Origin of the sequence: Pseudomonas sp. FG-3G (assembly GCF_901007645.1) — a bacterium.
GTDB classification, from domain to species: Bacteria; Pseudomonadota; Gammaproteobacteria; order Pseudomonadales; family Pseudomonadaceae; genus Aquipseudomonas; species Aquipseudomonas rhizophila.
Window position 1 is genome coordinate 55,406 of sequence record NZ_CAAKGZ010000017.1, and the last position, 53,717, is coordinate 109,122.

Sequence of the window (53,717 nt, forward strand, 5' to 3'; positions counted from 1 at the left end):
TCGAACTGGAGCCGCTGTATACCGGCAAGGCGTTGATGCTGCTCAAGGCGCGGGTCGAGGCCGGACAGTTTGCCCGTGGCACCCGCTTGATTTTCGTTCACACCGGCGGCTTGCAAGGCCGCCGAGGGTTTGAATAACCAGCGTCAGCCGCGTTTGGGCATCATCCGCAGCAGGGTGTTATCGCGCACGATGTAGTGGTGGTACAGCCCCGCCAGGGCATGCAGGCCAATCAGCCAGTAGCCGATGGTGCCTCCCAACTCATGCCAGCCCTCCAGTTGTTTGGCAAAGTCTTTGTCCTGATCGATCAGCAGCGGCAAGTCGAAACCATAGAACATCACCTGATGCCCTTCGGCACTGGTGATCAGCCACCCCAGCAATGGCATGGCGATCATGAACAGGTACAACGCCCAGTGCATCAGGTGGGCAAGGAAGGTCTGCCAGGCAGGCGAGGCGGGAAAGATGGCTGGAGCCTTCCCCATGCTGCGGGCGAACAGGCGTAGCCAGACCAGCACAAACACGGTCAGGCCGAGCATGAAGTGAGCTTCTTTGATCAGGGTCCGGCCGTCACTGCCTTTGGGGAATATCCCTCGCAGTTCGATGCAGGCATAAACCACGGCCAGTAGAATCAGCATCAGCCAATGCAGGGCGACCGTGACGGTACTGTAGCGGTTTTCCGAGCTTTTCCAGGGCATGCAGGTATCTCCAGTCATCAGGTAGAGCACCGTCTTATGCGGCGTAGTGCTCCTACTGTAAGCCCGTTTTTTCGGGTTCGCTTGAGCCAGATCAGTTTCGCCAGTATGAACAACCCCGATCAATGCATTCACAGGATGGCGGCTGTTGCGCCGCCGCGCGGGAGCAAGCGCCCTGGTCACGCAAGGAGGTCAGGGTGTCAGGTCTGGCGGATTCAGGAGCCAGTCCAATAGCAGCCTTGTGTCATTTTGACCCTGCACCGGTTTCGTTTGTATGGCGGGCTGCCCACCGCCGACATCGCCTACCCCCAGGCACAGCACCGGTCGGTCGGGGTCACCATCGAGAAAGCTCACCAGCACTACGCTGCCGGTCCTCAGGGCGGGCCGCTCATTCAGCGTCAGGCGTGACACCGGCAGCGTGATGCCTTCGTTATCCGGGGTCCACAGGCTGACAGTGACACGGCCGCGGTGATCGGGGCGTGTCGGCTGATCGCCAGGGTCGAGTACGTATGCGAGGTGATAGCCGGGGATGCAGGGTCTTGGATGCTTGAGGGCAGGCCTGAATACGGTGGACCATGGGATGGCCGAAAACCGGTTACGGTAATCGCGGGTCGCCGGTGTGGGCGACAGATTGCTTTCAAGGATGGAAAATTGCCGCCCGCGGTGCTGGATATCGGTGATCAGCCACTGGTCGTTGAAAGTGGACTCCGGGTGTTCACTGATCTGCACGATATGGCCGCTGCGCAGGAAGGGCTGGTGGCTCTGGCCCTGGATTTCCCGCTGTCGACAGCGCAGCCGCTCAAGTCTGCGGCGGCCGGCCTGGTAGCGATGAGCCAACGTCGGACTGCTGCGTATCGTCTCGTGATTTTCACCTTCGAAGGCGTGATTGGCCGCGCTGTCCCCGGCTTGGCTTGTGTCGCGATCACTGAAGCCGGCCGGCAGGCCATGGGTCATTGCGCAGTGTCGCTGGTACACCTGCCTGAGGGCTGGTTGCTGGCCGGGATCAGGGCACAGGTTCAGTTCGACCGGACGGGCGGGAAAACTTTTCGGGTCTTCGGCGAACACTAGGACATGGCCATGAACGGTGTGTTCGAAGTGGTAATGAATGCCTTCTTCTTCACACAACCGGTGCAGCAACTCCAGATCGCTCTCCTCGTACTGGATACAGAACGGGCGGCACGGGTACTGCCCATGGGGCAGTTCAAAGCGATAGCTGTGGGCCGGCAGCGCATTGTCTTCCAGCAGTCGATGCAGGATCTGCACAGCGCTGAGCCGGTAGAAAACCCGTCGCCGTGGGCCCTGTTCCAGGCGCTGGAGGTACGGCACCAGCGTCAAGCGATAGCCGATGCGCTGTGGGGCGTGGCTCGTCACGCCGACGCTGTGCACAACGCCATGCACACCGCATTCGCCATCGAGGCGCAGGAAGGCAGGCTGGTCCAGCAACGTGTCGGGATTGATCGGCGGCGACAGCCCGATCAATTCAAGGTCGAAACGGTATGGCTGGTTGAGCGCTTCGCGACCGTTAAACCTCAGGACTTGCAGGCGCAAGTCGCTTTGCGTGAGGGTCAGGCTGAAAGGACTTTCCGATTCGTTGCGCATCGCGGTTCTTACTGGCTGGGGAGATAAGTTCACGAGAGTACGAAACCGCAGGAGGAAAGGGGGCCCCAAATCGCCATTTCAGAAACTCCCTACAGCACGTCGGGGAAATGTTGATTCATCGGCGGTGATTTTTTGGTCGATCAGCCGGTTTAGGCCGTATAAACTTGCGCCACAGCGCCGGCCAGCAGATGTCTCGGCGCGACAGACAAGAGAGTGAGTAATGGGCGCACAGTGGAAGGTTAAACACAAAGAAGCGGCTGCCAACGCCAAGGGCAAGATCTTCGGCAAGCTGGTGAAGGAAATCACCATTGCCGCGCGCAACGGCGCTGACACTGCCACCAATGCGCATCTGCGACTGGTGGTCGAGCAGGCGAAAAAGGCCTCGATGCCCCGCGAGACCCTGGAGCGCGCGATCAAGAAAGGCTCCGGCCAGCTCGGCGAAACCGTGCAGTACCATCGTGTGACCTACGAAGGCTTCGCACCGCATCAGGTGCCGCTGATCGTCGAATGCGTGACCGATAACATCAACCGTACCGTTGCCGAGATTCGCGTTGCGTTTCGCAAGGGCCAACTGGGTGCCTCGGGTTCGGTCGCGTGGGACTTCAACCATGTCGGCATGATCGAAGCCGCCCCGGACAGCCCCGACGCTGATCCGGAAATGGCCGCCATCGAGGCCGGCGCCCAGGATTTCGAACCGGGCGAAGACGGCGCGACGCTGTTCCTCACTGATCCTTCCGACCTGGATGCGGTGCAGAAGGCGCTGCCGGAGCAAGGTTTCACCGTGCTGTCCGCCAAGCTCGGCTACCAGCCGAAAAACCCGGTCAGTGGCCTGACGGACGAGCAAATGGCCGAAGTCGAGGCGTTCCTTGAGGGCCTGGACAATCACGACGACGTGCAGGACATGTTTGTCGGGTTGGCCGGTTAAGCACCACAACCCCCTGTGGCGAGGGAGCCAGTTCCTTCGCCACAGTCGCGCAGTAAGCCTTCAATCTCCTCAAACCCCGGCCGCCCCAGCACCTGCGGCTGACAGCAGCGCGCCTGCAGATCCTGCAACGTTGCCAGTTCCTCAGCATTGAGCCCCGGTTCGATCCGCGCCAGCAATTCCCCCAACAGAATCCCGAATGCTCGCACTTCGATGCGTTGTAACGCACGGGTTTGCACTGTGTCGGCAGTGGCGTGGAAAGACGCCGCGCCAAAGTCGCCCAACAGGCAGTCGCCCTGGTCATTGCACAGAATATTGTGCCCGTACAAATCGCCGTGGGTAATGCCCTGGCGGTGCAGGTGCGCCGCCACCGAGGCGATGCCCAGGGCGATGCGCAAGGCCACGGGAGCGCTGAAACGCAGTGCGTCGGCATACACGTCGCGGGTGCAGGACTCCAGGCTCGGCAGCCCCGCCAGGTTGCGGTAGCTGGGCGCGATCAGGTCCATCACCAGTCCGGCCTGTTGCTCGGGGTGCCCGTTGATCTGGCCCAGCACGTCGATAAGGTTCGGATGACGACCTGCGGTGATGCAGGCGTGCATTTCATGCAATGGCGAGCCGTCGCTGGTCATCTGGCCTTTGTACAGTTTGAGCGCGACGTGTCGCGCGACCTGACCCGGTGGTTGCCATAGCGCCTGATGAATCACCCCCGAAGCGCCTTCGCCTAATTGTTGATGCACGTTCAGTTGCGACCAGTCGATGGGCGTCGTCCTCGCCAGGAGGTCGGCGTTGGCCTGGGTTTCCAGCGGGTTGCCGGCATAGGCCAGCCAACTCAGGCTTGGCAACTCGAGCAACCATTGCGGCAGCTCGGTCAATTGGTTGGCGGCGATGCGCAGCAGTTCGAGACGATGGCACTGCCTCAGGCTCGTGGGCAACTGTCGCAATCGGTTGCCGGCCAGCATGAGCTTTTGCAAGTGCGGGCGTTGGCCGAGCTCTTGCGGCAACAGACTGATGCGGTTGTCCGTCAGGATCAGCCAGCGCAATAGCGGAGGGAGGGCAGCGCCGGGCACGCGTTCGATGCGGTTGGCCTTGAAACCGACCATGGTCAATGCCGCGCAGCGACCCAGGCATTCGGGCAATTCAATGAAGTGGTTGTCCGAGCAGAACAACACCCGCAGGTGGGGCAACCGATGCAGATCATCGGGCAGCGCAGTCAATTGGTTGCCGCTGAGATTGAGGACTTCGAGCGAGTCGGCCAGGTCGAAAATTTCCCGGGGGAACTGTGTCAGGCCGCAGGACAGATCCAGCCGTTTGATGCCCGACAGCTGGCCGGCGCGCAGTTGAGCGAGGGTGTGCATGAGAGGTTCGCTGCTGATCAAGGGGCGGGCATCAAGCCCGAAGCCGCACAGTTAACCAATAATCAGTTCAACACAACACCCTGTGGCGAAGGTTTTATCTGTGGGAGCAAGACTTGCCCCCACAAAAGTCCCCTCGCCAGCGTCGAAGGTGTCTAGCGCTCGACGCTGCGGTTCCATCGTGCGTTCCAGGCCGGGCGTTGTTCGTTGACCTGGTCCCAATCCACCGCAATCGCCGTTTCCAGGTACTGCTTCATCGCCTCTACCTGGCCGCGGGTTTTGTCAGTGGTCGGTGTGGTGGGGTTGGACGGGATCTGGTCGCCTTCTTCCAGGGCGATGGCCTGGGCTTCGGGCGTCAGCAGGAAGGCGGCGAGCTTTTGCGCCAGTTCAGGCTGGGTGTTCTGGGCAATGGCGCACTCAGCGACATTGAGCACCACCGCGCCTTCCTTGGGTTGCGCGTACTCGACCGGCATGCCCTTGAGTTTGAGCGCGGTCACTTGGGTCGGCGTCAACGGGAACAGCGCGGCTTCGTCGGTTTGCAGCATTTCGGAGATCTTCGCTGAGCTGGGGATGTATTCCAGCACGTTGGGTCCGACGGTGTTTGGCCAGGCCTTGAAGCCCGGTTCGACGTCAGTTTCGCTGCCGCCCTGGATCCGGTTGAACATCAGAAAACCGTGCAGGCCGAAGGTCGAGGAAGCCAGGGACTGGAACACCAGTTTGTCCTTGAAGCGCGGATCGGCCATGTCCATCCAGGAGGTGGGCGCACTCCAGCCATTTTCCTTGAACAACCGTGTGTTGTAGGCAAGTCCCGTGACACCGAGGCTGACGGCCACGGCTTGACCCTTGATGCGGCCCTTGGCCGGAATCTGGGCCAGGGGCGGGCTGTCTTCGAGCTTGTCGCACAGCCCCATGGCGATGGCGCGGTACATGATGCCGTCGTCGAGGAACATCACGTGCATTTGCGGGTTGCCTTTACTGGCCTGGACTTTCGCCAGGATGTCGGCGGAGGTGCCGGGCACGATCACCACTTTGACGTTGTTGGCTTTTTCGAAGGCCGGCAAGACCTTGTCGGCGTAAAGCCGCTCCATGGTCCCACCGTTCATGCCCAGATAAAGCGTCGGCTCGGCCATCGCCTGGCTGACGGGGAGCAGGGCGCCCAGGCAGGAGAAACCCAGCGAGCAGAAACCGAACAGTGCACTGCGTTTGACGTTATTCATTGGCGCGACCTTCCTCTATCAAGCAACGGAGATGGAGTGAAACCGGGTGATTGAAAACGCATCCAGCGACGTTTTTGACGCGCCGCAGCAGATGATCTCGGTGAGCGCCTGGCCCACCGCGGGACCGATCTGAAAACCTGCGCCGGCAAAGCCGAACGCATGCAACAGGCCGGGTTGGGTGCTGCTGTGGCCGATCACCGGTTGGCGATCGGGCAGGTAACCTTCGGTGCCGCTCCAGGTGCGAATCGCCTGGGCACCTTCCAAAAAAGGGTAGAGCTCGACGGCTTGGCGCAGGATGTCGACCACTGCGTTCTGGCCGGGGCGGGCGCGGGAATTGTCCAGGGCGAAACCTTGGCCGCCCCCCAGCACGCAATTGCCACGGGCGACCTGGCGGGCGTAGATACCGCCGCCCTCCACGCCGGTGCTGGCATCCATCACCAAGGGTAATGGCTCAGTGACCAGCATCGCTGGATGCCCGGCGTGCATCGGCACCGCTTCGCCAAATTGCGCGGCAAAATGGCTCGCCCAGGCGCCCGCGCAGTTCAGCAGCCAGGGGGCCTGAAGCACCAGGCCCGTTTCGGTACGCACACTAAAGTGCTGACCGTCATGCTGCACTTGGCTGACTGCGCATTGTTCAAAGACCTGTGCGCCATGCCTGCGGGCCGCCTGGGCAAATGCCGGGGACACCAGTCGCGGATTGGCGTGGCCGTCGTCCGGGCAGAGGGATGCTCCGACTGCAACTGCGCCGACCCATGGGAAGCGGGCGCGCAACTGGTCACGATCCAGCAGTTGCAGATCAAGGCCGAAGCCCTGGCTGTTGGCGGCATAGTCGTGCAGGGCTCGCAAGTCGTCGGGGCTGCGGGCCAGTTTCAGGTGACCGCTGCGCTGGTACTCCCCGTCGATGCCGATCAACTGCGGCAACTGGCTCCAGATTTCATGGGCCCGTTGCGACAACGGCAGTTGTGACAACGGTCGACCCTGGCGCCGCACGCCGCCGTAGTTGACGCCGCTGGAGTGCGAACCGCAGAAGTCTCGCTCCAGCAATGCCACCCGGCGTCCGGCCTTGCTCAGGAACAGCGCGGCCGAGGCGCCGACGATACCGCCGCCAATGATCACGACATCCACTTCGATCATGGCTCGACCTCCAGGCCAAACGGTACGGGTTTGACCGGTGCCTGTGCCCGCATCCGGCCGATTTCGCCGACCGGACGCCCGCTCTCGCTGGCAATGATTTCCGCCGCTGCCGCGCCGCACATTCTCCCTTGGCAACGCCCCATGCCGACTCGGCAATGGGCCTTGACCCGGTTGATTTCCCAATGGCCTTCACCTACTACCTGGCGGATCTCACCTGCGCTGACTTCTTCGCAGCGGCAGATCATCAGGTCGTCAGCGGCGTGGGCGGCCCAATCCGTGGGAAAGACAAAGGCGTGCTCCAGGCCCTGTCGGAAACGGCCGATGCGTTCCAGGGATTGTTCCAGTTGGGCGCAACGCTGCGGGTCGACCAGGTAGTCGAGGTCTTCGAGCAAGGCCAGGGCCGCACGTTCGCCGGCGATTTCCGCGGCGTCGGCACCCATGATTCCGGCCCCGTCGCCTGCCAGGTAGATCCCCGGCACGCTGCTGCGACCGGCAGGGTCACGCTGCGGCAGCCAGGCGCGGTTTAGGGGGCTCCAGGAAAATTCGCAGCCCAGCAGGTCAGCCAGTTGGGTTTCGCTGCGCAAGCCGTTGGCGAAGGCCACCGCGTCGCAGTCGAGCGATTGCAAGCCTTTTGCGTTGCGCCACTGCAATGACTGGACGCGTCGTTCTCCGTCGATACGCGACAGGCTCGCACCCTGATGCACAGCGATGCCGTGGCTGCTCAGCCAGGCGCGATAGTAGAGCCCCTTGGCCAGTGTGGCCGGTTGAGCCAGCAGGCCGGGCAGGGCGCGGGCCTGGGCGCTCAAGGGCGAGCTGTCGAGTACCGCGACCACCTTGGCGCCGGCCTTGGCGTATTGATAAGCCACCAGATAAAGCAAAGGGCCGCTGCCGGCGAACACCACCCGTTCGCCGATGGCGCAACCCTGGAACTTCAGGGCGATCTGCGCCGCGCCCAGGCTGTACACACCGGGCAGAGTCCATCCCGGAGCGGGAAGAATTCGGTCAGTGGCGCCCGTTGCGACGATCACGCTGGCGTACTCCAGGCGCGCGGCGCGGCCCTCATGCAAGGTATCCAGCAGGCCCGACTCGGCGTTCCACACCAGTGTGTCTGGCCGGTAATCGAGCTGTTCGCGCAACGCGTCGAAGGTTTGGTGCAGGGCGCTGGCTTTGTGCGCCTCAAAGCCATACAGCTTGGCCGGCGAGCGCTTGAAGTTGGCCGGTTGTTGCCGATAGATCTGTCCGCCACCGCGTGCGGCTTCATCCAGCAGGACGGGGTATACGCCGTGGGCGACCAGGGTCTGGGCGGCGCGGATACCCGCCGGGCCGGCCCCGATGATGGCTACCGGTTTCATAGCCACCTCGCAGGCGATGCTGTGGGATTTATGCTGCTATCGTCGCCGCCATCGCGAGCAGGCTCGCTGCCACAGGGGGACGGTGGTGATGCTTGCTGCAAGTCCCCTGTGGCAGCGAGTCTGTTCGCGATGGGGCCATTCCAGACGGCATTGTTCATGGCTGGCGCCCCGGTTCGCGGGTGATCTGCTGGCCGGCTTCAAGAAGCGTCGAGCAGGCGCGCACGCGGCGGCCGTCGCCCAGGCGGACCCAGCAATCCTGGCAGGCGCCCATCAGGCAGAAACCGGCCCGGGGCTCGGCGCTGAAGTCGCTGCCGCGCAAGTGTTCACTGCAGGTCAGCACAGCGGTAAGCAGGGTATCGCCCAGCAGACCGATGGCCGGTTTGCCGTCGAGGATAAAGTCCAATGCCGGGCGGTCGCCTTCGGCCAGTCGTTTCAACAGAGCCATGGCGCCCTCATTGTTTGCCCACCAGAACTCGATCCAGGCCATAGACCCGGTCGAGCAGAATCATGGTCAGCGCCGTGAGCGCGATGACCAGCGCCGACACCGCCGCCATCATCGGGTCGATGGATTCGGTGGCGTAGACATACATGCGCACCGGCAGGGTTTGCGTGGCCGGTGAAGTGACGAAGATCGACAAGGTGACCTCGTCGAAGCTGTTGATGAACGCCAGCAACCAGCCTCCGGCTACCCCGGGCAGGATCATCGGCAAGGTGATTTGCCGAAACAGCGTGAAGCGCCCGGCCCCTAGCGATTGCGCGGCCTGCTCGGCGCTGCGGTCCAGGCCGATGGCCGAGGCCAGCACCAGACGCAGTACATACGGTGTAATCACCAGCACATGGGCGAAGATCAGCCAGGTGAAGCTGCCGTTCACGCCCATCAGCGCAAACAGCCGCAGCAACGCCACACCCAGTACCAGGTGTGGAATGATGATCGGCGACAGGAACAGGCCATTGAAAAAATCCCGGCCAGGAAATTCGAGCCGTGTGATCGCCAGCGCCGCCGGCACCGCGATCAACGTCGCCAACGACGCCGCACTGAATGCCAGGATCAGGCTGTTGTAGAACGCATCGATAAAGTCGGCGCGTTCGAACACCGCACGGAACCAGCGCAGGGAAAACGCCGTGGTCGGCAGGCTCAGGGTATTTTCCGGGGTGAAGGCAACAAGACAGACCACCACCAGCGGCGCCATCATGAACACCACCACCAGGGCATGAAACAACAGGGCGAAAGGACCGTTCCTGGACATGACGAGTTACCCCAATGACTTCTTGTAGCGGCCTTCGATCATGCGGTTCCACGACAGCATGATCAGCAGGTTGAGCAGCAGCAGCGCGACGGCAATGGCCGCGCCCATCGGCCAGTTCAGCTCCGACAGGTACTGGTCGTAGATCAGCGTGGCGACCATTTTCAGGCGGCGCCCACCGAGCAGGCCGGGAATGGCGAAGGAACTGGCGGCGAGGCCGAACACGATGAGGGTGCCGGACAAGACGCCGGGCATGATCTGCGGCAGCACGACCTTGCGCATCACCGTCAACTGGCTCGCGCCCAAGGACAGTGCGGCCTGTTCGGCGGCCGGATCGAGTTTTTGCAACGAGGTCCAGACCGGGATGATCATGAATGGCAGCATCACATGCACCAGGGCGATGACCACGGCAAACGGCGTATAGAGCAGCTTCATCGGTGAGCCGCCCAAAGCTTGCAAAGTCTGGTTGACCAGCCCGTCGGCACCCAGCAGCAGGCTCCAGCCGAAGGCCCGCACCACCACCGAAATCAGCAGCGGCGTGAGAATCAGAATGAGGAAGATCGAGCGCCACGGCGCGCCCATGCGGCTGAGGATATAAGCCTCGGGCACGCCGATCAGCACGCACAAAATAGTGGTGAGTGCGCTGATCCAGAATGTGCGCAAGAAAATCTCGTAATAGTACGGGTCGCTCAGCAGGCTGGCGTAGTGGTCGAGGGTGTAGGCGTCCCCGTCGATGCCCGTGCCGTAGTCGAAGACATTGAACGACAGCACCAACGTCAGCCCCAAGGGAATGACCAGCAGACCCAGGTACCAGGCCAGGGCGGGCGCGGACATCAGATAGCCTTGCCTTCCCCGGCGCATTGCATCGATCAGCTTCATGCCGGCACCTCGTCCACGCTCAGCACCCGCAGCAGCGCCGGATCCCAGTCAAGACCTACCGCCGTGCCTTCGGTCATCGGCGCGCAGCCGTCGTTGCGTCGCACCACGCTGAGCTCGCCCAGGTTGGTCGAGACGCCGTACAGCCATTGGCTGCCGAGGAAGAAGCGGCTGACGATGACGCCTTGCAACCGACCCGAGCCGGCTTGGCACAGATCGATTTTCTCTGGACGCAGGCTCAAGACCAGTTCGCCGTGGCCCTGGCTGCAAGCTTGAACATTGCCCTGGCCGTCGCGCTCGCCGGGCAGCAGGTTGGCTTTGCCGACGAAGCCGGAAATGAATTCGGTGCGCGGGTGTTCGTAGAGGGTGTACGGCGCGTCGATCTGAGTGATTCGCCCGGCCTGCATCACCACGACTCGGTCACTGATGGACAGTGCTTCGGATTGGTCGTGGGTCACCATCAATGTGGTGATGCCGACTTCCCGCTGAATGCGGCGGATTTCGTACTGCATCTCCTCGCGCAGGTTGGCGTCGAGATTGGACAGCGGTTCGTCGAGCAGCAGCACTGGCGGTTCGATCACCAGCGCCCGGGCCAGTGCCACGCGCTGGCGCTGGCCGCCCGAGAGTTCCCGCGGGTAGCGCTCGGCGTGCTGGTCCAGACGCACCAGCTTCAGCACCCGATCCACCCGTTGTTGCAGCTCGGCGCCGGGCACTTTGCGCATGCGCAGGCCGAAAGCGACGTTGTCCTTGACGGTCATGTGGGGGAACAGCGCGTAGCTTTGGAACACGACGCCCAGGCCCCGACTGGCGGGCTTGGCATGGGTGATATCGCGACCGTCCAGCAGGATGCGCCCACTGCTGACTTCGACGAAGCCGGCGATCATTTGCAAAGTGGTGGTTTTGCCGCAGCCGGAGGGGCCCAGCAGCGAGACGAATTCGCCTTTTTCCACCGAGAGATGGGTGTCCACCACGGCATCGATGTCGCCGTAACGTTTGCCAAGTCCTTCAAGTTGCACAAAAGCCATGATTGCGCTCCACCTGAGATTGTTATGCGTCGCCACAAGGCGCGCTTTTTTGTATGGGCAGATACGAAGGGATGCTGCGGGGTGCGTTGGCGCTCGACGTCAAGTCGGCTGCCGCTGTTGTTCGAATCGCCCCTGTATGGACGCAGAGTAGGACGAAGAATAGGATGGGCTCAATGGACTATTTCACTGAGACGACGACTATTTTCAGTTTCCTTCGGTGAGTAAATTTAACAAGCGAGAAACTTCATGCCTGATTCCACTGATCGGAATAGCGAAAAAAACGAAGTCGGGGTCGGCGCGGTCTCTCGACTGTTTGCCGTGTTGCGTAGCCTGGGTGACACCGTCGAGGGCGGAGAGCGGGTCACGCAACTGGCTCAGCGCATCGGTCTGTCTCAACCCACCACACATCGCATGCTGCGCAGTCTGATGGACGAGGGCATGGTCGAGCAGGACGCGCGCAGCAAACGCTATCGCCTGAGCCTGGACTTTTTTGCCTTGGCCGCGCGTGCCGGGAACACCGGCAACCTGCGTGAGTTGACGCGCCCTGCCATGCTGCGGCTGTCGGCGTCCCTGGGGGATTCGTTATTTCTGTTGGCGCGCAGTGGTTTCGATGCGATCTGTCTGGACCGCAGTGAAGGTCCTTTCCCGATCCGCACATTCACCGGCGACATAGGCGGTCGCGTGGCGTTGGGCGTGGGGCAGGGCAGCCTGGCGATCCTGGCATTCCTGCCGGAAGAAGAGCGCGACACGGTGATCCAGTACAACCTGCCACGGCTCAAGGATTTTCATTTGTACGATGAAGTCTTCCTGCGCACGGAAGTGGAGAGCGTGCGCGCGCTGGGCTACGCCGGACGCAACACTGGCGTGTTGCAAGGCATGGCCGGGGTGGCTGTTCCAATCCTGGACCGGGAGGGCCGCGCCGTGGCGGCGTTGAGCGTGGCGACCGTGAGTGATCGACTGGGGCCCGACCGGCTGCCGACGGTGGTGGAAATGCTCAAGCGCGAGGCCGCCCTGATCGGACCGCGAGTCAACCCGTTCGACCCGCTGCTGCGCAGACCTTCGCAGGTGTTTGGGCAGGGTTGAATTTCACGGGCATCCCCGACCTCTGCGGGAGCGGGCTGCAGCGCTCAGAAATTCAGGGTTTGCTTGAGCTTTTGCGCCGCTGGCGTATCACTGGGTATGACCATCGCATAGTTGTATCCCGGTCCGGACCAATACTCGGCTTGCAACTCGCCGTCACGACGGCTGCCGCGCGGTAGCAGGAAATTTTTCGGGCCTGGCGGACGCACGTAGAAGCTGATCTTCTGGCCGCTCGGGTCCTGATAAACCACCATCGCCGCCGCCCCTTGCTCGGTGCTCAGCAATCGTCCGCTGACCGGCTTGAAACCTGCCGCCGACAGATCTGGCAGGCGGTCGGCCCGGGTGAAGTAACGGTCGAGCCAGCCTTGCATGGTGCTCTCATCGCCGCCTTGGTAATCGGCCTGCAGGATGCCTTGCTGGGCAAACAATCGATACGCCTGCAAGGCGTCGCTCATGGGCAGCATAGCGCTGACGAGCGTCATCTCCCGGGCCTTCCAGCCGCTCAAACCGCCGACACTGACGGCCAACACCAACACTGCCGCGCTGGCCAGATGGCGATGGAACCGATGTTTCAGGCGTTGGCGGATCGCTGTCGGGTCGAGGTCCGGATTAGGCGCGTGTTGCAGGCCTGCGTTCAGGGCCGCGCGCAAGTGTTGTGCGTCCTGTTGCCAGGCCTGGACCCGGGCGGCGACTTCCGGGTGATTGGCCAGGTAGTTTTCCATCAGACGCTGGTCGGCTTCGCTCAGTTGACGATCGACGAAGGCGTGCAGGTCGTTGTCGCTGGGGGGCATGCTGATCATTTGAGTATCCGCAGGGCAGGGCGGGTGATTTCGCCGTCGCTGAGTTGGCGCAGGGCCTGGCGGGCGCGGGATAGGCGCGACATCACGGTGCCGGTCGGCACGTCGAGGATGTCGGCCACTTGTTGGTAGCTCAAGCCTTCCACCGACACCCACAGCAACAGCGCACGTTGTTCGGTCGTCAGTCGATCGAAAGCCTCGAGGGACGATTGGGCGATCACGCTGCGCTCGGCTGAAGGGTGAGCATCATCGCGACCGGTGAAAAATTCCAGCATGCGTGCATAGCGTCGGGAACGACGATGGCTATCGAGAAACTGTCGATAAAGAATCGAAAACAGCCAGGCCCGAAGGTCACCATCGGCCCGTTTGTCATTCCATTTTGACAATGCCCGCTCCAGGCACGCTTGCACCAGGTCGTCAGCATTGCTGGGGTTGCGCGTCAACGACACGGCAAAACGCCGTAGTCGGGGGATGAGCGTGCGCAACTGTTCGTCGAGTTCGTTCATGGCTGTGCTTCTTTGGCAGTCACTGCGCCGGGAGTGGAAAGACGACTCGCGAACGAGATTATTCCAGCCTGGGAAAAATAAATATGAAGTGTGGGAATAAAACCCTCTGGCTTTCGTCTGACGGGTCCTTTAGTACAAACGGCCTTGGGCCTTGGAGCTTCGTCATGGTTGACCCTTCCTTTGAACCGAGCCGGCCGCCGTTGAGTGCCGCCAGCCTGGCGCTGCGCCTGACCGGCATTGCTGTGATTGTTGCCGCGTTGGCCGGGACATTTGCCTACGTCAACGGAACCCTTGACCCACAACGCCTGACACCGAATGCGCTGGTCAACGTGCTGGAAAAGAACAACGGTGTGCACCCGGGCTTTCGTCGCAATCACTCCAAAGGGGTTTGCGTTGCGGGCTATTTCCAAAGCAGCGGTGAGGCTCGCCCCTATTCCAGTGCCCAAGTCTTCCTGGAGGCGCGCACGCCGGTCGTCGGGCGGTTTGCCTTGCCCAGCGGCAACCCCTACGCGCCGGACAACAGCGTGCCGATCCGCAGCCTGGCGCTGCGCTTCACCCAAGCCAACGGGCAGCAGTGGCGTACCGGCATGAACAGCATGCCGGTGTTTCCGGTGGGCACGCCCGAAGCGTTCTATCAGTTGCAACAGGCACAATCGCCGGATCCGGCCACGGGCAAACCCAACCCTGCGGCCGTACCCGCCTTCTTTGCCGCGCACCCGGAAGCCAAACCGTTCCTGCAATGGATCAAGACGGCCAGGCCATCGGCCAGCTATGCCACCGAAACCTACAACGGCATCAATGCGTTCTATCTGGTCAATCCTGCGGGACAACGCCAGGCGGTGCGGTGGGGCGTGGTGCCAGTGGCTTCGGATGGCACGGACGTGACGCCACCCCAGGGCGCTGACTTTCTGGAACAGGATCTGGTCAAGCGCCTGGCAGCGGGGCCGTTGCGCTGGCAGCTGAATATCACGTTGGCCAATCCGGGCGATCCGGTGAACGATGCCAGCAAAGCCTGGCCCGAAGATCGAACGGTGCTCAACGCCGGTACGCTGGTGCTGGAGCGCACCCAGTCACAGGACGACGGCGAATGCCGCGACATCAACTATGACCCGCTGATTCTGCCGAGCGGCATCGAAGGTTCAGATGATCCGCTTTTGGCGGCGCGCTCTGCCGCGTATGCCAGTTCGTACTTGCGGCGCACCAGCGAAGTCAGTCAATTGCCCGCCAACCAGGAGTCCCGCCCATGAGCGCCCCTCGACACTTCGCACCGCTGGCTCGACTGCTGCACTGGTTGATGGCATTGATGGTCATTGCCATGCTCTTTATCGGCGCGGGCATGGTGGCCTCGGTGTCCGAGCGCCATGAATGGCTGCTTCAGTTGCACAAACCCTTGGGCATCGCGATTTTGCTGCTGGTGATCGTACGCCTGGTGGTGCGCTTTACGACACGCCAACCACCATTGCCGGCCGATCTGCCAGGCTGGCAGGCGTTGGTGGCCAAGGCGTCCCATGCTCTGTTGTATGCCTTGATGTTGATTCTGCCCCTGTTGGGCTGGGGCATGATTTCAGCGGCGGGAGACCCGGTGATGCTCAGCAGCTCCCTGCAATTGCCTTCCATCGTACCGGCGGATGCCCAGACTTTCGCACTGTTGCGCAAGGCCCACGGCTACCTGGCTTATCTATTGTTCCTGACCGTGCTGGTGCATCTGGCGGCGGCATTGTTTCATGGTTGGGTGCGTCGGGATGAGGTGTTGGACAGTATGTTGCGAGGACGGGATTGAAGTCCCCGCTACCTGTCGACAAACGATAACTTGTGGCGAGGGAATGAATCCCTCGCCACCGAGTGCCCACCACGGGGAGAGCGTTGGATGATGGAGCGTTAGCGCAGCTCGTCGACCATGTCCGCTATGGTGCTCAATACATCCTTGCCCAGTTGCATCGAACGCTTGCCGGACCAGCCGGTGCGAGGATCCGGGTGGTCGTCATGATCCTTGAACGGCATCTCCAGGGTCAGGGACAGGCAGTCGTATTTCTGGCCGACTGCGTTACAGGCCAGGGTCATGTTGGCCAGGCCCGGTGCGTCGCGGGTGTAGCCGTGAGCGGTCTGAAAGTCTTTGGTCTGGTGCTTGAGATCGCTGCGAAAGCGCTCTTCGAGTTCGGCAATGCGTGGCGTGTAGCCGGGGTTGCCTTCGCAACCGGCAGTGAAGACGTGAGGGATTTCCTCGTCACCGTGAACGTCCAGGAACAAATCTACGCCGTATTTTTCCATTTGCTGCTGTACGAAAAATACCTCAGGACTGATTTCCGGACTGGCGTTCTGCCAAGCGCGGTTGAGATCCTGACCCATGGCATTGGTACGCAGATGGCCGTGGAAGGCACCGTCAGGATTCATGTTGGGCACCAGATACAGATCGGCCTTGGCAAGCAGTCGGTTCAAGCGCGTGTCGTCCTGATGCTGCAGGCGTTCGATCACGCCCTCCATGAACCACTCGGCCATGTGCTCGCCGGGATGCTGCTGGGCGATGATCCAGACTTTGCGTCGACCTTCGGCACCGCTGCCCTTGCGCAGTAGTTGAATGTCGCGGCCTTCCACGCTTTTGCCGACGGCCAGCAGTTCGGTCCCGGCCTTGTGCAGCGCCTGCTCGATCAACCAGTCGTGACGACCACGGCTGTAGGGTTCGAAATAGGCAAACCAGGCATGGGACTGTTCGGCTTCCAGGTGAAAGCGCAGGGCGTCGCCTTCGAACTGTGTGGGAATACGGAACCAGTTGACGTGATCATAAGAGGCAACGGCCTGGTAACCCGTCCATGCCTTGTTGTAGGACGATTGACTGGCATTGAGCAAACGAAAGGAATATTCCTGGCCGACATGCAAGCCACTGGCCTTGAAGTGGAACCACTGGAAGTGGGCGCTACGGGTGTCGGGTCTGATCTTCAGCAGTGATTGCAAAGGATTGCTGATGTCGACGATCTCGATGTTGCCGCTGTCGAAATTGGCGCTGATATCAAAGGAAGATTTAGCCACGGTCACGATTCCTGTGATGGATTTTATGACCGTTACTTTACACGCAAGGAGGAGGATGTCGGGACGATTTGCGTGACAGAAAAGAGGGGGCGTCCTCCCTGGACGCTATTGGAGCTTAGTGAGTCCGCGATTGATTCTCAAGTGCTGCCTGTCGATAGTTTTCGTCGGTATGGCGTGGAGTGCTTGAAAAGGGATATTCATTTGCTATCATCGCCGCCATCGAATGAGCGACACCCAAAAGACTTCATTAGCCTGAAGCCATAAGCCGAAAAATCGGCAAAAAAAGACCCGGCAAAAAGCCGGGTCAAAAACCGTGATTAGCCTGATGAGGAGATATTCCAGAAGTCCGACCTAAGGTCTTCTGGCCTATCGACTGATCTCGCGACCAGCTGATGCAATAATAATCATTATCATTTGCAAGTCAAATGTTTTTATCCTGCCTATTGGAAAATATTTTCCTGGTCCCGCATTCGCGGTGCCATTCCCAAGTGTTACGCCTAGCGAGTAGGGTAGCCATCCAGTGACCGGTCAAGCATCACCTTGACCAGATCAATCATATGCACCACTGAAAAAGCCAGGTCGCGGCTCGACCCTTGTAGTCGGCTGGCGGATTCCTGGGCGGTGGCGGCCGCACAGCGCAGCAGGTCGCAAGCATGAACCAAGGCCTCTTCTGCGCTGATGTTGCGGTTTACGTCGAAGAAGCGATGTTCTGCAGGCGCTTGCGACATACCCGGTTTCAAGTAGTAGTCCAGAGCGCGTTGGGCCGCCGGGCAGTCCTTCAGCGAGTTGAGTGTACTGTCGAAAGGGCGGGTGGGCTCATCGTTGTTGAGTCTGTCCGTGGTGTCTAGATTCTCCGTGTAGGGGCTGAAATCCTGAATCCAGAATAGTACCTATCGTAATTGTGACGATAATTTAAATACTACATTTTGTGTTTTGATGGTCGGAGCCAGCCAAGTATCGTGCCGCTCATGGATAAATGGATAGAGTTGGTCAAGGCCAAGATGAAGGAGCTGCGCATCACGCAAGTGGTGCTCGCAGAACGTTTGGGAATGTCCCAGGGCGGCGTCGGCCATTGGCTGACCAAGCGCCGGCAACCCAGTGTCGACGACATGAACCGGGTCCTGCGGGAGCTGGGGCTGGAGTTTCTGGAAGTGGCGATGGTGATCCGCGAGCCGGACACCTCCACCGAGGAAGGCATGGCCTTGGCGCAGAAGTACAATCCGTACTTCCGCTACCCGGTAAGTGATTGGAGCGAGGTAGGCGGGATTCGCGAAGGCGATCTGGCGTCCTACAGCCAGGCGCGCTATGAGCTGACGGACTATCACGCTCAGGGGGACGCATTCTGGCTCGTGGTGGTGGGAGATGCGATGACGTCACCCAGCGGGTTGAGCATTCCCGAGGGTATGTCGATCCTGGTGGACCCGGCCATTGACGCGGTGCCAGGCAAACTGGTGGTTGCCCAATTGCCTGACAGCAGTGACGCCACCTTTCGCAAGTTGATTGAAGAGAGCGGGCAGCGTTACCTGGTCCCGCTCAATCCCACCTACCCGAAAACCCTGTACACCGAGCAATGCCGCATCATCGGTGTGGTCGTGCAGGCCACCATCAGGTTCTGACTGGATCGGCCCGTGGGAGCGGGCCGATACTTACTCTTCGAACTCCACCAACGCGCAGCCCTCGCTGACCATTTCACCTTCCTGGCAATACAGTGCCTTGATCACACCGGCTTGGGGCGCGCGAATGCTGTGCTCCATTTTCATCGCCTCCAATACCACCAGTTGCGCCCCGGCTTCCACCGTCTGGCCGGCGCTCACCAGCACCCGAACGATACTGCCGTTCATGGGGGCGGTCAGGCCGCCTTGGTGGCTGTGGCTGGCTTCGGCGGCGGCCAGCGGGTCGTACACGTCGACTCGGTGCAGGTCACCTTCCCATTGCAGATACAGGCTGTCGCCCTGGCGAATGGCGCGATGCCTGCGCCGCAGGCCATTGTGCTCGGTCACCAGTTGCTCACCCCGGAATTCTGTATGACCAGCCGTGACGTCCAGGGTCAATGCTCGATCCTGGCCCTCACAGCTAAGGTGCACAGTGGTCTGTCTTGGCAGCCCCAGACGCAGTCCGGCGGTGTTGGCCCAAGGTGAGTTGGCGTCATCGGATCGTGCATGCGGCGTCAGACTCAAGGCGAAGCCATGGGCCGCCGCGAGCCAGAAGTCGTCATCCAATTCGCCGGGCTCTGGCAATAGTTGCGTCTGGTAACGTGGGATAAATCCAGTGTCCAGCTCCGCCGCCGCAAAGGCGGGGTGGGCCACGATGCGTCGTAGAAATCCGATGTTGGTTTTCAGCCCGCCGATGGCAAACTCATCGAGCATGCTCAAAAGCCGCAACCGCGCCTGTTCACGATCCTCGCCCCAGGCAATCAGCTTGCCGAGCATCGGGTCGTAGAACGGTGAAATCTCATCGCCTTCCTCCACGCCGCTGTCGACCCGACGACCCGGTGCCGCACTCGACTCGCGATACAACGCCAGGCGCCCGGTAGCCGGCAGGAAGTCGTTGGCCGGGTCTTCGGCGTACAGGCGCACTTCGATAGCGTGGCCCAACAGGGGCACTTGCTCCTGTGTCATGGGAAGCCGCTCGCCACGTGCCACGCGAATCTGCCATGCCACCAGATCGAGGCCGGTAATGGCTTCGGTGACCGGGTGTTCGACTTGCAGGCGCGTGTTCATCTCCATGAAGAAGAACTCACCGCGTGCATCCAGCAAAAACTCCACGGTACCGGCACCGACATAACCGATGGCTTGAGCCGAGCGCACGGCGGCTTCACCCATGGCACGCCGCAGTTGTGGGGTGAGGCCGGGAGCAGGGGCTTCTTCCACCACTTTCTGATGCCGACGCTGGATCGAGCAATCACGCTCATTGAGGTACAGACAGTTGCCGTGCTGATCGGCAAAAATCTGGATTTCCACGTGCCGTGGCTTGAGCAGGTATTTTTCCACCAGCATCCGCGAATCGCCAAACGACGATTGCGCTTCACGCTGGGCCGAAGCCAGGGCTTCGGCCAGTTGGCTGACGTCCTCGACCACTTTCATGCCTTTGCCGCCGCCACCGGCAGTGGCCTTGAGCAGTACCGGATAGCCAATGCGTTCGCAGGCGTCGCGGAAGGTCTCCAGGTCCTGGGCTTCGCCGTGATAACCGGGCACCAGAGGCACTCCGGCGGTTTCCATGAGGGCTTTGGCGGCGGACTTGCTACCCATGGCATCAATGGCCGAGGCGGGCGGGCCGAGGAAGATCAAGCCGGCGTTTTCGATGGCCCGGGCGAATCCGGCATTTTCCGAAAGAAAACCATACCCGGGATGGATGGCCTGGGCGCCGCTGGTCTTGGCCGCGTCGATCAGTTTGTCGATTTGCAAATAGCTGTCAGCGGCCTTGCTACCGCCCAGGTCAACGCGGATATCGGCTTCACGGCTGTGACGGGCATCGCGGTCGGTGGCGCTGTGGACGGCCACTGTGGTCAGCCCCATGGCCTTGGCGGTGCGCATCACGCGACAAGCGATTTCACCACGGTTGGCCACCAGCAACGTGGTGAGGATGGGGGCGCTCATCAACGCGGCTCCTTGTTGTTCGATTCGGCCTGCCAGCTGGGCGAGCGCTTTTGCAGGAACGCTCGTAAACCTTCCTGGCCTTGCGCACTGACGCGGATGCGGGCGATGGCGTTTTCGGTGTAGCGCCGCAATGCAGGTGTGAGGGCGCCGTTGCCGACTTCACGCAACAGTTCCTTGCTGGCGCGCATGGCCGCCGGACTGTTGAGCAACAGGTTGTCGACCCATTGTTCGACCTGTTGGTCCAGTGTTTCGGCCGGGTAACTTTCCGACAGCAGACCGATTTCTTTTGCCCGTTGTCCGTCGAAGCGTTCCGCGGTCAGGGCGTAACGCCGCGCGGCCCGCTCTCCGATGGCTTGCACCACGAACGGGCTGATCACCGCCGGCGCCAGGCCAATGCGTACTTCCGACAGACAGAACTGCGCTTGATCAGCGCCAATGGCCATGTCGCAGGCGCTGATCAACCCCAGCGCGCCGCCAAACGCTGCGCCCTGGACCACCGCCACGGTAGGAATTTTCAACTTGGCGAGGTTGTACATCAGCTCCGCCAGTTCCCGGGCGTCGTCCAGGTTGGTGTGGTAATCGAGTTCGGCCGACTGCTGCATCCAGGCCAGGTCGGCACCGGCGCTGAAGTGTTTACCGCGACCACGGATCAGCAGAAAACGCAGGTTCGGATCACTGCTGACATGGTCCAGGGCAAGGATCAGCTCGCGGATCATTTCGGCGTTGAACGCGTTGTTTTTCTGCTCACGGCTGAGCCACAAGGTCGCAAAGCCGCGGGGGTCGCTGAGCAGTTCGAGGGTATTGAAGTTATCCATGTGCATTCCCCGTTTACATCCGGAACACGCCGAAGCGGCTCGGTTCGATGGGCGCGTTCAACGACGCGGACAAGGCCAGGCCCAGTACATCGCGGGTCTGGGCGGGGTCGATGACCCCGTCGTCCCACAGCCTCGCGCTGGAATAGTAGGGGTGGCCCTGCTCTTCGTACTGATCGAGAATCGGTTGTTTGATTTCAGCTTCCTGGGCGGCGCTGAACGGATGGCCGCTACGTTCGGCCTGTTCGCGCTTGACCTGCACCAGTACGCCGGCGGCCTGTTCGGCACCCATCACGCCAATCCGCGCATTCGGCCACATCCACAGGAACCGTGGGTCGTAGGCGCGGCCGCACATGCCATAGTTGCCGGCACCAAAGCTACCGCCGATGATGACCGTGAATTTCGGCACCTTGGCGCAGGCCACCGCCGTCACCAGCTTCGCGCCGTGTTTGGCAATGCCGCCGGCTTCGTATTTCTGCCCGACCATGAACCCCGTGATGTTTTGCAGGAACAGCAGCGGGATACCGCGTTGACAGGCCAGCTCGATAAAGTGCGCGCCTTTTTGCGCGGCTTCGGCGAAGAGGATGCCATTGTTGGCGAGAATCGCGATCGGGTAGCCGTGCAAGTGAGCAAAACCGCAGACCAGCGTCGTCCCGAACAGCGCCTTGAACTCATCGAACACCGAACCGTCCACCAGCCGCGCAATCACTTCACGCACGTCAAACGGCTGCTTGGCGTCCGCCGAAACCACGCCGTACAGCTCGTCGCTCGAATACAGCGGGGCGATGGGGGCACGTTGCTGCACTTCGCCGAGCTTGTGCCAGTTGAGGTTGGCAATGCTGCGGCGGGCAATGGCCAGGGCGTGTTCATCGCTGTCGGCGTAGTGATCGGCGACGCCGGAGATCTTGCAGTGCACATCGGCACCGCCCAGGTCTTCAGCACTGACCACCTCTCCGGTGGCCGCTTTCACCAGCGGTGGGCCGGCCAGGAAGATCGTGGCTTGCTGGCGAACCATGATCGCTTCGTCGGCCATCGCCGGCACATAGGCGCCACCGGCGGTGCAGGAGCCCATGACCACGGCAATTTGTGGAATGCCCATGGCGCTCATGTTCGCCTGATTGAAGAAGATCCGCCCGAAGTGCTCACGGTCGGGAAACACTTCGTCCTGGCGCGGCAGGTTGGCGCCGCCGGAGTCCACCAGGTATATGCACGGCAAACGGTTCTGTTGAGCGATGGTCTGGGCGCGCAGGTGCTTTTTCACGGTCAGCGGGTAATACGAACCACCTTTTACGGTGGCATCGTTGGCGACAATCATGCACTCGACGCCTTCCACCCGGCCGATCCCGGCAATCACGCCAGCGGCCGGCACGTCTTCGCCATACACCTCGTAAGCTGCCAATTGGCTGATCTCGAGAAACGGCGAACCCGGATCGAGCAAGCGATTGATGCGCTCACGGGGCAGCAGTTTGCCCCGCGAGGTGTGGCGCTCCTGCGCCTTGGGGCCGCCACCTTGTTGAACCTGAGCGAGCAGGGTGTGCAAAGCGTCGACCTGTTTGAACATCGCCTCGCGGTTGGCAATAAATTCCGCTGAGCGCGGATTGAGCTGGGTATGCAGCGTGGCCATGGACAGCTCCGTTTAGCGGGTTTCGTTGAACAGTTCACGACCGATCAACATCCGACGAATCTCACTGGTACCAGCACCGATTTCGTACAGCTTGGCGTCACGCAGCAGGCGACCGGCGGGGAATTCATTGATGTAGCCGTTACCCCCCAGAATCTGGATCGCGTCGAGGGCCATCTGCGTGGCGCGTTCGGCGCTGTAGAGGATGACCCCGGCGGCGTCCTTGCGGGTGGTTTCGCCGCGCTCGCAGGCTTGGGCCACGGCATAGAGATAGGCTCGGCTGGCGTTGAGCTGGGTGTACATGTCCGCGACTTTGCCCTGGATCAACTGGAATTCGCCGATGCTCTGGCCGAACTGCTTGCGGTCGTGGATGTACGGCACGATCAGGTCCATGCAGGCCTGCATGATCCCGGTAGGGCCGCCCGACAGCACGACACGCTCGTAATCGAGGCCGCTCATCAACACTTTCACGCCGCCGTTGAGCACCCCGAGGATGTTTTCTTCCGGGACTTCGACGTCATCGAAAAACAACTCGCAGGTGTTGGAGCCGCGCATGCCGAGCTTGTCGAATTTGTTGCTGCGACTGAAGCCCTTCCAGTCGCGCTCGACGATGAAAGCAGTAATACCGTGGGGGCCTTTTTCCAGGTCAGTCTTGGCGTAGATCACGTAGGTGTTGGCGTCGGGACCGTTGGTGATCCAGGTCTTGCTGCCGTTGAGCACGTAGTGGTCGCCGCGCTTGTCGGCCCGCAACTTCATCGACACCACGTCAGAGCCGGCGTTGGGTTCGCTCATGGCCAGTGCGCCGATGTGTTCGCCGCTGATCAGCTTGGGCAGGTACTTGGTTTTCTGTTCGTGATTGCCGTTGCGGTTAATCTGGTTGACGCAGAGGTTGGAGTGGGCGCCGTAGGAGAGGGCGACCGAGGCCGAGCCGCGGCTGATTTCTTCCATTGTCACCACGTGGGCCAGATAACCCAGGCCAGCGCCGCCATATTCTTCCGGGACGGTGATGCCCAGCAGGCCCATGTCGCCGAATTTGCGCCACATGTCGGCAGGGAACAGGTTGTCGATGTCTATCTGGGCGGCCCGTGGCGCTAGCTCGGCTTTGACGAAGGCCTGCACCTGATCACGGAGCATGTCGATGGTTTCGCCGAGGGCAAAGTTCAGGGATGGGTAGCTCATGGGACACCTTTTGGCTTTTTTGTCGGGTGTGGAGAGGGGATTGGCTCTCACCTTTACGTTAACGTAAGCCTGTGACGAATGGCTGTCAATCACCCTTTACGTTAACGTCAACTTACGCCAAAGTAAGTGCGCTTGAGTCAGCAGGTTCACCGATACACCCACTAATAAAGACAAGAGGGGTCATCATGGATCAACCCGGTTCGCAATCGCAGCTCAGCTACACCCGCGGCTCCCAGGACAAGACTCTGCTGGCGCACACCATCGGCGAGGCCTTTGATCAGACTGTGGCCCAGTATCCCGATGGCGAGGCGTTGGTGGTTCGCCATCAATCGCTGCGTTATACCTGGCGCCAACTGGCCGAAGCCGTCGACTTGCATGCCCGAGCCCTGTTGGCGCTGGGCTTGAAAGCCGGCGACCGTCTTGGCGTGTGGGCCCCCAACTGTGCTCAGTGGTGCATCAGCCAGTTCGCCAGTGCGAAGATCGGTGTCATTCTGGTCAACATCAACCCGGCGTATCGCAGTTCCGAACTCGAATACGTGCTCAAGCAGTCAGGTTGCCAATGGCTGGTCTGCGCCGCAGCGTTCAAAACTTCGGATTATCACGCCATGGTGCAAGCGCTCGCGCCTGAACTGGCGGAGCAATCGATAGGCCAGTTGCACAGCGAGCGTCTGCCGCTGCTACGAGGCGTGATCAGTCTGGACGCCCAACCACCGTCAGGCTTTTTACCCTGGTCACAACTGGCAGCCCTTGGCGCTGCGGTTTTGCCTGAGCAACTGATCGAGCGCCAGGCCAGCCTGCATCATGATGACCCGGTGAATATCCAGTACACCTCCGGCACCACCGGGTTCCCCAAGGGCGCGACCCTCAGCCATCACAACATCCTCAACAATGGTTACATGGTCGGCGAAAGCCTGGGTCTGACGGCGAGCGACCGGCTGGTGATCCCGGTACCGCTCTACCATTGTTTCGGCATGGTCATGGGCAATCTGGGCTGCATGACCCACGGCAGCACCATGATCTACCCCAACGACGCCTTCGATCCGTTGCTGACCCTGCGTACCGTGGCCGAAGAAAAAGCCACGGCGCTGTATGGCGTGCCCACCATGTTCATCGCCATGCTGGACCAGCCGCAACGAGGCGATTTTGATTTGTCCAGCCTGCGCACCGGGATCATGGCCGGGGCCACTTGCCCTATTGAGGTGATGCGCCGGGTCATCAGCGAGATGCACATGGCCGAAGTGCAGATTGCCTACGGCATGACGGAAACCAGTCCTGTGTCGTTGCAGACCGGTCCTTCAGACGAACTGGAATTGCGCGTGACCACCGTTGGCCGTACCCAGCCACAGTTGGAGAGCAAGATCGTCGACGAGGCCGGCAATATCGTTGCCCGTGGCACCATCGGCGAGTTGTGTACCCGTGGCTACAGCGTGATGCTCGGCTACTGGGACAACCCCAGCGGCACTGCTGACGCCATCGATCAGGACGGCTGGATGCACACTGGCGACCTGGCGACCATGAACGAACAGGGTTATGTCTGCATCGTCGGACGCAACAAGGACATGATCATCCGAGGCGGTGAGAACATTTACCCGCGTGAGCTGGAAGAATTTTTTTTCACCCATCCCGCAGTGGCTGATGTGCAAGTGATCGGCATTCCGTGCTCGCGCTACGGTGAAGAAATCGTCGCCTGGATCAAGTTCCATCCCGGCCACAGCGCCACCGAGCAAGCCTTGCAAGCCTGGTGCAAAGAGCGCATTGCCCACTTCAAGACGCCACGTCATTTCAAGTTCGTCGAGGAGTTCCCGATGACCGTGACCGGCAAGATCCAGAAGTTCCGCATGCGCGAAATCAGCATTGAAGAACTGCGCGAAAAGGAAAGCTGAGAAAAATCCCCTGTGGGAGCGGGCTTGCTCGCGAATGCGGTGTGTCAACCGAGGTGATATGGCTGACACATCGCCGCGGAAAACCCAAATCCCAGATAGCACAAAGGGGAGCCGAAGCTCCCCTTTAATTTTGTCGTTACGTGCTCTTTTTTTATTATTGAGGGGCGGCCTGTTGTTGTTTTTAGTAGCCGTGACCCTTTACCGCTGTTTTGGTGATCCCCATCCGGGATCAAGAGCAAACGTATTTTTTTGAGCGCTGACCTGCTTTTTCGCTTCGCGATCCAACCGATTCGGGGGCTACCTGAAGGTAGTTTTATTGTTCTCTGCCCGGTTGCGGGTTGCTCCTGAAAGCACCCTGAAAAGCCCATCTTCTCCAAAAAAATCTGTTAGCTGCGCCTCTGTCGTGTTGTTTTTGTTATGTCAGAGTCGTTTCGTCTTGTTTTTATTGGGTGTATCGCATTTTTTATTTTTGTTATGCCAAAGGTATAGCAGGGTGCGTGCCAACTTTTATGAATGCTTTATAAATCAATGACTTGGGTTTTTTTTCGGAAATATCCGCCCGTCCAGACCTGACAAATTGTTTCCGTGTTACTCGTTTCGTAGCTGTTACACCGGGAGCGGTAACACCTCACTGTGCGGCGCGCGCCTTGGCTACCCGCGAACCGGTAGGGCGACCCAGTACGTCACAGATCTGCCGGCCGGCACCTATCAGTGCGTCCAAGTCGACGCCGGTTTCAATGCCCAGGCCATTGAGCAGGTACAACACGTCTTCGGTGGCAACGTTACCGCTGGCGCCCTTGGCATACGGGCAACCGCCCAGGCCTGCGACAGAACTGTCGAACACGGCGATGCCTTCCAGCAGACTGGCGTAGACGTTGGCCATGGCTTGGCCGTAGGTATCGTGGAAGTGCCCGGCGAGCTTGTCCCTGGGCACTTCAGCCGAAACCACCTCGAACATCTTGCGTGTGGCGCCAGCGGTGCCGGTGCCGATGGTGTCCCCCAAGGACACCTCGTAGCAGCCCATTGCGTACAGTTCGCGGGCGACCCACGCCACTTGTTCGGGCTTGACCGCGCCTTCGTACGGGCAGCCCAGCACGCAGGAGACGTAACCGCGCACGCTGACACCGTTCTGCCGGGCGGCTTCCATGATCGGCGCAAAGCGCTCAAGGCTTTCCTTGATGGAACAGTTGATGTTGCGCTGGGAGAACGCCTCGGACGCGGCGGCGAACACGGCGACCTCTTTCACGCCGGCTGCCAGCGCGTCTTCAAAACCCCGCAGGTTCGGCGCCAGGGCGCCATAGATAACGCCGGGTTTGCGCTGTATCTGCGCGAACACCTCGGCGGAGCCGGCCATTTGCGGCACCCACTTGGGCGAGACAAAACTGCCGACTTCGATATAACCCAGGCCGGCGGCGCTCAGGGCATCCACCAGGCGCACCTTGTCGGCGACACTGATGGGTTGTGCTTCATTCTGCAGGCCGTCGCGAGGGCCGACTTCAATCAGGCGTACAAAGGAGGGAAGGGACATGGGGATTGACCTGTAGTGGGCTGCCAGTATCAAGAGGATGACGATGATTACTGCACGGTTTCCTGGCCTTTGATCGTCTGCTCCAGGGCCTGGATGCAGCGTTCTTCGGCGGTGTCGAGTTCCAGCTTCATCTGTTCGATGTCCAGCAGTTGCTGTTCGAGCTGTTCCCGACGTTCGGTGATCTTCGCCAGCATGCTGTGCAGTTGTTTCTGATTGCCGCTGGTGGGGTCGTAGAGTTCGATCAGTTCACGGCACTCGGCCAGGGAAAAACCGATGCGCTTGCCCCGCAGGATCAGCTTCAGGCTGACCTTGTCCCGAGGCGAATAAATGCGTTCCTGGCCACGTCGCTCCGGGCTCAGCAGGCCTTGCTCTTCATAGAAGCGGATGGCCCGGGTGGTGATATCCAGTTCGCGGGCGAGGTCGGAGATGCTGTAGGTCTGGCTGCTCATGGAAGCGCTCGAAACGAAAGGGGCTGGCGCTAAGCTAATGGCAGGTTGACGTTCACGTCAAGCAATCAGATCCCAATGCAGACACACCCCTTGTGGGAGCGAGCCTGCTCGCGATAGCGGTATACCTGTCAGCATTAATGTTGACTGACCCGGCGCCATCGCGAGCAGGCTCGCTCCCACAATTTTGATCGCCTAAATCTTGTCGAGCTTCTTCTCATGCGCCGTCACCTGCTGGCACAGCTCGATCATCTGTTCGCGCATCCAGCGATTGGCCGGGTCCTGGTCGGTGCTTTCATGCCAGTAGAGATGGGTTTCCACGGGGGGCACATCGTTGACCGGCAACACGAAGGCATGCAGATCGTGACGACGGGCAAAGCGCTCGGGGACGGTCATGACCATGTCGGTCTGTTGCAACACCTGGGACGCCATCAAGTAATGCTGGGAGCGCAGGGCGATCTTGCGCTGGATGCCCATCTTGCCCAGGGCCAGGTCGACATAACCCAGACCGTTACGGCGGCTGGAAATATGCACATGAGTCTGGGCCAGGTAATCATCGAGGCTGATTTTTTCCTTGCCCGCCAGTGGGTGCCCCTTGCGCATGGCGCACACGTACCGGTCTTCCATCAGCTTGACGTGGCGCACTTGCGGGTCGGTATTGAGTGGCGCGTCGACGGCGAAGTCGAGACGACCGGCGGCCAGTTCCTTGGTGGTTTCACGGCGCTTGGACAGGAAACTCTCGATGGCCACGGTCGGCGCCAGGCGTCGCAGGCGCTGGAACAACAGCGGCAGGATCACGCCTTCGGTGAGGTCGGTCATGCTGATGCGGTAGGTCTTGACCGCCTGCAGCGGATTGAAAATCCGGCTTTCCTGCACCGACACCCGCAGCAACGATAAGGCATTGCGCACCGGGCCAATGATGTTCTGGGCCATGGGCGTGGGCACCATGCCCTGGGCCGTGCGCACGAACAGCGGGTCATTGAAGGTCTCACGCAAACGCGCCAGGGCATTGGACACCGCCGGCTGAGTGATGCCGACGATCTGTCCGGCGCGGGTCAGGTTGGCTTCGGTGTAGATCGCGTCAAAAACGATAAAAAGGTTGAGGTCGACCTTGCTCAGATTCATGGCGCTGCACTCTTGTTCTTGGGCTTGTTGTGAGGTGCCGGGTGGCGATGCAAATCAGTGAACCATATATCGGTGATGAATGTTAATACACGCCGAGAATAGGTTAGGTAAATTTTCGTAGCTGAACTAGCATCGATTTCATGACCTAAAAACAACCTCTGCCAAGAAGGTGCTTCTCATGGATTTTGCGTATTCCCCCAAGGTTCAGGAACTGCGTGAACGTGTCACCGCGTTCATGGACGCCTACGTATACCCGGCTGAAGCAGTGTTCGAACGACAAGTGGCCGAAGGCGACCGCTGGCAGCCCACCGCCATCATGGAAGAGCTCAAGGCCAAGGCCAAAGCCGAAGGGCTGTGGAATCTGTTCCTGCCCGAGTCTGAGCTGGGCGCTGGCCTGACCAACCTCGAATACGCGCCGTTGGCAGAGATCATGGGCCGTTCGTTGCTGGGGCCGGAGCCGTTCAACTGCTCGGCGCCGGACACGGGCAACATGGAAGTGCTGGTGCGTTACGCCAATGAAGAACAGAAACAACGCTGGCTGGAACCGCTGCTGCGCGGCGAGATCCGTTCGGCCTTCGCCATGACCGAGCCGGACGTTGCTTCTTCGGACGCCACCAACATGGCCGCCCGCGCCGAGCGCGATGGCGACGAGTGGGTGATCAACGGCAAGAAGTGGTGGACCTCCGGGGCCTGCGATCCGCGCTGCAAGATTCTGATCTTCATGGGCCTGAGCAACCCCGACGCGCCGCGTCATGCCCAGCACTCGATGATTCTGGTGCCGGTGGACACGCCTGGGGTAAAAATCGTACGTCCGCTGCCGGTATTCGGCTACGACGACGCGCCCCACGGCCACGCCGAAGTGCTGTTCGACAATGTGCGGGTGCCGTACGAAAACGTCTTGCTGGGCGAAGGGCGCGGTTTTGAAATTGCCCAGGGTCGCCTCGGCCCGGGCCGGATCCACCACTGCATGCGTTCCATCGGCATGGCCGAGCGTGCATTGGAGTTGATGTGCAAACGTGCCGTCAGCCGCACCGCCTTCGGCCAGCCGTTGGCGCGCCTGGGCGGCAACGTCGACAAGATCGCCGATTCACGGATGGAAATCGACATGGCGCGCCTGCTGACCTTGAAAGCGGCGTACATGATGGACACCGTCGGTAACAAGGTCGCCAAGAGTGAGATCGCCCAGATCAAGGTCGTTGCGCCGAACGTGGCCTTGAAGGTCATCGACCGGGCCATCCAGATCCACGGCGGGGCAGGGGTTTCCAACGATTTCCCGCTGGCCTACATGTACGCCATGCAACGCACCTTGCGCCTGGCCGACGGCCCGGATGAAGTACACCGCGCCGCCATCGGCAAGTTCGAAATCGGCAAGTACGTGCCCAAGGAGATGTTGCGCAGCGGCCGCTAGGAAGTAGCCCACCACGAGCCTGTGGGAGCAAAGCTTGCTTCCACAGGCTCATCTTGTGGGGGGGAGCTCGCTTACTCCTTGACGCTCATATATTCCTCGGCCCAACGGATGTAATCCTCGGGCTGGGTGTAAGTGTGGGTCAGCTCGGTGGCGCTCAGGTCTGACGCCTGGGTGAAGATCTGCCGCTGTTCGCGCAGGCTGTCATAGGTGGCCTTGATCGCGGCGAAGTAGGCACCGTGACCATCGATGGTGACGCGCACGCCGAGTTCCGCCAGGCGTTTGTCGTCACGCAGCAACGGATTGCCATAGGTGACGAGCATCAACGGCACGCTCAGGTTTTCGCTGATCTGCGCCAGGTGGTCGAAGTCCTGCACACCCACCATGCAAATCCCGTCGGCGCCGGCACGTTCGTATTGCTGGGTCCGACTGATGATTTCCTGGACCGGTAGGATCCCGGCGTTGGTGCGGGCAATGATCGCCATTTCCGGGTCGACCCGGGCTTCCAGCGCTGCGCGAATCTTGCCGACACCTTCGGCGACGCCGATCAGGTCGGTGGATTTGCGGCCGAACTGGGCCGGCAGCAGCGTGTCTTCGATGGTCAGGGCCGCCACCCCGGCGCGTTCGAGCTCGATGATGGTGCGCATCACGTTCAGGGCGTTGCCATAGCCGTGATCGGCGTCGGCAATTACCGGCAGTTGGGCTACGCGGCCAATGCGCGTGGCCTGCTCGGCGAATTCGCTGAGTGTGATGAGGGCAAAGTCCGGCGCCCCCAACACTTGCAGCGACGCGACCGAACCTCCCAGTATCCCTACTTCAAAACCCAGGTCGGCGGCGATGCGCGCTGACATCGGATCAAACACCGAGGCGGTGTGGTAGCAGGTTTCGCTCGCCAGCAGTTGGCGAAAGTTGCGACGCAAGTCTTGATGGGAAAGCCTGGGCATATGAGTTCCACCATTGGAATGGAAAGGCTTGAGCAAAAGTGTCAACGCCGAAAGATCCAAAGGCTATCACGCGCAAGGCTTAAAGATGATGACGAATGTGCATGGGCTATGTGTGTGCCGGATTGCAGAGGATCCCGACAGGCTGTCAGCGATGATCGAGCTGACCAAGGTGCAGGCAACGGGGGCGGAGGTTAATGCGTGTCAGTGGGTAAGGTATTTGTGCTCGAACCCAGCCTATGCCGCCGCCGCTTGCCGCCCCTGTTGAAGCAACGCCACGGCGCGCACCGTGTCACCTGGTTGCATTTGCAGACGTTTGGCCGTGAGACGGTCCACCAGCAGGCTGTGACCGTGCTGGTGGGCTCGGGCACTGGTAACGCGGCAACTCGCCAGCCGTCGGTTATGGATCAGCCAGACCGGTGCCTTTTCGTCCGGTGTGCCGATGGCCAGGGTCAGCGACTGGCTGTCGCGCACGGTCCGGATTTTCGCCACTGGCGCTTCGATCACCGGGCCACCATCGAAAATGTCGATGTAGCCTTTATGGGTAAAACCCTCGGCACCGAGGATTTTCAGGGCCGGCTCGGTATTCGGGTGGGCCCTGCCGATAGCCGCCTGGGCCTGTTCGGTGAGCAGGCAGGTGTACAGGGGCTGGCGCGGCATCAGCTCGGCTATGAAGGATTTGTTGCCCATGCCGGACAATTGGTCGGCGTAGCTGAAGTCTTTCTGGAAGAAGTGCCGGCCCAGGCTGTCCCAGAACGGTGAGCAGCCGTGCTCGTCGGCGTGCCCTCGCAACTCGGCGATCAGTTTTTCACCGAACAGCTGGGAAAACTCGGCCACGAACAGCAAGCGTGCCAGGGACAGCAGGCGTCCGTTATGGCCGCGGCGGTGTTCGGGATGCAGAAACAAGGAGCAGATCTCCGATTGCCCGGTCATCTCATTGTTGAGGAACAGCGTGGGTATCTGTCGCTGGATGCCCAGTTCAGGCGCGGAGCTGACGGTGACCCCGACTCGATAGTTGTACCAGGGCTCACGCAGCCCGACCGCACCGGTCAGGGCGCTGATACCGACCACTTGCCGGTCATCGTCCTCGAGCACGAACAGGTAATCGGCATCGGCGCGTTCGACTTGTCCGGCAAAGGTGCGCTGGGCCCAGCGCACTCGATGGGCCAGGCGTTCTTCGTTGGCCGGCAGGCTGGTGAACCCGGGGCCCGCACAATGGGCCAGGTCCAGCAAGGCGGGCAGATCCGTCAGAGCGACCGGGCGCACAATCATGATGCAGCTCCTTCATCGTGCCAATCGGGGCGCTGATGCCAGGTGAGGAATCGCGTCAGGTTCATAACGCAACCACCCGGGCCCGCTCACCGTCGGTGATACCCAGTGCTGCCAGCATCTGCGGTGTCAGGGACACGGTGCCCTCGGCACTGACGTCAAGCTCGGCCACGATGGCCCGGTAATTCCCCAGGCCGTCGTTGCTCAGCAGAAAGCGGCCGCCGAGGTCAATGTCTGAGCATTGTCGGGCCGTGGCTATACGGCTTTGGGTGATCGAGCGGATGTTCGCCACACGAGCATGCAGTGTCGGCCCGCCGTCGAAGATATCCACGTAGCTGTTGGTTTCGAAACCCTCGCGCTCCAGGATGTCGAAGGCTTCCTGGCCGTCGGGATGCACCCGGCCGATACAGGCTTGGGCCGCCTGGGACAGCATGGGTACATAAATCGGGTATTGCGGCATCAGTTCGGCGAGAAAGGTGCGGCTCTGCAGACCGCACAAGCGTTCGGCTTCGGCGTAGGGCAGGTCGAAAAAATGCTGGCCGACGGCATCCCAGAACGGCGACTGACCGTCATCGCTGCTGAAACCAACGATCTCGGTGATCACTGATTCGGCAAAACGTTGCGGATGGGCGGCGATGAACATCAGCCGCGCCCGGGACAGCAACTCCGATTCCGGCGTGCGTACCCGTCCGGCGTCGATATGAAAACCGCGCAGCAGCGTCTGGCCATTGAGGTCCTGGCAAAGCGACAGCGCGGGTACGCCGTGCTGGATGTTCAGTTCCCGGGACTCGCTGGTAAACGGGCGATGCCGCAGGCTGTAGAACGGCTCATTGCAGCCGGTGCTGGCGAGAATCTCGGAACAGCCGGTCAATTGCCCGGATGCCAGGTCCTCCAGGACGAAGAAATAATTCTCTGCGCCAGGGCTCTGCACGTCGGTCTCGAACGAGGCACATGAATCGAGGATTTTGTCCCTCAGGCGTTCGGTATCGTCGGGAAGCGATGTGACGCCCACCAGACTGTCACGGGCCAGTTGCTGCAATTGCGGCAGGTCGCTTAATTGAACTGGACGTAAGGCCAGCATGGATTGCACTCCTTTTCCAAAGAGCCCGGTGACATGCACCGGGCTTGACGATCACTGTCGATGTCCACGCATTGTGACGACGGCTGGTCGAACCCCTTCGACCGCCGATCCTCACTGTCCCGCAGGGTCAGGCAGGGCAGTATCGGTGCCGAACTTATTGAGCACGGCCAGATAGACCAGGCCTGCGGCAATCCATATCAAGCCGAGCTTCTGCGCATCCACGCCCATGTTGTACATGATGGCCGCGACGATGGCGAAGCCGATCAAAGGGCAGATCAGGTGGCGAATCACTTGGCCGGACCGCTGGCGGCTCCAGTGATGGTTGATCACGGTGATATGCAACAACATGAAGCCGCTCAAGGCGCCGAAATTGACCAGGGAAGTCAGGGTGTCCACGGCATTGATGAACAGGTAGCAGATCAACAGCGACAGCACTGCTACCAGATAGATGCTCAAGTATGGGGTGTTGTGTTTCGGATGGACCTTGGCCAGCACCTTGGGGAGCTTGCCGTCCCGGGCCATGCCGAACAACAGGCGCGACACTGCTGCTTGCGAGGTAATCGCCACAGCCACGCCCCAGGCCAGCGCCGTGGCGACGGCGGTCAAAGTGGCCAGCCAACTGCCGGCCGCCAATTCGGCGATTTCATAAAACGCGGTATCGGCGGACTTGAAGCCCATGCCGGCCGCCAGGTCGGTGGCAATCCAGGTCTGCACGACGAAAATCACCCCCATCACCAGCAGTGTGATCAACGCCGCCTTGCCCACGCTGCGCCCCGGATCATTCTTGATTTCTTCGGCCAGGGTGGAAATGGCATCGAAGCCCAGGAACGACAACACGGCGATAGACACGGCCTGCATCAACAGCGCGAAATCAAAACGTTCCGGGCTGTACAGCGGCGCCAGGGTCAGTTGGCCGTTACCGGCGCCCCCTTGCAAGGCATTCCAGGCGTAGAACAGGAAAATGGCCAGCACCATCAGTTGCGCCAGCAGGAAAATGATATTCATCCGTGCGGTGAAGGTGATGCCCCGCAGGTTGACGAAGGTCGCGCTGACCAGGAATGCCAGAATGAAACCGACCTTGGGAACGTCCGGGTACAGATGGTTCAGCGCCATGGCGGCGTAGACATAGAGCAGGGGCGGGATCAGCAGGTAGTCCAGCAGCATCAGCCAACCGGCGATGAAGCCCACGTGTGGGTTAAGGCCCCGTTGCGCGTAGGAATAGACGGAGCCGGCCACCGGAAAAGCTTTGGCCATGCTGCCGTAGCTCAAGGCCGTGAAGAGCATCGCCACCATGCCGATGATATACGCCAACGGCACCATCCCCGGCGCCTCGGCGTTAACGTAGCCATACACGCCGAACGGTGCGATGGGGATCATGAAAATCATCCCGTACACCACCAGGTCCGTCAGCGACAGGCTGCGCTTCAATTCCTGTTTATAGCCAAATGCCTCGATACTCATAAGCCGTTCTCCTTCTCAGCTGTGTGGGTGTGCTCTTGCTTGACGCTTGCCGCTCAAACCTTGCCGCTGCTTTCCTACAACAATGGCGCCAGGTAAGCGCTCCAGGCCTGCACCGCTGTCGGGCTGCGTAGCAGGTCGTTGCGCACTTCGATCAACACCGAATCCAGGCCGCGTCCATCGCCATGTACCGGAACCGTCATATCGGTCGAAGGGTTGATCTTGTACGGCTGGTTGCCGGCTACCCGCAGCGAGTGCCGGCTTAGCCCGTCGACGATGCGCTGGGCATAGTCCTTGGCCTCGCCGAACAGCACGCCCGCTTCCAGGGCGCGCGGTTGGCCGTAGAACACCGGCGTAAAACTGTGGATGCCCACCACCCGCACCGTCCGGTTGTCGGCCAGGCGCTGGTCGATCAACGCTCGCAGTCGATCATGGAAGGGATGGAACAGGCACCGCTGGCGATATTCACGGGTGGCCTCATCCAGGGACTGGTTGCCCGGAATCTGGTAGATCTCGCTCTGGTGCGGGATGCTGTCGGCGACGTGAAGGGGACGGTTCAGGTCGATCAGCAGCCGTGAATAGTTGGCCGCGAGCAAGGTCGCTCCAAGGGTTTCGGACAGTTGTTCGGCCAGCGCCAGGGCACCTATATCCCAGGCAATGTGCTCCTGGGCCGCCGTCTCATCCAGGCCAAGGTCGTTCAACGCGGCGGGGATAAAGCGGTCGGCGTGTTCACACACCAGGATCAACGGGTGTTCGGCGTCTTCCCGGATCAGGCGATAAGCCGGCCCGGTATAAAGGCCCGATTCAGCACATTCAATAGATTCGCGCATAGTGCTCACACAGCTCGGCAGGTGACAGCGCCTGGGTCAAGGCCAGCTCCTGGGCCTTCAAGGCGAAATAGGTTTCGACCAGCGGGCCGGGCAGGGCTTCGAACAGCGCCCCGCTGTGGCGCAGGCAATCCAGCGCCTGGGCCAGGGTCGTCGGCAGGGCGATAATGCCACGGGCACGACGGTGTTCTTCGTTCAATTCATCGGGTATTTCATCGGTGACCGCCGTGAGCGCCAGCCGTTGCTCGATGCCCAGTCGCCCGGCGATCAACAGCGCCGCCAGCGCCAGGTGCGGCGAAGCGGTGGCATCCATGGCGCGAAATTCCAGGTTGTACTGGGTCGCCACCGGTTTGCCGCTCACGCTCACCGTCGGGCAGATGCGCAGCGCCGCTTCGCGGTTACGTTGCCCCAGGCAGGCGTAGGACGCGCTCCAGTGATGGGGTTGCAGGCGTTCATAGGACACCGGTGTCGGCGCGGTGATCGCGCACAGGGCGGGCAGATAGTGCAGCACCCCGGCGGCCCAGTGCTGGCCCAGGTCCGACAGCCCGTTGGCGCCGCCAGCATCATGCAGCACGGGGACGCCGTCCAGGTCTTGCAGACTCATATGCAAATGCACGCCGTTGCACACGGCATGTTCCGAAGTCTTGGGGGCGAAACTCACATCCAGGCCCATCTGCCGGGCGATCTCTCGGGTGATTTCCCGCACGTTCACCGCACGGTCGGCGGCGGCCACGCCCAGGGTCGGGCGGCAGGTGATTTCATACTGATGCTTGCCGTATTCCGGCAGGAACATTTCCGGTTCCACGCCGCCTGCCCGCAATGCGCTGAGCAACCATCCGGCGAACCCGGCCTGCTGGCGCTGGGCCTGGAGGCTGAAGGCCAGGCGATCCGGTTGGGGTTGAGGGGTATCGACGCTGAATTCATGCTCGAACGCGGCGAACACCTGCAAGCCCAGCTCGGCGCGATAACGTTGCACTTCGTCATGCAGCAAGGTGCGAGGGCAAGCGGCCCAGGGCCGACCATCGGTTTCCCGCACATCGCAATGAATGAAATCCAGGGCAGGTGCCAGGGTATCCGGGCCATTGTCGACAGTGACCCTGCTGGCCAGGTCCGGGATCAGTCGCAGGTCGCCATAGGCCCCCCAAGGGTTGGCCGATGCAATGATGTCCTGGGGCGTCAGCGCACTGTTGGCCGGCACCCAGCCACAACCGGCGTCGACGTAGTGGGGCAGTTCATCACTGGGGAACGAGCGGCCGCGGGTCACGCCGATCAGGTCGGTGCAGACCAGCGTGGACACGGGCAGCGGGGCCAGCGGCGTTGCGGCATCGAGACGGCTCACGGCTGCATCTCCTGCAACCGACCGAGCACGGTGTCGGTATCGGTGATCCAGCAATAACCTTTGATCGCGTTCAGGCAGGCCAGATGACGTTGTTCGCTGTAAGTGGCGCAGGCATCTTCCACCAGCGTGACCAGGTAGCCGCGGTCGGCGGCGTCACGCACGGCCATGTCGACACACTGGTCGGTGACGATGCCGGCGATGATCAGATGACGGGTCTGCAGATTGCGCAGCACGTAGTCGATGTTGGTGGAGTTGAAGACCCCCGAAGACGTCTTGGGCAGCACGATCTCGTTTTCCCGCGGCGCCAGCTCGGCGATGATCTGGGCTTGCGGGCTGTCTTTGGGCAAATGCATGTCCGACAGCTTGTGGTCCAGCGAGCGATCGCGACCATCGGCAGTCAGGCTCTGGATGTGGGTGTGCAACACGTTTTGCTGCGCCGCCCGCACCGCTTCGAGCAGGCGCTGCTGATTGGGGATCACCTGTTGGCGGGCGCGGCGGATGAAATAGTCGGCCTCGGGCGTGGCCAGGTGGGCATCGAATTGCGGTTCCAGCCAGGCGCGTTGCATGTCCACCAGCAGCAAGGCGGTATGGTCGCAGGTGAATGGCAAATCCCGAGGGGAGTGGTGAGGGAGCGAGAACATCCTTATTTTTCCTCCAGCAGGTGCGTGTTGAACGCCGTGCGCAAGGTGTCGATACCTTCCAGGCGCTCGGCCAGATCAGGGCATTGCAAGGTCAGGCAGGCGATAAGCGCTTCGACCTGGGCCAGCGCCGGCACCAGACTGTCGAAGGCCGAGATCGATTCCACCGGAGCGCTGATGATCAGGTCGGCCAGTTCCCGTAGCGGTGAGGTGTAGACGTCGCTGAACAGTACGACCCGCGCGTGGCGCTCCTTGGCCGCGCTGGCCACGCGTTGGGCCTGGGCCTGGTAGCGACGATAATCGAAGATCAGCACCACATCCTGGCGCTGCACGTCGAACAATCGGTCGGGTAACTGGGCGTTGTCTTCCAGGGCAAAACAACCCGCACGCAGCAAGCGCAAGTGGTTGAGCAGGTATTGGGCAAGGAAGCTGCTGAAGCGCCCGCCAAAACAATGCACCTGATGCCGGCTGTCGAGCAGCCATTGCACGAGAATACGCACGTCTTCGGGTTGAGTCAGGGCCTGGGTGTCGGTGAGGATGCGCTGGCTGGTTGCCAGGTACTGGCTCCAGGTGTCGCCTTGCTGCAATTTGGCCCGCGGTTGCAGCAGGGTGCGAGGGGAGCGCAGGCGATGGTCCATGTCACTGAGCAGCGCATCCTGGAATTCGGCATAACCGCCAAATCCGAGTTTTTTCACCAGCCGCACGATAGTCGGGTCGCTGACCCCGGCATGATCGGCCAGGCGTGACATCGGCCCGAGGCCGTTGCGCGGGTAATGATCAAGCAGGGCCCGTACGACCTTGCGTTCCGACGGCGTCAAAACCAAGCCCGGATCGGTAATCAGGTCTCGAAGAGGCGGCATCCGTGCTCCTTGCCTGGATGGGTGTTGGATTTCTTTCATAACTCCTGAAAATAGTATTTATGTAGCGGGTACTACATGTCCAGTGGTTTTTACGTTCTGTTTAAAATGCACGAAAGTAGTGCGAAAGCCTTGTAGGACGGGGACTTGATCGCATAGATCCGATATGTCAGTTGATACCTCTGTCGGTGTAAGACATAACGCCTTTTTGTCTCAGTTATTTGATTTCATATAAGGTGCTGTACAAGAAAAAGCTTGAGTATCACCTCCATGAAACCCGTTCGACTGTCTGAGTACCGTGCGTGCAAGCCACTCGCCTGACCCTGATCTGCCATGCCCGCACCGTCGCCCAGAAGCAGGCGCGTTTTGGCCTGGATGAACCGCTGGATGCCGACTGGCTGGGCAAACGCCCGGAGTCGGGCCACGGCTACCGAAATGTCCGGCAGTTGCTCTGCGGGCCGGAGTTGCGCACCCGGCAGACTGCCGCCCTGTTCGGCGACGACGCCCAGGTGGTCGCTGACCTGGCCGATTGCGATCTTGGTCGCTGGCGTGGCTTGTCCATCGACCAGTTGCTCAAGGTCGAGCCGCAACCTCTGCAAGCCTGGCTCGACGATCCCGATGCCGCTCCCCATGGCGGCGAATCCGTCACCCGCTTGTGCCTTCGTGTCAGCGACTGGCTGGCCAGCCTGGAAGGCCGGCCGGGGCATGTGTTGGCCGTCACCCATCCGTTTGTGATCCGCGCGGCCGTGGTGACCGTATTGGGCTGTCCGGCAGCGGCCTTCAACCGTCTCGACATCGAACCGCTGTCGACTGTCGAGTTGCGTTTCAACGGGGTGTGGCGGTTGCGCACCGAGGGTCCCGGCCAGGAGTCACTCGAATGAAAAAACTGTCAGTCATCGGTATCGGTGCCGGCGATCCGGATTACCTGACGATCCAGGCGGTGAAAGCCTTGAATCGGGTGGATGTGTTCTTTCTCATGGACAAGGGGCCTGCCAAGCAGACGTTAGTGGATCTGCGGCGGGAAATCTGCCAACGCTACATCGTTGATCGTACCTACCGTTTCGTCGAAGCCTACAGCCCCGAACGACAACGCGGCGACGTGGACTACGCCGCCAGTGTCGAAGATCTGAACCGGGCGAAGCAGGCCACCTTCGAGCGGTTGATCGATGAGCAGTTGTCTGACGGGCAGTGCGGCGGTTTCCTGGTCTGGGGCGATCCGTCGTTGTACGACAGCACCGTGCGTATCTTGCAGTCGATTCTCGACGCGGGTCGCTGCGCCTTCGAATTCGAGGTGATTGCGGGCATTACCAGCGTCCAGGCTCTCGCGGCGCAACATAAGGTGCCATTGAACAGCATTGGCGGTTCGCTGGAGATCACCACGGGCCGCCGGCTGGCGGCAGGGCAGGTCGGTGACTCGGCAAGCGTGGTGGTGATGCTTGATGCTGAAGATGCGTATCGCCAGGTATCCGATCCGGACACGCACATCTACTGGGGAGCCTATGTAGGCACACCGGATCAGATCCTGATCGCCGGTCGGCTGGAGGAGGTAGCTGAAAGCATCGAACGCACCCGCAAGGCCGCACGGCAGGCTAACGGATGGATCATGGATACTTATTTGTTGCGCAAACCTTGATAACTCAACCCTTGATACGTCAGACCTTGATACGTCAGACCCCAATGTTCGACAGTTTCCACGTCAACTGACCGCCTTCGCCCCACGTCCAAACCGCTCCCGGTACACCGACGGCGCCAACCCCACCACACTGCGAAATGCCACGCGAAAGCTTTCCACCGAGCGGTAGCCGCACAGCTGGGCGATGTTGTCGGTGTTGTCTTCGGTGCTTTCCAGCAACTCGCGAGCCCGGGCCAGGCGCTCATGTTGCAGCCAGGCCTTGGGCGACAGGCCGCAGGCCTGGGTGAAGTGCCGCAGGAAGGTTCGCTCGCTCATGGCCGCCTGGCTGGCCAGTTCGCGCACACCGAGCGGTTCGTGCAGGCGTTCGCGGGCCCAGTGCATGACGCCGGACAAATCGCTGCGTGGCGTGCGGCTGACCGGTGAAGGAATGAACTGCGCCTGGCCGCCCGTGCGTTGTGGTGACATCACCAGTCGCCGCGCCACGGCGTTGGCAACCTGGGTACCGAAATCCCGCGCTACCAGGTGCAGGCAGGCATCAATGCCCGCGGCGCTGCCGGCCGAAGTAATGACTTGCCCCGAATCCACGTACAGCACATCCGGGTCTACCAGGATGGCGGGAAAACTTTTGGCCAGTTCATCGGTGTAGCGCCAGTGAGTGGTAGCGCCCAGTCCATCGAGCAAGCCGGCGGCGGCCAGCACGAATGCCCCGGAGCAGATCGACAGCAGGCGCGCGCCCCGGGCATGGGCGCAGCGCAATGCCTCAAGCAGCGCCGGCGGCGGTGGTTCGTCGCGACTGTGCCAGCCGGGCACCACGATGGTTTGCGCCGTTTGCAATAATTCCATGCCGCCATCGGCCAGGATCTGGAAGCCGCCCATGGCCCGCATCGGGCCGTCATCGACGGCAACGATCCGATGTTTGTACCAAGGGAAATCGAACTCAGGTCGGGCAAGGCCGAATATCTCGATGGCGATGCCGAATTCGAAGGTGCACAGGCCGTCGTAGGCGAGGATGGCGACCAGACCGGGATTGGGCTGCATATGGCGGAAAATTCCCACAGAGTGTCTTGTGCGCCACTGTAGCGGTAAGCATCGGCCGGATAAAGTCTGCTCACCCCCTCATTTGTCTGTGGAGTACACACTCATGACCAGCCTGGTTCGCCAAGTGCCTGCTGCCCCGTCCGACCTAGCCCTGCAACATTTCAGCCGGCGTCTGACGTTCGAAACCGATTGCTCCGACGTTCACGCCAGCCAACAGGCTGGAGAAGTCGATTTCGTGCTGGTGGACGTGCGCGGGCCACTGGCTTTCGAGCGCGGGCATGTGCCCGGGGCGATCAACCTGCCAACCCGCTCGCTGACCGCCCAGGCGCTGGCGGCTTATCCCAAGACCGCGCTGTTTGTGGTCTATTGCGCGGGCCCGCATTGCAATGGCGCGAACAAAGCGGCAGTGCGTCTGGCGACCATGGGTTATCCGGTCAAGGAAATGATTGGCGGTGTCATGGGCTGGCTGGACGAAGGCTTCCGTCTGACTGGCGCAGTGGAATGCGCAGCGGACCAGGCTGTCGGCTGCGACTGCTGATCCTTTCCAGCCAGCAGGGTGCAATCCCTGTGGCCTGGTTGTTTCTATAAATATTTGTCGCCTCAACACAATTCGCCTCCTGAGTGCCCCTCTAGACTGCCGGCCACTTCGGTTTTTAATGACCGAACGCTGCCTAAGAATCTGCCGATAACCCGCTAATAAAAACCCTGCGCACTCAGGAGCAAAAATGAACAAGCTAGCAATGTTTGGTGCCCTGGCACTGTCCGTGTTGTCCTTGTCGGCCGTGGCCGAAGACGCCAAGCCGATCCGCCTCGGAATCGAAGCCGGTTACCCGCCGTTCTCGATGAAAACCCCCGACGGCAAGCTGACGGGTTTCGATGTTGATATCGGCGACGCGCTGTGCGAGCAGATGAAGGTCAAGTGCACTTGGGTCGAGCAGGAATTTGACGGCCTGATCCCAGCGCTGAAAGTGAAGAAAATCGACGCGATCCTGTCGTCCATGACCATCACCGATGATCGTAAGAAAAACGTCGACTTCACCATCAAGTACTACCACACCCCGGCGCGTTTCGTGATGAAGGAAGGCAGCGACGTCAAGGACCCGCTGACCGAACTCAAGGGCAAGAAAGTCGGTGTGCTGCGTGCCAGTACCCACGACCGTTTCGCCACCGAGGTGCTGGTGCCCGCCGGTATCAATCTGGTGCGTTACAGCTCCCAGCAAGAAGCCAACCTGGACATGGTCGCCGGTCGTCTCGACGCCATGCTCGCCGACTCGGTCAACCTCGACGACGGCTTCCTGAAAACGGACGCCGGCAAAGGTTTTGCCTTCGTGGGCCCGACCTATGAAGATGCCAAATACTTCGGTGGCGGCGCCGGCATTGCGGTGCGCAAGGGGGATAAGGCCCTGGCCGAGAAATTCAACGACGCCATCACGCAAATCCGCGCCAACGGCACGTACAAGAAAGTGCAGGACAAGTACTTCGCTTTTGATGTCTACGGGCATTAATCGCTGAAACCAAGGTGGCCCGCCGTTGACTCGGTCGGCCACCTTTTTCATGGGCGAGTGTTTTACCCCGGCGCCCGTCGAAATACCGTTATTGGGAGTTCCACATGCAATGCATCGACCATACCCTGCCATGGAGCCACCTGGGCACCGAGCGCCGGCTCAGTGTGTTTCGTTACGGCCACGGTCCACGCAAGGCGTATATCCAGGCCAGCCTGCACGCCGATGAATTGCCCGGCATGCGCACGGCATGGGAGCTGAAACAACGACTCAACGAGCTTGAGACCCAAGGCTTGCTCAACGGCGTGATTGAACTGGTGCCCGTGGCCAACCCCATCGGCCTGGACCAGCATCTGCAGAGCGCGCACCTGGGGCGTTTCGAACTGGGCAGCGGCAAGAACTTCAATCGGTCTTTCGTGGAACTCAGCGCGCCGGTGGCCCAACGCATCGGTGATCGCTTGGGCGACGACCCGGCTGCCAATATCACGCTGATCCGCCAGACCATGGTTCAGGTGCTGGACGATTTGCCGGCGCCGCCCTCACAACTCGAGGCCCTGCATCGCCTGCTGCTGCGCCATGCCTGCGACGCCGATGTCACCCTGGACCTGCATTGCGACTTCGAGGCGGCGATTCACTTGTACGCCTTGCCGCAACACTGGCCGCAGTGGCGCTCCCTGGCCGCGCGGTTGAAGGCGGGCGTGGCGTTGCTGTGCGAAGACTCTGGCGGCAGTTCGTTCGACGAGTCCTGTTCCTCGCCCTGGTTGCGTCTGGCCAAGACCTTCCCCGAGGCCGCGATCCCGCCGGCCAACCTGGCGACCACGCTGGAACTGGGCAGCATGGGCGACACCCGGGTGGATCAGGCCCAGGCCAATTGCGAAGCCATTCTCGGGTTCCTGGCCGAGCAGGGTTTCATCGGTGGTGACTGGCCGCCCGCGCCAGCGCACTGTTGTGAAGGTTTTCCGTTCGAAGGCACTGAGTACCTGTTCGCGCCGCATCATGGGGTGGTGAGCTTCCTGCGCGAGGCCGGTGAGTGGGTGGAGCAGGGCGAACCGTTGTTCGAAGTGGTCGATCCGTTGAACGATCGGGTCACCACTGTTCGGGCCGGCACCAGCGGGGTGTTGTTTGCGCTGGACCGTGGGCGCTATACCCAGCCTGGAATCTGGCAGGCGAAAGTGGCCGGGCGAGCGCCGATTCGTGCGGGGAAATTGATCAACGACTGATAACTGCTGTCTACCTCAGCGCACGCGCGTTGCCGTGCGGCTATCGAATGATGGAGGAAGACTGATGTTCAAAGCGCTCGCCCTGTTGCTGTTGGTAGTGTCTTGCGGTTTGCAGGCTCAGCCTGCGCTGCACACCGATTTGCCCCTCAATTACCTGGCCCACGCCGATGAGCAGGCCAGAAACCGGCCGCTGGTGATCTTCCTGCATGGCTCCGGCGGCAGCGAGCAAGACCTGTTCGACCTCAAGGATGAGTTGCCCAGTGACTACAACTACCTATCGGTACGAGCGCCCAAGACCGTGGAACGGGGCCAGTATCAATGGTTTGCCAAGAAGGGCGAGGGCGCCTATGACGGGGATACCGCGGACCTGAAGGCCAGCGGCCAGATGCTGTTGGATTTCATCGAGAAGGCCCGGGTCAAGTACCCGACCGATGCGAGCAACGTATACCTGGTCGGTTTCAGCCAGGGCGCGATGATGAGTTACGAGGTCGCCCTGCGCCATCCCGAGGCCGTCGGTGGCATTGCCGCGCTGGGCGGGCGGGTGCTGTCGGTACTGCGGGCCGAACTGACACCCGACGATTCGCGCCGGACGCTGGCGGTATTTATCGGTCATGGTACGGCGGACTCGGTGATCCCATACCATGACGGCACCGAGGCGGACAGCTTCCTCAAGACCCTGGCCCTGGAGCCCGAATTCCATGCCTATCCGGGCGTTGGCCACAGCGTCAGTGCCATGCAGGTGCGGGATCTGCGCGCCTGGCTGGAGCGGCTTAATCCCTGATTCAGTGACAGAGGGGTTGAGTGTGCCGCCGTCATCGCGCGCCGGCTCGCTCCCACCTTTTTCCCGAGTCGCTCCCAGAAACGGGGTTGCTTCCAGTCCTGTGGGGGCAAAGATTGCTCGCGATGAATAGCAGATTGGATATCAAGATTCATGTCGCCCCAGAATCTTTGTGGGAGCGAGCCTGCTCGCGATGAAAACCACCCGGTCCATCAAGTCACTGACCAGCGACGATCTGCTTCACCAGCGCCTCATGCCCGGCCTTGTCGCTGGCCCGGGAAATGATCTGTACCACTGCCATGCGCGTGCCGGAAGCGCCCAGCAACGTGGTATCGAGGGTCGGCCCACCGCCTTGGGTCGCCTTGGTATCGAGCTGGCGCAGACCCAGGCCGGTGCCTTTTTGGGTCAGGCTTTTCTCGCTCAGGATCTTGGCATCCGGCAGGGCCTTGATTTTCTGGACGGCGAAGTCGGCCATGGTGGCATCGAGGAATGTGCTGTCGTCGTCTTTCACATTCGAGCCATCGATGATGGTGTTTTCAGCCGTGATCACCACGGTTTTGCTGGTGGCATTGCTGTACATCGTCCCCTTCGCCCCCGCCGTGCCCTGAGCGGCATCGCCGGCCGGAAGCGGTGTGGCAGTGAAGCCCTTGGGCAGGGTGAAGTTGAACTTGCTTCCCAGCAGGGAAACCTTTTGTGCCGGTGCTGCGCCGCTGGTTTTGGGCTGGGCGGCATAGGCAGGCACCACCACCAGACTGGCGATGGCCGTCAGCACCAGGGCGGCGACTTGTTTACTTACCAATGACATTGAAACGCTCCACAGAGGGGTGTGCTTGAGCGCGATCATCCCATGGGCGTCCAACCGGCTCCAGCGCCGGTCACGAGTGCGCCACATCATTGGCCCGTGGGGCAGAGGCGCGCACCAGCAGGCGGCGGGTCACCAGCAGCATGACCACCGACACCGCGACACTCACGACAAAGGCCGGCATGCCGAGCAGCGGCAGGGTGAGGGCCAGGGTCAGGCAGAACGCGGTGAAGCAATACATGCCAGTGGCCGTGGCCCGCAGCAACGCGGCGGTGAAGGCCGCGCCCCGGGTTTGCTGGGAGAACACTGCCATGACGCTGCCCAGCACCGGGAACACCGCCAGTAGCCCGCTCCAGCGTTCACCCACGGTGCTGGCCAGCAGCGTCACCGCCAGGGTCAACAGCGCGCCGGCGACCATGCGTAGCAGCAGCTTGTCGGATTTGGGAGCCGGGCCGCTCATCACCGGTCGAACCGTCGGGAACAGATAAGGCGCGGCCAGCAATGCCACAATGGCGATCACGCTCGACAGCGGCAGCGAGGCCGGCAACCAGGACAGCACCATCGCCACCAGCGCCCAGACACCCAACGCGATACCCAGCGCCCAAGGCCAGTCACGATGCTGGGCGACCCGGGCGTACACCACACAGAATGCAATCATTGCAAACATGGCCGACAGCGCCGCTGTCGCCGACTGAGCGGCAAACGCCTCGCCCTGTTCCAGGGCCAGGAACAACAGAATCGGACCCACCACCACCGGCAACCCCGACAGCCAACCGGCCACGCTCGGTCCCCAACGCCGGCCCGCCAGGGAAATCAGCAGCAGGAAAGCGGGAATCACCAATAATTTGAGGAGCAGCACGGGGTTATCCTTGTCAGGCGACGGGTCGACACGTTAGCACCGACCTCGCAGTTTCAGCGATCCCAGTAAGGTACTTCGCCAAAACACTGCAGGAAAAAGTCGATCACGGTACGCACTTTCACCGACAGACGTCGGCTGCCCGGCCAGAGAATGGCGATCTGCTGGGGCTCAAGGCTGTTGGAGGCTTCGTAGTCGCGCAATACCGGCACCAGGGTGCCGTTGCGCACGGCTTCGCCGATCAGCCACGACGGAAACATCACCAGCCCCAGGCCTTGTTCGGCCGCCTGGGTGAGGGTGTCGGCATGGTTGCCGGTGATCGGCCCTTTGACGCTGTAGGGCGTCCAGGCCTGACCCGGACGGCGGAAAAACCAGCGTTGCTGGCCGGCCACGCCCTTGTAGGCCAGACACTGATGGTTCGCCAGGTCCTGGGGTTTGAGCGGTGTGCCGCAACGCGCCAGGTACGCGGGGCTGGCGGCGATCTGAAAGCGGTGCGGGGCGAGGATTCGCGCTTGCATGCCTGAATCGTGCAGCGGGCCGATGCGAAACAGCAGGTCCGCGCCTTCCTGCAGCGGGTCGACGTAGCTGTCGGTTTGCTGGATGTCCAGTTGCAGCTTCGGGTAGCGCTCACACAATGACCCCAGCCACGGCGTCAGATGGCGCTGGCCGAACACCACCGGGGCATTGATCCGCACCAGTCCAGCCGGCTCACTGTGTTGTTCCTGCAGCGCCTGTTCGGCTTCTTCGAGTTGCACCAGCAACAGGCGTGCATGATGACCCAGCAGGCGGCCGGCTTCAGTGGGCGAAACAGCGCGGGTGTGTCGATACAACAACTGCTGGTTGAGGGCCTGTTCCATCAACTGGATCTGCCGGGAAATCGACGACGGCGCCAGGCCTTCGCGCCGCGCCACCTCCGAGAAGCTGCCGTGGTCGAGCACGGCGACAAACAATCGCAGGGCCTTGAAGCCGAGTTCATTGAGACCGTGCATGGACTACTCCGCTGTGCGAGTTGCGCAAAAGTGTTGTCGGGATGCTCCCATTTATCGCACAGCTGCGCCAGCCGATAATCCCGCTCATTGTTCTTCTCAGAGGTTCTGATCATGCAAGCGTCTTCACTCAACGCCGCCGCCCCGGCGGCTGCCTCCAAACCACGAGCGCTTTTGCGCTGGCTGTTGCTGCCCCTGGTGATCCTGGCCGGCATGGGCCTGTCGGTAGAGGCCGGTCTACTGGGGCCGCTGGGGGTTCAAGTGGGGCATCTCTGGGCAACCCTGAGCATATTCGGCGTCGGTTCGGCGATTCTGTTTCTGCTGTTGCTGCTCAGTGGTCCGCAACAAGGCCCCGCCTTGAATGAGTTGCCGCGCTGGCAATTGATCGGTGGTTTCCTGGGGCCGATCTACGTGGTGGTGCTGACGCTTGCCACGCCCCACATCGGCATTGCCATGACCATGGTCGCAATCCTTTCCGGGCAAGTGGGCAAAAGCGTGCTGATCGACCATTTCGGCTGGTTCGGTGCAACCCGCAAGCGGGTCAACGGCGAGCGCTGGCTCGCCTTGGCGCTGATCGTCATAGCCCTTGTCCTGATTGCCCGAGGTTGAATATGAATCTGTTTTTGCTATTGCTGCTGGTCGTTGTTGCCGGTGCGGTGTTGAGCGTGCAGGCGGCCATCAACGGTCGTCTGGGCCAGACGGTCGGTGTGCTGCGCAGCAGTTTGCTGACATTCGTGGTGGGCACGGTGGTCACCGGGTTACTGATCGTGTTTTTTGAACCCGCTCACGCCGTCAGCCTGCTGGACGTGCCGAAATGGCAACTTGGCGGTGCCTTGTTTGGTGTGGTGTACATGATGGTCATGGTCGGCGCGGTGCCAAGGGTCGGCACCGCCGTGGCGACCGTGGCGGTGATCCTCGGGCAGTTGGCCATGGGCATGCTGATCGACAATTTCGGCTGGTTGGGCAACCCCGCTATTGAGTTGTCCGGGAGTCGGGTCCTGGCAATGGCCTGCCTGGCACTGGCGCTGGTATTCATGTATCGCAGCAGTGCACGGCAGGCCTGAGAACCTCAGTCGGGCTCGACTTCCAGTCGCAGGCTGCCATCGTCCAGACGCTTGGCAAGCCGGACAATACCGCCAATGTGCCGGCCTTCGGTGCTGAAGACCACGATCTGGGCTTTTTCCAGATCATCCGGCAGCGGTGGCTGAACGTGCAGGGCGAACCACACCGGTTCACCGTCATCCAAGCGTTGGACATCGTAGCGGCAATCGATGCTTTGGGTCTGGCGACCAAACAGCGTGTCGAGGCCATACTTGAGGTCGGTGCTGTCGTCGGCAGCAGGGGCGAGGGACATCGGCGGTCTCCTGGGATGAATGCTCGGCTGGTCTTCTAGTGATTCCTCTGGTGGGGGAAAATTCAATGGGTTCGCGCCGGCACTGAACCGGCGGCGTTGCTGCTAGAATCGCCCACCTTGACTTACGAGAGGTATGCCCATGAGCGAGCCGATTCGCCTGACCCAGTACAGCCACGGCGCCGGTTGCGGCTGCAAGATTTCGCCACAGGTGCTGGAAGTGATCCTGGCCGGCAGCGGTGCGCAGAACCTTGACCCCAAGTTGTGGGTTGGCAATGCCTCCCGGGACGACGCCGCGGTTTATGCCATCGACGAAGAGCGCGGGGTGGTCTCTACCACCGATTTCTTCATGCCGATTGTCGACGATCCTTTTGATTTCGGTCGCATCGCCGCCACCAATGCCATCAGCGACATCTACGCCATGGGCGGTGATCCGTTGATGGCGATTGCGATTCTCGGCTGGCCGGTCAATGTACTGGCCCCGGAAATCGCTCGCGAAGTGATTCGCGGCGGTCGTTCGGTATGTGACGAAGCAGGCATTCCCCTGGCGGGCGGCCATTCGATCGATGCGCCCGAGCCGATTTTCGGCCTGGCGGTCACAGGCCTGGTGCAAAAGCGTCATATGAAGCGCAACGACACCGCCACCGCCGGTTGCCGCCTGTACCTGACCAAGCCCTTGGGCATCGGCATCCTCACCACCGCGGAAAAGAAAGGCAAGCTGCGCGCCGCCGATGTTGGCCTGGCCCGCGACTGGATGTGCACCCTCAACAAGCCGGGCAGCCGCTTCGGCAAGCTCGACGGCGTGGCGGCGATGACCGATGTCACCGGTTTCGGCCTGCTCGGGCATTTGGTGGAAATGGCCGATGGCAGCCAGTTGACGGCGCGTATCCGCTACGACGCGGTGCCGCGTCTGCCGGGCGTCGAGTATTACCTTGACCAAGGCTGCGTGCCGGGCGGTACGTTGCGCAACTACGACAGCTACGCCAGCAAGGTCGGGCGCGTGCAGGAACTGCACAAGCGAGTGCTGTGCGACCCGCAGACCAGCGGCGGACTGCTGATCGCCGTCACGCCCGAGGGCAACGAAGCGTTTCTGGCGGTCGCCGCTGAACTGGGGTTTGCACTGGAGCCGATCGGTGAACTGGTCGAGCGACAGACCTACGCGGTCGAGGTGTCTTGATGACCCATGACATCACCGATTACCGCGACATTTTTCTCAATGACCGACCGATGATGGACACCCGTGCCCCCGTCGAATTTCTCAAGGGCGCATTCCCCGGCGTGGTCAATCTGCCGTTGATGACCGACATCGAACGGCAACGGGTCGGCACGTGCTACAAGCAGCAGGGCCAGCAGGCGGCCATTGTCCTGGGGCATCAATTGGTGTCCGGCGACACCAAGGCGCAACGCATCCAGGCCTGGGCCGAGTTCGCAACGGCCCATCCTGACGGTGTGCTGTATTGCTTCAGGGGAGGCTTGCGCTCACAGATCGTCCAGCAATGGCTCAAGGACGAGGCGGGCATTGACTATCCCAGGGTCGGCGGCGGCTACAAGGCCATGCGTACATTCCTGCTCGACACCGTCGAGCAGGCGGTTGCCCAATGCGACCTGGTGTTGCTGGGCGGCATGACCGGCACCGGCAAGACAGAAGTGCTGACTCAACTGGGCAACAGCCTGGATCTGGAAGGTTACGCCAACCATCGCGGTTCGAGCTTCGGCAAGCGCGCCACCGGGCAGCCTTCCAATATCGATTTCGAGAACCTGCTGGCCGTGGATGTGCTGAAAAAACGTGCCGCTGGTATCGAACAGTTCGTGCTGGAAGATGAAAGCCGCATGGTCGGCAGTTGCGCCTTGCCACTGTCTTTGTACCAGCGCATGCAACAGGTTCCGATGGTCTGGCTTGAGGACAGCCTGGAGCGGCGGGTCGAGCGGATCCTGGGCGATTACGTCATCAACCTGTGCGGCGAATTTGTCGCAGTCCATGGCGATGAAGGGTTCTCGCTGTTTTGCGAACGATTGCTGGCAAGTCTCAATAACATCCATAAGCGCCTGGGTGGCGACCGCCATCGACGTTTGCTCCAAATCATGGAAGCGGCCCTGGCCGAGCAGGCGACCAGCGGCGCCGTCGACTTGCATCGCGGCTGGATCGAAGGCCTGTTGCGTGAGTATTACGACCCGATGTACGTGTTCCAGCGCGAGAAGAAGGGCGGGCGGATCGAATTCGCCGGTGAGCAGGTGGCGGTGCTGGAGTATCTGCGTGAGCGAGCGGCCCGCAAAGGGTGATCGCTGCCCACCGCCAGTCCCCTGTGGGAGCGAGCCTGCTCGCGATAACGGTGGGGACCAGTGGCGGTGATTGAGGAGGTATTGTCGAAAGTAATGTCCGCAGCCTATGTCGGACAAGTTTCCTGCCCGTTGTCCAGGCCTTGCTTGTAGTTCTGGCTGGTGAGACTGGCCTTGCCGTTGTGCCAGGTCAGGGTCAGCACGTACAGCGAATCGAAATCCCCCGATTCCCAATCATCGGTAATCGTCTGCTTCTTGCCCATCGCGTCGCTGGCGACCTGGTTGATCAGCTCCGGCAGGTAGCCGTGCGACCAAGCGGTGTAGATGGTCGAGTTGTGGTACTTGTCGTGCAGCAGTTCGTCAGCCAGGTCACTGGTGTCATTGGCTGAATACTCGATGTTCACCGGCAGCCCGAGCTTGATGGCACTGGGGCTTATGGTCATCAGTGGGCGGATGTAGCTGTAGGAATTGTCCAGCTCGCCCTCTTCGACGTTGCGGGTAGGGTTGGCCGCGAACACATAGTCGGCCTTGCCGAATTTCTCCGGTAGCAGGGTGGCCAGGTCGATGGCGCGATTCAGCCCCTGGCAATTGAGCTGGCCCAGGCCGCCGGCGGGTTTCTCGGCGTGGCGCAGGAACACCAAGGTCTGGATACCGTCGGCCGGTTGGGCGCGACTGACGCTCGACTCCAGCAACAGCGCCAGGCCACAAGCGACAAGCAGCGTAGGCAACATCAGCCACGGTCGGCGCTTGAAGCGTTTGGCGAAATTCAGTGGGTTCATCATTGAATAATATTCTTCGGCTCTCGCAAATCAGGCTGACAAACCCGGGCACCAGGAAGTTTTTGGCTTCCGGTGTTTTCCTTGTCGTGACGCCGCTTCGATTTCTCGGGGCATTGCTCAGAGTCTTCTGGCGCCCTTTGGTTCGATACCGACCGATTCCGTGCACTGTAAGGCCTCCTGCCAGGAGGTAGGGCGAATGTTAGCGACAGGATGTTGCGAATTTAAGAATGGAGCGTGCGAGTTTCGTGACGCGTTCATTTGGGTTTCGTATTTAAAGAATCGCCTTACACCTGCCGTCTCCTCCTCTGACTTATTTTCCCTGCCGTCCTCGGCAAAGTCTCGCGTCCGTCCCCGCACCGCGAGATTTCCGCATGTTTGCCCCCGACAAACTCCTGGCTTTGAACAACGTCATCGGCTCGCTGGTGATTGCGGCCATGGACCCCGAGCAGCCGGACATCGAAGCGGTGCTGGCGGACTTCCGCACTTGCCTGAACGACTACGACGCCTGGGCTGAAAGTTTCTGGGCCGGCTGGGCGCTGGATATCGAGCAGGTATTCAAGGTCGGCAACGAAGTGTCCCTGGCGGCCCCGAAGGACCTTGATCAACCTGTCAGCGCCACGGTGGTTGCTTGTCCGGCGGAGGGGCCGCTGACGCTGGTGCACATGTTCCAGGCGGCGCGCTTCGTGCCGATTGGCGACACACCGGTGATGCTGGAACCGGTCACCGGGGGCGAGCCGGGGAAGGAAATCTTCGGCGAACCGGTTCATCACGTGATCGGCCCCAGCGGCATTCTGGAAGTCCCCGACTGCTGGCGGGGCCAGCGTTATCGCATCACCTTTTTTCCCCATGTGACGGCCGAGCATGTCAAGGCGCTGTACGCGTCCTACCGTGACGTGATTGCTCAACTGGAAGGTTGGTTGCAAGCGGAGTGGGATGAATTTCAACCGCTGTGGTTGGAGTTTTCCGACAGCGGATTTCTCGAGCGCTACAGCGCATTGCAGCAAGCTGATTGGCGCGGGTTCACAAACGCCCTGCATCAGTTGTGGGACGACGTCAAACAGGTCTTCGAACTGCTGGCGGACCTGCAGGCTAACAGCGAGAAGTTGTTGGAGTACCTGACTCAAACCGAGCTTGAGCAGCTACTGAAGGCGTCCTCCGAGGCAATCGCCAAAGGGTTGATGGTGTTGAGCGACGAGCCGTTGCTCTTCGTGCATATGGCGGCCTTCGCCAGTTGGCTACGGATGTTGCCGCCCCAGCACGTCGCTGAAGTCGTGGGTGAGATGCGCGCCTCGGTGCTGATCAACTTCCTGCTGATGCGTTTGACCGGGGGGCTGGGCCTGGGTCTGCGCATGAGCGGTAAGGTGCTGGGCCGGGTCCGCTCGGAGCGGGCTCGGGAGTGGTTGCTGGCATCGAGCCTGAGATTGGGCCAACTCACCCCCGACCGGCTCAATCAACATGCCGATGTGCTCAAACCGTTGGTGGTCAGTCAGCGTGCGCCTTTAAAACCGACGCCTGTCGGACCTTTGCACATTACCCCTGAGAATTCGCCGCCAGTGTCCGTGAGCAATCCGGCCGCCGTGGCGCGGGAAAAATCCCAGGGTTCTACGCGCCTGAGCCAGTTCGAAGCCCACGACGACGCCCCCAGCCAATCGAAAAACCCCAACGGTGACAGT

At 61.2% G+C, this 53,717-nt stretch carries 53 protein-coding genes and 1 pseudogene (1 of these 54 cut by a window edge); 19 read left to right on the plus strand and 35 right to left on the minus strand.

What is annotated here, in order from left to right; all coding sequences use genetic code 11:
- Positions 1-137, plus strand: the 3' portion of a protein-coding gene (locus PSEUDOMOFG3G_RS08115) for a 1-aminocyclopropane-1-carboxylate deaminase/D-cysteine desulfhydrase (RefSeq protein ID WP_139049595.1). The gene continues 772 nt to the left of window position 1, outside the view; 137 of the gene's 909 nt are visible here — the last part of the coding sequence; its start codon lies beyond the left edge, outside the window; the stop codon is at positions 135-137.
- A 6-nt stretch (positions 138-143) separates the two neighbouring features.
- Here the strand turns inward: PSEUDOMOFG3G_RS08115 and PSEUDOMOFG3G_RS08120 are convergent, their stop codons facing one another.
- Positions 144-692: a cytochrome b gene (locus PSEUDOMOFG3G_RS08120; protein WP_139049596.1), complete on the minus strand. Its 549-nt coding sequence runs from the start codon at positions 690-692 to the stop codon at positions 144-146.
- A 189-nt stretch (positions 693-881) separates the two neighbouring features.
- Positions 882-2,288, minus strand: a complete 1,407-nt coding sequence (locus PSEUDOMOFG3G_RS08125; RefSeq protein ID WP_139049597.1) for a type VI secretion system Vgr family protein — start codon at positions 2,286-2,288, stop codon at positions 882-884.
- Between the two features lie 220 nt (positions 2,289-2,508).
- Between PSEUDOMOFG3G_RS08125 and PSEUDOMOFG3G_RS08130 the strand changes: the two genes are divergently transcribed.
- Positions 2,509-3,213: a YebC/PmpR family DNA-binding transcriptional regulator gene (locus PSEUDOMOFG3G_RS08130; protein WP_047228487.1), complete on the plus strand. Its 705-nt coding sequence runs from the start codon at positions 2,509-2,511 to the stop codon at positions 3,211-3,213.
- Here the strand turns inward: PSEUDOMOFG3G_RS08130 and PSEUDOMOFG3G_RS08135 are convergent.
- The 8 genes from PSEUDOMOFG3G_RS08135 to PSEUDOMOFG3G_RS08170 all read right to left on the minus strand — a co-directional run bounded on the left by PSEUDOMOFG3G_RS08135 (position 3,210) and on the right by PSEUDOMOFG3G_RS08170 (position 11,410).
- On the minus strand, positions 3,210-4,565 hold the full coding sequence (locus tag PSEUDOMOFG3G_RS08135; protein WP_139049598.1) for a leucine-rich repeat-containing protein kinase family protein: 1,356 nt from the start codon (positions 4,563-4,565) through the stop codon (positions 3,210-3,212). The genes PSEUDOMOFG3G_RS08130 and PSEUDOMOFG3G_RS08135 overlap by 4 nt on opposite strands.
- A gap of 152 nt (positions 4,566-4,717) precedes the next feature.
- Complete coding sequence (locus PSEUDOMOFG3G_RS08140; RefSeq protein WP_139049599.1) at positions 4,718-5,779, minus strand: ABC transporter substrate-binding protein; 1,062 nt, start codon at positions 5,777-5,779, stop codon at positions 4,718-4,720.
- Between the two features lie 18 nt (positions 5,780-5,797).
- Positions 5,798-6,913, minus strand: coding sequence for an FAD-binding oxidoreductase (locus tag PSEUDOMOFG3G_RS08145; protein ID WP_139049600.1), 1,116 nt, complete (start codon positions 6,911-6,913; stop codon positions 5,798-5,800).
- Positions 6,910-8,265, minus strand: coding sequence for an NAD(P)/FAD-dependent oxidoreductase (locus PSEUDOMOFG3G_RS08150; protein WP_139049601.1), 1,356 nt, complete (start codon positions 8,263-8,265; stop codon positions 6,910-6,912). The genes PSEUDOMOFG3G_RS08145 and PSEUDOMOFG3G_RS08150 overlap by 4 nt, the downstream gene beginning before the upstream one ends.
- A 154-nt stretch (positions 8,266-8,419) precedes the next feature.
- Complete coding sequence (locus PSEUDOMOFG3G_RS08155) at positions 8,420-8,710, minus strand: (2Fe-2S)-binding protein (RefSeq protein ID WP_047228483.1); 291 nt, start codon at positions 8,708-8,710, stop codon at positions 8,420-8,422.
- A gap of 7 nt (positions 8,711-8,717) precedes the next feature.
- Positions 8,718-9,512 (minus strand): ABC transporter permease, encoded by a 795-nt coding sequence (locus PSEUDOMOFG3G_RS08160; protein ID WP_047228482.1) that lies wholly within the window; start codon positions 9,510-9,512, stop codon positions 8,718-8,720.
- A 6-nt stretch (positions 9,513-9,518) separates the two neighbouring features.
- The gene (locus tag PSEUDOMOFG3G_RS08165) at positions 9,519-10,388 is read right to left on the minus strand and encodes an ABC transporter permease (RefSeq protein ID WP_139049602.1); all 870 of its coding nucleotides are present in this window, start codon (positions 10,386-10,388) and stop codon (positions 9,519-9,521) included.
- The gene (locus PSEUDOMOFG3G_RS08170) at positions 10,385-11,410 is read right to left on the minus strand and encodes an ABC transporter ATP-binding protein (protein WP_139049603.1); all 1,026 of its coding nucleotides are present in this window, start codon (positions 11,408-11,410) and stop codon (positions 10,385-10,387) included. Before PSEUDOMOFG3G_RS08170 ends, PSEUDOMOFG3G_RS08165 begins: the two co-directional genes overlap by 4 nt.
- Before the next feature lie 246 nt (positions 11,411-11,656).
- Here PSEUDOMOFG3G_RS08170 and PSEUDOMOFG3G_RS08175 point away from each other — a divergent pair, with 246 nt between their 5' ends.
- Complete coding sequence (locus PSEUDOMOFG3G_RS08175; protein ID WP_076383978.1) at positions 11,657-12,493, plus strand: IclR family transcriptional regulator; 837 nt, start codon at positions 11,657-11,659, stop codon at positions 12,491-12,493.
- Between the two features lie 44 nt (positions 12,494-12,537).
- Here the strand turns inward: PSEUDOMOFG3G_RS08175 and PSEUDOMOFG3G_RS08180 are convergent, their stop codons facing one another.
- Complete coding sequence (locus PSEUDOMOFG3G_RS08180; RefSeq protein ID WP_139049604.1) at positions 12,538-13,290, minus strand: anti-sigma factor; 753 nt, start codon at positions 13,288-13,290, stop codon at positions 12,538-12,540.
- On the minus strand, positions 13,287-13,793 hold the full coding sequence (locus PSEUDOMOFG3G_RS08185) for a sigma-70 family RNA polymerase sigma factor (protein ID WP_047228477.1): 507 nt from the start codon (positions 13,791-13,793) through the stop codon (positions 13,287-13,289). The genes PSEUDOMOFG3G_RS08180 and PSEUDOMOFG3G_RS08185 overlap by 4 nt, the downstream gene beginning before the upstream one ends.
- A gap of 164 nt (positions 13,794-13,957) precedes the next feature.
- Between PSEUDOMOFG3G_RS08185 and PSEUDOMOFG3G_RS08190 the strand changes: the two genes are divergently transcribed.
- Positions 13,958-15,040, plus strand: a complete 1,083-nt coding sequence (locus tag PSEUDOMOFG3G_RS08190; RefSeq protein ID WP_047228476.1) for a catalase family peroxidase — start codon at positions 13,958-13,960, stop codon at positions 15,038-15,040.
- On the plus strand, positions 15,037-15,573 hold the full coding sequence (locus PSEUDOMOFG3G_RS08195) for a cytochrome b (protein ID WP_139049605.1): 537 nt from the start codon (positions 15,037-15,039) through the stop codon (positions 15,571-15,573). The genes PSEUDOMOFG3G_RS08190 and PSEUDOMOFG3G_RS08195 overlap by 4 nt, the downstream gene beginning before the upstream one ends.
- A 98-nt stretch (positions 15,574-15,671) precedes the next feature.
- On the opposite strand, the gene PSEUDOMOFG3G_RS08200 is transcribed toward PSEUDOMOFG3G_RS08195, so the two are convergent.
- Positions 15,672-16,823, minus strand: coding sequence for a M14-type cytosolic carboxypeptidase (locus tag PSEUDOMOFG3G_RS08200; RefSeq protein WP_047228474.1), 1,152 nt, complete (start codon positions 16,821-16,823; stop codon positions 15,672-15,674).
- A 491-nt stretch (positions 16,824-17,314) separates the two neighbouring features.
- Positions 17,315-17,599: a DUF6124 family protein gene (locus PSEUDOMOFG3G_RS08205; protein WP_139049606.1), complete on the minus strand. Its 285-nt coding sequence runs from the start codon at positions 17,597-17,599 to the stop codon at positions 17,315-17,317.
- A 186-nt stretch (positions 17,600-17,785) separates the two neighbouring features.
- Here PSEUDOMOFG3G_RS08205 and PSEUDOMOFG3G_RS08210 point away from each other — a divergent pair, with 186 nt between their 5' ends.
- Positions 17,786-18,433, plus strand: a complete 648-nt coding sequence (locus PSEUDOMOFG3G_RS08210; RefSeq protein WP_107322285.1) for a LexA family transcriptional regulator — start codon at positions 17,786-17,788, stop codon at positions 18,431-18,433.
- A gap of 30 nt (positions 18,434-18,463) precedes the next feature.
- On the opposite strand, the gene PSEUDOMOFG3G_RS08215 is transcribed toward PSEUDOMOFG3G_RS08210, so the two are convergent.
- The 4 genes from PSEUDOMOFG3G_RS08215 to PSEUDOMOFG3G_RS08230 are packed head-to-tail and all read right to left on the minus strand — an operon-like array spanning position 18,464 to position 24,025.
- Positions 18,464-20,413, minus strand: a complete 1,950-nt coding sequence (locus PSEUDOMOFG3G_RS08215) for an acetyl/propionyl/methylcrotonyl-CoA carboxylase subunit alpha (RefSeq protein WP_139049607.1) — start codon at positions 20,411-20,413, stop codon at positions 18,464-18,466.
- Positions 20,413-21,228, minus strand: coding sequence for a gamma-carboxygeranoyl-CoA hydratase (locus PSEUDOMOFG3G_RS08220; RefSeq protein WP_047228470.1), 816 nt, complete (start codon positions 21,226-21,228; stop codon positions 20,413-20,415). The genes PSEUDOMOFG3G_RS08215 and PSEUDOMOFG3G_RS08220 overlap by 1 nt, the downstream gene beginning before the upstream one ends.
- 13 nt (positions 21,229-21,241) lie before the next feature.
- Positions 21,242-22,849 (minus strand): carboxyl transferase domain-containing protein, encoded by a 1,608-nt coding sequence (locus PSEUDOMOFG3G_RS08225; RefSeq protein ID WP_139049608.1) that lies wholly within the window; start codon positions 22,847-22,849, stop codon positions 21,242-21,244.
- A 12-nt stretch (positions 22,850-22,861) separates the two neighbouring features.
- On the minus strand, positions 22,862-24,025 hold the full coding sequence (locus PSEUDOMOFG3G_RS08230) for an isovaleryl-CoA dehydrogenase (protein WP_047228468.1): 1,164 nt from the start codon (positions 24,023-24,025) through the stop codon (positions 22,862-22,864).
- A 185-nt stretch (positions 24,026-24,210) separates the two neighbouring features.
- Here PSEUDOMOFG3G_RS08230 and PSEUDOMOFG3G_RS08235 point away from each other — a divergent pair, with 185 nt between their 5' ends.
- On the plus strand, positions 24,211-25,908 hold the full coding sequence (locus PSEUDOMOFG3G_RS08235) for an AMP-binding protein (protein ID WP_139049609.1): 1,698 nt from the start codon (positions 24,211-24,213) through the stop codon (positions 25,906-25,908).
- Positions 25,909-26,536: 628 nt separating this feature from the next.
- Here PSEUDOMOFG3G_RS08235 and PSEUDOMOFG3G_RS08240 read toward each other — a convergent pair.
- From PSEUDOMOFG3G_RS08240 to PSEUDOMOFG3G_RS08250, 3 genes are all read right to left on the minus strand, one after another.
- On the minus strand, positions 26,537-27,436 hold the full coding sequence (locus PSEUDOMOFG3G_RS08240; RefSeq protein ID WP_139049610.1) for a hydroxymethylglutaryl-CoA lyase: 900 nt from the start codon (positions 27,434-27,436) through the stop codon (positions 26,537-26,539).
- A 47-nt stretch (positions 27,437-27,483) separates the two neighbouring features.
- Entirely contained in the window at positions 27,484-27,885 is a 402-nt protein-coding gene (locus tag PSEUDOMOFG3G_RS08245) for a MerR family DNA-binding transcriptional regulator (RefSeq protein WP_047228465.1), read from the minus strand.
- Positions 27,886-28,077: 192 nt separating this feature from the next.
- On the minus strand, positions 28,078-29,007 hold the full coding sequence (locus PSEUDOMOFG3G_RS08250; protein WP_139049611.1) for a LysR family transcriptional regulator: 930 nt from the start codon (positions 29,005-29,007) through the stop codon (positions 28,078-28,080).
- Positions 29,008-29,185: 178 nt separating this feature from the next.
- On the opposite strand from PSEUDOMOFG3G_RS08250, the gene PSEUDOMOFG3G_RS08255 reads away from it, so the two are divergent.
- Positions 29,186-30,415 carry an acyl-CoA dehydrogenase gene (locus PSEUDOMOFG3G_RS08255; RefSeq protein WP_047228463.1) on the plus strand — a complete coding sequence of 410 codons (1,230 nt, stop codon included), beginning with the start codon at positions 29,186-29,188 and terminating at the stop codon, positions 30,413-30,415.
- A gap of 71 nt (positions 30,416-30,486) precedes the next feature.
- On the opposite strand, the gene PSEUDOMOFG3G_RS08260 is transcribed toward PSEUDOMOFG3G_RS08255, so the two are convergent.
- The 8 genes from PSEUDOMOFG3G_RS08260 to PSEUDOMOFG3G_RS08295 form a co-directional block, all read right to left on the minus strand.
- Positions 30,487-31,356 (minus strand): oxaloacetate decarboxylase, encoded by an 870-nt coding sequence (locus PSEUDOMOFG3G_RS08260; RefSeq protein ID WP_047228462.1) that lies wholly within the window; start codon positions 31,354-31,356, stop codon positions 30,487-30,489.
- Between the two features lie 234 nt (positions 31,357-31,590).
- Positions 31,591-32,625 (minus strand): arginine N-succinyltransferase, encoded by a 1,035-nt coding sequence (gene astA / locus PSEUDOMOFG3G_RS08265; RefSeq protein WP_076383983.1) that lies wholly within the window; start codon positions 32,623-32,625, stop codon positions 31,591-31,593.
- A gap of 61 nt (positions 32,626-32,686) precedes the next feature.
- Positions 32,687-33,703 carry an arginine N-succinyltransferase gene (locus tag PSEUDOMOFG3G_RS08270; protein WP_139049613.1) on the minus strand — a complete coding sequence of 339 codons (1,017 nt, stop codon included), beginning with the start codon at positions 33,701-33,703 and terminating at the stop codon, positions 32,687-32,689.
- Positions 33,704-33,814: 111 nt separating this feature from the next.
- On the minus strand, positions 33,815-35,164 hold the full coding sequence (locus PSEUDOMOFG3G_RS08275; RefSeq protein ID WP_139049614.1) for an APC family permease: 1,350 nt from the start codon (positions 35,162-35,164) through the stop codon (positions 33,815-33,817).
- Between the two features lie 74 nt (positions 35,165-35,238).
- Positions 35,239-35,991, minus strand: a complete 753-nt coding sequence (locus tag PSEUDOMOFG3G_RS08280; RefSeq protein ID WP_047228458.1) for an N-formylglutamate amidohydrolase — start codon at positions 35,989-35,991, stop codon at positions 35,239-35,241.
- Positions 35,975-37,327, minus strand: a complete 1,353-nt coding sequence (locus PSEUDOMOFG3G_RS08285) for a glutamine synthetase family protein (protein WP_139049615.1) — start codon at positions 37,325-37,327, stop codon at positions 35,975-35,977. Before PSEUDOMOFG3G_RS08285 ends, PSEUDOMOFG3G_RS08280 begins: the two co-directional genes overlap by 17 nt.
- Positions 37,324-37,968, minus strand: a complete 645-nt coding sequence (locus PSEUDOMOFG3G_RS08290) for an isochorismatase family cysteine hydrolase (RefSeq protein WP_076383986.1) — start codon at positions 37,966-37,968, stop codon at positions 37,324-37,326. Before PSEUDOMOFG3G_RS08290 ends, PSEUDOMOFG3G_RS08285 begins: the two co-directional genes overlap by 4 nt.
- A gap of 2 nt (positions 37,969-37,970) precedes the next feature.
- Positions 37,971-38,825: a MurR/RpiR family transcriptional regulator gene (locus tag PSEUDOMOFG3G_RS08295; protein ID WP_047228455.1), complete on the minus strand. Its 855-nt coding sequence runs from the start codon at positions 38,823-38,825 to the stop codon at positions 37,971-37,973.
- A 299-nt stretch (positions 38,826-39,124) separates the two neighbouring features.
- On the opposite strand from PSEUDOMOFG3G_RS08295, the gene PSEUDOMOFG3G_RS08300 reads away from it, so the two are divergent.
- Entirely contained in the window at positions 39,125-39,703 is a 579-nt protein-coding gene (locus PSEUDOMOFG3G_RS08300) for a histidine phosphatase family protein (protein WP_139049616.1), read from the plus strand.
- Positions 39,700-40,455, plus strand: coding sequence for a precorrin-6A synthase (deacetylating) (gene cobF, locus PSEUDOMOFG3G_RS08305; protein ID WP_139049617.1), 756 nt, complete (start codon positions 39,700-39,702; stop codon positions 40,453-40,455). Before PSEUDOMOFG3G_RS08300 ends, cobF begins: the two co-directional genes overlap by 4 nt.
- 63 nt (positions 40,456-40,518) lie before the next feature.
- Here cobF and ftrA read toward each other — a convergent pair whose 3' ends face one another.
- A complete protein-coding gene (ftrA, locus tag PSEUDOMOFG3G_RS08310) occupies positions 40,519-41,493 on the minus strand; it encodes a transcriptional regulator FtrA (protein ID WP_076383987.1) in 975 nt (324 codons plus the stop codon).
- A 103-nt stretch (positions 41,494-41,596) separates the two neighbouring features.
- Between ftrA and PSEUDOMOFG3G_RS08315 the strand changes: the two genes are divergently transcribed.
- The 4 genes from PSEUDOMOFG3G_RS08315 to PSEUDOMOFG3G_RS08330 all read left to right on the plus strand — a co-directional run bounded on the left by PSEUDOMOFG3G_RS08315 (position 41,597) and on the right by PSEUDOMOFG3G_RS08330 (position 44,996).
- Complete coding sequence (locus tag PSEUDOMOFG3G_RS08315; RefSeq protein ID WP_139049618.1) at positions 41,597-42,031, plus strand: rhodanese-like domain-containing protein; 435 nt, start codon at positions 41,597-41,599, stop codon at positions 42,029-42,031.
- Positions 42,032-42,218: 187 nt separating this feature from the next.
- Positions 42,219-42,998, plus strand: a complete 780-nt coding sequence (locus PSEUDOMOFG3G_RS08320; RefSeq protein ID WP_047228450.1) for an ABC transporter substrate-binding protein — start codon at positions 42,219-42,221, stop codon at positions 42,996-42,998.
- Between the two features lie 104 nt (positions 42,999-43,102).
- Positions 43,103-44,215, plus strand: coding sequence for a M14 family metallopeptidase (locus PSEUDOMOFG3G_RS08325; protein ID WP_139049619.1), 1,113 nt, complete (start codon positions 43,103-43,105; stop codon positions 44,213-44,215).
- A gap of 64 nt (positions 44,216-44,279) precedes the next feature.
- The gene (locus PSEUDOMOFG3G_RS08330) at positions 44,280-44,996 is read left to right on the plus strand and encodes an alpha/beta hydrolase (protein ID WP_139049620.1); all 717 of its coding nucleotides are present in this window, start codon (positions 44,280-44,282) and stop codon (positions 44,994-44,996) included.
- 214 nt (positions 44,997-45,210) lie between these two features.
- Here the strand turns inward: PSEUDOMOFG3G_RS08330 and PSEUDOMOFG3G_RS08335 are convergent, their stop codons facing one another.
- From PSEUDOMOFG3G_RS08335 to PSEUDOMOFG3G_RS08345, 3 genes are all read right to left on the minus strand, one after another.
- The gene (locus PSEUDOMOFG3G_RS08335) at positions 45,211-45,798 is read right to left on the minus strand and encodes a hypothetical protein (RefSeq protein ID WP_047228447.1); all 588 of its coding nucleotides are present in this window, start codon (positions 45,796-45,798) and stop codon (positions 45,211-45,213) included.
- A gap of 70 nt (positions 45,799-45,868) precedes the next feature.
- Complete coding sequence (locus tag PSEUDOMOFG3G_RS08340; protein ID WP_047228446.1) at positions 45,869-46,654, minus strand: hypothetical protein; 786 nt, start codon at positions 46,652-46,654, stop codon at positions 45,869-45,871.
- A 53-nt stretch (positions 46,655-46,707) separates the two neighbouring features.
- Complete coding sequence (locus PSEUDOMOFG3G_RS08345) at positions 46,708-47,640, minus strand: LysR family transcriptional regulator (protein WP_047228445.1); 933 nt, start codon at positions 47,638-47,640, stop codon at positions 46,708-46,710.
- 111 nt (positions 47,641-47,751) lie between these two features.
- On the opposite strand from PSEUDOMOFG3G_RS08345, the gene PSEUDOMOFG3G_RS08350 reads away from it, so the two are divergent.
- Positions 47,752-48,246 (plus strand): DMT family transporter, encoded by a 495-nt coding sequence (locus PSEUDOMOFG3G_RS08350; RefSeq protein WP_139049621.1) that lies wholly within the window; start codon positions 47,752-47,754, stop codon positions 48,244-48,246.
- Between the two features lie 2 nt (positions 48,247-48,248).
- A complete protein-coding gene (locus PSEUDOMOFG3G_RS08355) occupies positions 48,249-48,701 on the plus strand; it encodes a DMT family transporter (protein WP_139049622.1) in 453 nt (150 codons plus the stop codon).
- A gap of 5 nt (positions 48,702-48,706) precedes the next feature.
- Here PSEUDOMOFG3G_RS08355 and PSEUDOMOFG3G_RS08360 read toward each other — a convergent pair whose 3' ends face one another.
- Entirely contained in the window at positions 48,707-48,991 is a 285-nt protein-coding gene (locus PSEUDOMOFG3G_RS08360) for a hypothetical protein (protein WP_107322294.1), read from the minus strand.
- 139 nt (positions 48,992-49,130) lie between these two features.
- Here PSEUDOMOFG3G_RS08360 and selD point away from each other — a divergent pair, with 139 nt between their 5' ends.
- Both selD and mnmH read left to right on the plus strand, forming a co-directional pair.
- On the plus strand, positions 49,131-50,165 hold the full coding sequence (selD, locus tag PSEUDOMOFG3G_RS08365; RefSeq protein WP_047228441.1) for a selenide, water dikinase SelD: 1,035 nt from the start codon (positions 49,131-49,133) through the stop codon (positions 50,163-50,165).
- A complete protein-coding gene (mnmH, locus tag PSEUDOMOFG3G_RS08370; protein ID WP_139049623.1) occupies positions 50,165-51,268 on the plus strand; it encodes a tRNA 2-selenouridine(34) synthase MnmH in 1,104 nt (367 codons plus the stop codon). The genes selD and mnmH overlap by 1 nt, the downstream gene beginning before the upstream one ends.
- A 104-nt stretch (positions 51,269-51,372) precedes the next feature.
- Here mnmH and PSEUDOMOFG3G_RS08375 read toward each other — a convergent pair whose 3' ends face one another.
- Positions 51,373-52,047 carry a hypothetical protein gene (locus PSEUDOMOFG3G_RS08375; RefSeq protein WP_047228439.1) on the minus strand — a complete coding sequence of 225 codons (675 nt, stop codon included), beginning with the start codon at positions 52,045-52,047 and terminating at the stop codon, positions 51,373-51,375.
- A gap of 368 nt (positions 52,048-52,415) precedes the next feature.
- On the opposite strand from PSEUDOMOFG3G_RS08375, the pseudogene PSEUDOMOFG3G_RS08380 reads away from it, so the two are divergent.
- Positions 52,416-53,717: pseudogene (locus PSEUDOMOFG3G_RS08380) on the plus strand (type IV secretion protein Rhs); the annotation flags it as partial.

Bases quoted from the DNA above. Each gene is read 5' to 3' on its own strand.
- PSEUDOMOFG3G_RS08120 (WP_139049596.1), bottom strand. From the start codon at position 692: ATGCCCTGGAAAAGCTCGGAAAACCGCTACAGTACCGTCACGGTCGCC.
- PSEUDOMOFG3G_RS08125 (WP_139049597.1), bottom strand. From the start codon at position 2,288: ATGCGCAACGAATCGGAAAGTCCTTTCAGCCTGACCCTCACGCAAAGC.
- PSEUDOMOFG3G_RS08130 (WP_047228487.1), top strand. From the start codon at position 2,509: ATGGGCGCACAGTGGAAGGTTAAACACAAAGAAGCGGCTGCCAACGCC.
- PSEUDOMOFG3G_RS08135 (WP_139049598.1), bottom strand. From the start codon at position 4,565: ATGCACACCCTCGCTCAACTGCGCGCCGGCCAGCTGTCGGGCATCAAA.
- PSEUDOMOFG3G_RS08140 (WP_139049599.1), bottom strand. From the start codon at position 5,779: ATGAATAACGTCAAACGCAGTGCACTGTTCGGTTTCTGCTCGCTGGGT.
- PSEUDOMOFG3G_RS08145 (WP_139049600.1), bottom strand. From the start codon at position 6,913: ATGATCGAAGTGGATGTCGTGATCATTGGCGGCGGTATCGTCGGCGCC.
- PSEUDOMOFG3G_RS08150 (WP_139049601.1), bottom strand. From the start codon at position 8,265: ATGAAACCGGTAGCCATCATCGGGGCCGGCCCGGCGGGTATCCGCGCC.
- PSEUDOMOFG3G_RS08155 (WP_047228483.1), bottom strand. From the start codon at position 8,710: ATGGCTCTGTTGAAACGACTGGCCGAAGGCGACCGCCCGGCATTGGAC.
- PSEUDOMOFG3G_RS08160 (WP_047228482.1), bottom strand. From the start codon at position 9,512: ATGTCCAGGAACGGTCCTTTCGCCCTGTTGTTTCATGCCCTGGTGGTG.
- PSEUDOMOFG3G_RS08165 (WP_139049602.1), bottom strand. From the start codon at position 10,388: ATGAAGCTGATCGATGCAATGCGCCGGGGAAGGCAAGGCTATCTGATG.
- PSEUDOMOFG3G_RS08170 (WP_139049603.1), bottom strand. From the start codon at position 11,410: ATGGCTTTTGTGCAACTTGAAGGACTTGGCAAACGTTACGGCGACATC.
- PSEUDOMOFG3G_RS08175 (WP_076383978.1), top strand. From the start codon at position 11,657: ATGCCTGATTCCACTGATCGGAATAGCGAAAAAAACGAAGTCGGGGTC.
- PSEUDOMOFG3G_RS08180 (WP_139049604.1), bottom strand. From the start codon at position 13,290: ATGATCAGCATGCCCCCCAGCGACAACGACCTGCACGCCTTCGTCGAT.
- PSEUDOMOFG3G_RS08185 (WP_047228477.1), bottom strand. From the start codon at position 13,793: ATGAACGAACTCGACGAACAGTTGCGCACGCTCATCCCCCGACTACGG.
- PSEUDOMOFG3G_RS08190 (WP_047228476.1), top strand. From the start codon at position 13,958: ATGGTTGACCCTTCCTTTGAACCGAGCCGGCCGCCGTTGAGTGCCGCC.
- PSEUDOMOFG3G_RS08195 (WP_139049605.1), top strand. From the start codon at position 15,037: ATGAGCGCCCCTCGACACTTCGCACCGCTGGCTCGACTGCTGCACTGG.
- PSEUDOMOFG3G_RS08210 (WP_107322285.1), top strand. From the start codon at position 17,786: ATGGATAAATGGATAGAGTTGGTCAAGGCCAAGATGAAGGAGCTGCGC.
- PSEUDOMOFG3G_RS08215 (WP_139049607.1), bottom strand. From the start codon at position 20,413: ATGAGCGCCCCCATCCTCACCACGTTGCTGGTGGCCAACCGTGGTGAA.
- PSEUDOMOFG3G_RS08220 (WP_047228470.1), bottom strand. From the start codon at position 21,228: ATGGATAACTTCAATACCCTCGAACTGCTCAGCGACCCCCGCGGCTTT.
- PSEUDOMOFG3G_RS08225 (WP_139049608.1), bottom strand. From the start codon at position 22,849: ATGGCCACGCTGCATACCCAGCTCAATCCGCGCTCAGCGGAATTTATT.
- PSEUDOMOFG3G_RS08230 (WP_047228468.1), bottom strand. From the start codon at position 24,025: ATGAGCTACCCATCCCTGAACTTTGCCCTCGGCGAAACCATCGACATG.
- PSEUDOMOFG3G_RS08235 (WP_139049609.1), top strand. From the start codon at position 24,211: ATGGATCAACCCGGTTCGCAATCGCAGCTCAGCTACACCCGCGGCTCC.
- PSEUDOMOFG3G_RS08240 (WP_139049610.1), bottom strand. From the start codon at position 27,436: ATGTCCCTTCCCTCCTTTGTACGCCTGATTGAAGTCGGCCCTCGCGAC.
- PSEUDOMOFG3G_RS08245 (WP_047228465.1), bottom strand. From the start codon at position 27,885: ATGAGCAGCCAGACCTACAGCATCTCCGACCTCGCCCGCGAACTGGAT.
- PSEUDOMOFG3G_RS08250 (WP_139049611.1), bottom strand. From the start codon at position 29,007: ATGAATCTGAGCAAGGTCGACCTCAACCTTTTTATCGTTTTTGACGCG.
- PSEUDOMOFG3G_RS08255 (WP_047228463.1), top strand. From the start codon at position 29,186: ATGGATTTTGCGTATTCCCCCAAGGTTCAGGAACTGCGTGAACGTGTC.
- PSEUDOMOFG3G_RS08260 (WP_047228462.1), bottom strand. From the start codon at position 31,356: ATGCCCAGGCTTTCCCATCAAGACTTGCGTCGCAACTTTCGCCAACTG.
- astA (WP_076383983.1), bottom strand. From the start codon at position 32,625: ATGATTGTGCGCCCGGTCGCTCTGACGGATCTGCCCGCCTTGCTGGAC.
- PSEUDOMOFG3G_RS08270 (WP_139049613.1), bottom strand. From the start codon at position 33,703: ATGCTGGCCTTACGTCCAGTTCAATTAAGCGACCTGCCGCAATTGCAG.
- PSEUDOMOFG3G_RS08275 (WP_139049614.1), bottom strand. From the start codon at position 35,164: ATGAGTATCGAGGCATTTGGCTATAAACAGGAATTGAAGCGCAGCCTG.
- PSEUDOMOFG3G_RS08280 (WP_047228458.1), bottom strand. From the start codon at position 35,991: ATGCGCGAATCTATTGAATGTGCTGAATCGGGCCTTTATACCGGGCCG.
- PSEUDOMOFG3G_RS08290 (WP_076383986.1), bottom strand. From the start codon at position 37,968: ATGTTCTCGCTCCCTCACCACTCCCCTCGGGATTTGCCATTCACCTGC.
- PSEUDOMOFG3G_RS08295 (WP_047228455.1), bottom strand. From the start codon at position 38,825: ATGCCGCCTCTTCGAGACCTGATTACCGATCCGGGCTTGGTTTTGACG.
- cobF (WP_139049617.1), top strand. From the start codon at position 39,700: ATGAAAAAACTGTCAGTCATCGGTATCGGTGCCGGCGATCCGGATTAC.
- ftrA (WP_076383987.1), bottom strand. From the start codon at position 41,493: ATGCAGCCCAATCCCGGTCTGGTCGCCATCCTCGCCTACGACGGCCTG.
- PSEUDOMOFG3G_RS08315 (WP_139049618.1), top strand. From the start codon at position 41,597: ATGACCAGCCTGGTTCGCCAAGTGCCTGCTGCCCCGTCCGACCTAGCC.
- PSEUDOMOFG3G_RS08320 (WP_047228450.1), top strand. From the start codon at position 42,219: ATGAACAAGCTAGCAATGTTTGGTGCCCTGGCACTGTCCGTGTTGTCC.
- PSEUDOMOFG3G_RS08325 (WP_139049619.1), top strand. From the start codon at position 43,103: ATGCAATGCATCGACCATACCCTGCCATGGAGCCACCTGGGCACCGAG.
- PSEUDOMOFG3G_RS08330 (WP_139049620.1), top strand. From the start codon at position 44,280: ATGTTCAAAGCGCTCGCCCTGTTGCTGTTGGTAGTGTCTTGCGGTTTG.
- PSEUDOMOFG3G_RS08335 (WP_047228447.1), bottom strand. From the start codon at position 45,798: ATGTCATTGGTAAGTAAACAAGTCGCCGCCCTGGTGCTGACGGCCATC.
- PSEUDOMOFG3G_RS08345 (WP_047228445.1), bottom strand. From the start codon at position 47,640: ATGCACGGTCTCAATGAACTCGGCTTCAAGGCCCTGCGATTGTTTGTC.
- PSEUDOMOFG3G_RS08350 (WP_139049621.1), top strand. From the start codon at position 47,752: ATGCAAGCGTCTTCACTCAACGCCGCCGCCCCGGCGGCTGCCTCCAAA.
- PSEUDOMOFG3G_RS08355 (WP_139049622.1), top strand. From the start codon at position 48,249: ATGAATCTGTTTTTGCTATTGCTGCTGGTCGTTGTTGCCGGTGCGGTG.
- PSEUDOMOFG3G_RS08360 (WP_107322294.1), bottom strand. From the start codon at position 48,991: ATGTCCCTCGCCCCTGCTGCCGACGACAGCACCGACCTCAAGTATGGC.
- selD (WP_047228441.1), top strand. From the start codon at position 49,131: ATGAGCGAGCCGATTCGCCTGACCCAGTACAGCCACGGCGCCGGTTGC.
- mnmH (WP_139049623.1), top strand. From the start codon at position 50,165: ATGACCCATGACATCACCGATTACCGCGACATTTTTCTCAATGACCGA.
- PSEUDOMOFG3G_RS08375 (WP_047228439.1), bottom strand. From the start codon at position 52,047: ATGATGAACCCACTGAATTTCGCCAAACGCTTCAAGCGCCGACCGTGG.